Origin of the sequence: Chryseomicrobium aureum (genome assembly GCF_016909155.1) — a bacterium.
Lineage (GTDB): Bacteria > Bacillota > Bacilli > Bacillales_A > Planococcaceae > Chryseomicrobium > Chryseomicrobium aureum.
The window spans coordinates 57,451-101,981 of record NZ_JAFBFG010000007.1 but is presented as its reverse complement, the minus strand read 5'-3'; the positions used below and the strand labels follow the sequence as shown (position 1 = coordinate 101,981).

The window sequence follows — 44,531 nt, the reverse complement described above, 5'->3', positions numbered from 1 at the left end:
GCTGGTCCACCCGTTCAGTATGTCTTTCAGACATGGCCAGTAAAAGCGCCTTATAGGCGCAGAGCAAACCACCAGTTCTACTGGTGGTTATGATTCATTCTTTTATAACAAGGCCAAATAAAGTCGCAAACTGTAATGCTTGCATCGGCGAGACATGACTTCCCTTTATTTCTTCAAGACCCACTTTGAGCTGGGTGAAGTGATTCGAGCTCAAGTCAATTCCTGCTAAAGAGGTCTGCTCAAATGTCACTTCTTCTAATGAACAGTCTGCGAATGCTACAGTCTCAAGCAGTGTGGAATAGAAGTGGGCGAAGTCGAGCTTACACGACTCAAACCTGCTAGTGCGAAGTTTTCCAGACCCAAATAGGGCATAATCCATCACGCACGTCCCGAACCGCACATCGTGCAGATGCGACTCCCCAAACTCGACACCCGTCATTCGGCAATTGAGAAATTCCACACGTGTTAACGTGCATTTAGTGAGCGTGACGTTGGAAAAATCACAGTTCTCAAAACGTACATCTTGCCAGTCTGCTTGTAAAAATTCACTCTCTGTAAATGCACAGTTGGTGAACATACTATTTTCAATATGTAAGCTTTTGTAGGTCGTTTCTTGCATTACTTCGTCTGATAAAGCAGCATTGAAAACCTCAGGGTCTTCATGAAGAGGGATTGCAGCAAGCTTAGTTTCAAGAAGGGAATTCGCAAAGCGCGGAGGCTGGATCATCTAGTTATCATCTCGTTTCCTATTTTTATTTAGCGTAGCATATTTACTCCGAAAGAGAAATTTCGAATCAAAACAATTATCTTGAATTCAAGATAAATGGAGCGTATACTAAACTTACAAGAACAGGAAAGGAAGAAACCGCATGAAAAAACAAACAGCAGGTATTCATCACATTACAGCAATCGTCGGCCATCCACAGGAAAATGTAGATTTTTATGGACGCGTACTCGGGCTGCGTCTCGTGAAAAAGACAGTCAATTTCGATGATCCGGGAACGTATCACCTGTACTTTGGAGACAAAGGCGGCCGTCCGGGAACAATCATAACTTTCTTCCCGTGGGTGAATGCTTACCAAGGGACGATTGGAGACGGGCAAGTTGGCGTAACGAGCTATGCTGTTCCAGTCGGTAGTCTTCCGTTTTGGGTGAATCGATTGGCATCTGAAGCGATTCCATTTAAAAAAGCAGTGCGATTTGGTGAAAATGTTGTGCAATTCGATGACCCACATGGCCTTCACCTAGAACTAGTTGAAAGAGCAGCGGGTGCTGATAACGAATGGACAATCGGTGATGTAACTCCGGACGTAGCTATCAAAGGATTTGCAGGTGCGAGATTGTATTCGACAAATCCAGAAGCGACTGAACGCACGTTGACCGAAGTGATGGGGCTAGAAAAAGTCGCAGAAGAAGGGGAGTACCGACGCTTTACATCGTCAGCTGATATTGGCAATACTGTTGATTTGAAACTAGTGACGGGTGTTGTCGGTACAATGGGAGTTGGGACTGTTCATCACATTGCGTGGCGTGCTGAAGACGACGCGGATCACAAAGAGTGGCAGGCGTATGTCTATGACAAAGGCGAGCAAGTGACGGATATCAAAGACCGGAATTATTTCAATGCTATCTATTTCCGGGAAGCGGGAGAAATTTTATTTGAAATTGCAACAGATCCACCAGGCTTTGGGTATGATGAGTCTTTGGAAACAATGGGTGAACAGTTAATGTTGCCGGCTCAGTATGAGCAGTACCGTTCTCGAATCGAAGACCGCTTGATTCCGATTTCTGTACCCAAATAGTCCAACTAGGAGGTAGTGCGATGCATTCTTTTGATCCAAACGCGCAGACAGAACGTGAAAATTATAAGTTGTTGATTGGCAGTATCATTCCACGACCGATTGCTTTTGTCACGACGGATTCTGGAAATGGTGTCATCAATGGCGCGCCATTCAGTTATTTTTCCATTGTTTCGTCTAACCCGCCGATGGTCTCTCTTTCTATACAGCGACCTGCTTCGGGTCACAAGGATACGGCACGCAATATTTACAGGACAAAAGAGTTTGTTGTGCATATTGTCGACCGGGACAATGTTGAAAAGATCAATGAAACGGCTGCTAGTTTGGCGCCAGATGAGAGTGAGTTAATTCGTGCAGGACTCACTCCAGTAGCTAGTGAAGTGGTTGCTGTTCCAGGAATCCGAGAAGCAAAAGTGCGTATGGAATGTCGACTTGTCGAAGCCATTCCATTCCATGAAGGCGATGCCGGTAGCGATTTACTGATTGGTCGTGTCGTCCGTTTTCATATAGATGAAGAGATTTATAGCAATGGACGTATCGATCCGAGAGCTTTGAATGCGGTAAGTCGCTTAGCCGGAACCAGCTATGCAGAGATTGGTGAAATCTTTTCAATGGATCGTCCGAAATAATAAAAGCCCCAACTTTTCACTGTCAACAGGCAGATGAGGGGTGGGGGTTTTTCTAGTGTCCGCAAACATGAATTCAATGTCCGAGAAAGGTAGGTTCAATGTCCGCAAAACCGAATTCAGTGTCCGCGTAAACGGGCAATGTCCGCAAACATGAATTCAGTGTCTGAGAAAAGTATGTTCAATGTCCGCAAAACCATATTCAGTGTCCGCGTAAACGGGCAATGTCCGCAAACATGAATTCAATGTCCGAGAAAGGTAGGTTCAATGTCCGCAAAACCGAATTCAGTGTCCGAGAAAGGTAGGTTCAATGTCTGCAAAACCGAATTCAATGTCCGCGTAAACGAGCAATGTCCGCAAACATGAATTCAATGTCCGAGAAAGGTAGGTTCAATGTCTGCAAAACCATATTCAATGTCCGCGTAAAAGGGCAATGTCCGCAAACATGAATTCAGTGTCTGAGAAAAGTATGTTCAATGTCCGCAAAACCATATTCAGTGTCCGCGTAAACGGGCAATGTCCGCAAACATGAATTCAATGTCCGAGAAAGGTAGGTTCAATGTCCGCAAAACCGAATTCAGTGTCCGCGTAAACTTTCATCCCCAGAATAAACCTATCTAGTCTTCTGAAAATCAATTTTTTTAATCCACAACTTAAAGGAATTCTAATTGGTAAATACTGTTGATGAATAAAGGGTGGGTGTGTATGATGGAAGAAAGATGGGAAGTGGCGAGCAACTATGTGGGAAACTAATTATATACATACTGATCGTGGATTATTTGAGTATTTCACATATGGACATGGAGAACCAATGGCGGTTACACATCATTACAGTGAATATAATTCGAACGGAAATTTATTTGGGGCAGCATTTGCTGAACATTATAAAGTCTACCTAATCAATGTCAGAGGTGCTGGAAAATCTGAGAGAGCTGTGCATGAAGATGAGTTTAGTATGTTGGAAACTGTAAAAGACTTAGAAGCAATTCGTAAAGCACTGGATTTAAACAAATGGGGATTTGCGGGGCATTCAACAGGCGGCATGCTTGCGCTCGTTTACGCAATTCAATTTCCTGACTCGTTAACTAAAATTATTGTGGGTGGGGCAGCGGCTTCAAAAGCGTACGGAGAACATCCAGATTGTATATACAGTACCCAAAATCCAAATTACGAACGGATTGTTTATATTATGGATCGGTTAAGTCAAGATGAAGTCCCTCTTGAAGAACGACAAAAGCTAGGATACGAGTGGGCTTTGATGTCCTACCATTTGGAAGAGAATTTAAAACGTTCTATGACAAAGCCAAACAGTGGAAAAACATGTGGGCCAAGACTTGATTACTTCCGAAAAATAGAATATCCGAACTTTGACCTCACAAAACAACTACAGGAAATCGTAGTGCCAACGTTTGTATATACAGGAACTTATGATTCCCAATGTCCACTTGTCTTTGGAAAAGAAATCGCTGCAGAAATACCGGGTGCAACATTCTGGGAGTTCAAGAACAGCAATCACTTTCCATTCGCTGAAGAGGAAGAGAAATTTGGTAGCTTCGTGAAAGAGACCAGCACGAAATAATTCTGATAGGAGTGAGAATGTGAAAGGACTATCATTCATCGATGATTTGATTGGCGCAGTTCTCGACTTACTCAAACTAGTAGCGTACTTTTTCGTAGGAGCTATAGGAGTTTCCATCGTTCTTTACTCAATCACCGGAATTTTCAATTTCATCGCGCTATTTCTATAAAAATAAAACCCCAGGATTTCTCGAGTGAGAGAATCTTGGGGTTCTTTTGATTAACAACTATAAAGCTAGTAACTTCACTTCACCAGCTGCTTCCAAGTGAGTGATCATATCCTGCCAAGCTTGTGGCTTCTCAGACAAGATGGCATAATACATCTTCAAGAAATCTGCAATTTCTGCTCCTGGAACGGACTCAAGGTCTGCAAAAGGAAGGAAGCAGAAATCCAGTTCGGTCACTGCGTCGCCTTCATTCGTCCAAGAGGGATGTACGTATGTGAAGTCTAATTTCTTAAATCCAAGATGCGCCAAAACTTCACGACGAACAAACGGATTCATCGCCTGCAGCCCACCAAAGTCGTGGCGCTCCGCACGGTACGGGTCATAAATCTCCGCAAACACGCCAATTAACTCGATGCCATGTTCAAACGATAAATGCATCAAATCTTCATGACGTTTCTTCGCTAGGAACGGACCAACGCCAAGCCCCTCTTTTCCAATCAATGTGAAATCTGTCATGGATAATTTGCGGTCCGGATAGAAACGATATTCCGTCGCGCCCACTACTTCGCCGTCTTCAACAGCTACAAACATACGAATCGTCGGGTCTTGTAGTGGACCTTCCCATAAACTATATTCAAGCACTTCCTCCGCAGGAAACACATCCTGCATCAACTTGTGCATTTTCAGAAACAACGGATCATTTATACCCGTGATTTGTACATACTCCATCTCAAATCGCTCCTTTTTTTGGTGAAGAAATTATACGCGCACGTTGCGGTTGGCAGTTACCCAATCCGGTGTCGGCAACGTCTCTGTCTCGACTTTCCCGAGGTCAGGGTACAAATCAAAACGACGGTCGCGCCACGTAGTTACAGAACCATGTTCGCGTACTTCATAGAGAAGTGAAAGATCAAGGTCCGCTGTGATGACCATATCGTTGTTGATTTCGCCTTTCACAAGGATACCGTCTTGTGGGAATGGGACATCATTTGGTGTGATAACTGCTGCTTCTCCAAAGTTTCCACGCATAAAGTCGACTGTCGGAAGAGAACCGACTGTACCTGTTGTGACCACATACACCTGATTTTCGATTGTACGAGCGTGACTAGTGTAGCGCACTCGGTTGAATCCGTGGCGATCATCTGTGCAGGAAGGTGAGAAGATGACGTCTGCTCCCATCCCTCGTGCCATTCGTACAACTTCCGGAAACTCGATGTCATAACACGTAATGACTGCGATTTTTCCTTTAGGCGTTTCAAAAATACGAAGCGAATCTCCTGGTGTGATACCCCATTCGGACACTTCGGTTGGTGTTAAATGAAGCTTTGCTTGCTCTCCGATATGCCCATCGGGAGAAAACAAATGAGCGACGTTGTAGAGGTGATCGCCTTTTTGCATAACATGCGTTCCACCGATAATGTAGACGCCGTGCTCCATCGCAAGTTGTGAGAATAGTTCGCGATACGCATCTGTATAAAGTGTCAGGTTTTGAATCGGTTGGCCTTGGCCAGTTTCAGAAATTGACAGCAACTGGGTCGTGACGAATTCCGGGAATAAAATAAACTCTGTATTGAACTCAGCTGCCGTCTTGACGTAATGTGTCACTTGATCGGCGAACTGTTCAAAGTTTTGGATGGTGTGAAGATGATATTGAACAGCAGAAACGCGTAGTTTCAAGGTGAAAACCCCCTTACTCAAAGTGTTTGCTCCATGAGCGCAATGAGAAAAGAATACCATAATTTAAACAGAAGTAAATCAAAAGAACTTGAAATTTTAAAGACAATTATTGTTTGTTTCGGTATGCTGAAAATATATAGAATTTGAGACAACAACTGGGGTTGTTTTACCACTAAAGGAGGAAAGGTTATGAACGTGCAAGACGTGATGCGTGAATTGGAATCTCTAGGAACGGAACGGACGAAAAAGCTTTATATGGGGAATGGTGCAAAAGAGCCGTTGTTTGGTGTAGCAACTGGTGCTATGAAGCCGATGAAGAAAGTGATTAAACGAAACCAGCCGCTTGCAGAAGAATTGTACGCAACAGGAAATTACGATGCGATGTATTTCGCAGGTGTCATTGCAGATCCAGACGCGATGACTGCAGAGGATTTCGACAGGTGGATGGAGACCGCCTATTTTTATATGTTGTCCGATTTTGTAGTGGCCGTTACTTTATCAGAAGCATCAATCGCTCAAGAAGTCGCGGATACTTGGATTGAAAGTGGCGAGGAGTTGAAACGCTCTGCTGGATGGAGTACGTATTGCTGGCTACTCGGCAACCGAAAAGACGAAGAATTCGATGTCGAGAAGGTTAGTCGATTGTTAGATGTCGTGAAGATGACAATCCACTCCGCACCACCACGCGCACAATCGTCTATGAACAACTTTGTGTATACAGTTGCCATCTCTTTCATCCCGCTTCACGAAAAGGCCCTCGAGGTGTCACGGGAAATCGGGCAGATTGAATTGGAGCGACCAGGGAAAAAAACCGCTGTATTGGATGCCTCAGCGACAATCGAGAAGTGGATGACGCGAGGGAAGCTTGGCTTTAAGCGGAAATATGTAAGGTGTTAAGTTAGCGATGAAAATAAAAGTAGGCAAACCGAACTATTTTGAATAAACTGGTAGTATATGAAACTTCCGACAAACAAATTCGTATGAAGGAGTAAGAGGTATAAACAGAGAGGAAGAGGGCCTATGTTGAATCGGAAACTTGAGGTTGCTGCTCTGACCGTAGTAATTGGCTATTTCTTAGTACCGTTTATTTTTAGTGAGTGGCGGACAAACTTTTTCACGATTGGGCTTGTGGTTTCAGCATTTGCAGTGCCTTTTGTTTTTCTAATTGGCATTCCATTCTCCTGGTTGTTACAGAACAAACTTACAAACCCCGTTTTATCCCTTGTATTACATGGTATTGTCGGGGGGATGATTAGCGGATTGTTTGGTTTATTCGTTGTTCAAGGAATGGGATTCCTACTATTTTTCATGACCGGATTGATTTATGCCGCCCTCTTTGCTCTACTTGATTATCTACTTCAAAAAACACCTTTCTATAAAAAGAATTCCGGTTTGGAAGCGTCATGACAGAAGAGCGCAGAGCGGCACTTGGTATGTTCGGCGGATTTATTGGATTGCTTGCATCAGTAGGTGTCTTCTTTGACAATGCATTAGCCGGACACAGTTTGTTAGAACCCGTGCAAAACTTTCAAACGCTTCCTATCGCGCTTGCTGTAGTGCTGATAGTTGCTTTCTTTATTGCTTGGATGAGTGATAACTTTGATAGCATGCGGCCTGTTTACGTCGCAATTTCCGTGGGAGTCGCGGCGAGTCTTCTCCTTTTTCCGATCATTCAGCCGGAGTACACGTTTGTGGAGGCAATGGAGATCGTGGAGAACGTGCATAACGAGGAAGCGGAATCCGTAAGTGTCGAAATCGAGCAGCCTTCCGGAATCAATTATTATCTTGTACATACAAAAACAGGTGGTCAGTTTAAAGTGAATCCTTATTCTGGAGAGAGTGAGGAGATGCAGAGGGTGGCTGAAGAAAGTGGAGTGAAATAAATGAGAGTGATTACGTTTCTTTTTGGGTTAGTGGGTGTAGTGAGTGCACTTGCGTATTTAATTACTCAGACTGATATATATTACACTATATTCATGTTCACAATGCCATATATAGGGGCAATAACAGCTTTAAATGAATGGAAAGCAGGGAGAAAAGTTAACTCTATTCTATTTATTATTGTTAGTGTCGCTTCTACACTAGTTTTAGGTGATCTCATATTCGGTTTTATATAAGGAGTCAATTCAATGATTCGTTTAGCTAGGCCAGAAGATGCGGAAGCTATGGTAGCTATCCAAAAAGAAGTTTTAACAGAAGAGATTTATTTTGTATCTACTATAGATGAATTTCACCAGACGGTTGAAGGGCAACGCGAGTGGATTCAAGCAAAACAAGAGCATCCGAATGAAGTGCTCTTTGTTGCTGAGAAAGACGGCGAAGTTGTGGGTTGGTTGGTTTTTCAAACGGAAGGTCGAATAAAAGTGAGGCACACTGGGAAGTTTGGTGTAATGATCAAGCAAGAAGCTCGCGGTCAAGGTTATGGGAAGCAGTTGGTCCAGGGACTGATTGACTGGGCGCATGCCCACCCAGTGATTGAGAAGATTTCGCTATTTACTTTCGCAACAAATACCCGAGCAATTGCGCTCTACAAGCAACTCGGTTTTGTGGAAGAAGGCAGAAAGCTAAAAGAATATAAGTTGGCGGATGGCACCTATCTTGATGATGTGCTGATGGCCAAGTTTGTTTGACACCTCATTTTGGGGTGTTTTTTGTGTGTAGAAAACAAATCCAAGGCTTTTTGTACTGTTGCTCGGTGCATTTCAAAGATCAAGTGCTGAGATTTGCTTGTGGGTAATTGCTTCGTCGCTCTACTGGCGATTTTCGTCGCTGGATTATGAGTTTTCGTCGCTAGAATCGAAACAATCGTCGCTGAGGCGCGGGGATGAGGACTATTCGTCGCTAAGATGATGATTTGCGTCGCTGGATCATGAATTTGCGTCGCTATAATCGGAGGAATCGTCGCTAAGGCGCGGGGGTGAGGGCTATTCGTCGCTAGGATGATGATTTTCGTCGCTGGATTATGATTTTACGTCGCTAGAATCGGAGGAATCGTCGCTGAAGGTGTAAATCATCTTCACGTCACACAGTGCAGGGGATTTAGTAAAGAGGATAAATAAATATAAAATCAATAAACAATTATAGTTTTTGTTTACTTTTAATAAAATTAAATATATTATTGTTTATAAATATATAAACAATAAGGGGTTTTGTTATATGGTTAACATTGATGTTCCGGTTGAGGTGTTGGAACGAGGCTACGAAGAGGATGGGAAGTGGTTCAGCTGCATCTTTTGCAAGGGTGCGTTCCAGAAAGGGGAAGTGTTCCAAGTAGGGGAGCGTTTCTTTGATGCGAAAAAACGGATGGAGCTACACATCATCGACGAGCATCAATCCGTATTTCATGCGCTTCTTTCGCTCGATAAAAAATATACAGGATTGTCTGATGTGCAAAAAGAAATGCTCTTCCTGTTTTATGAAGGGCATGAGGATAAAGAAGTTATGAAACGGTCTTCTGCGAACAGTGTCTCAACGATTCGCCAGCACCGGTTTAAGTTGCGGGAAAAAGAGCGACAAGCAGCAGTGTTTCTCGCTATCATGAAAAATTTAAATTCTAACGATGCATACATGGATGTGCATAAGGGGGCAACACAAGTGGATGAGCGGTATGCGATTACAGCCGAAGAAACGGAAAAAGTATTGGCGACATATTTTAAAGAGGGATTGGATGGGAAAGTGTCCACAATTCCTAGCAAAGAAAAGCGCAAACTGATCTTGTTGAATCATATCGTGAAACGGTTTAATCCAGACAAGCAGTACACAGAAAAAGAGATGAATGACGTATTAAAAGGAGTACATGACGATTACGTGTCACTTCGCCGCTATTTAATTGAATATGGCTACTTCGAACGTGCGAACGATGGATCTCAGTATTGGAGAAAGTAAAAGCGCCGGGGGAGATCCCCAGCGCTTCTTTTAATAGCGGTAATGTGTGGACACTGCGTCAAACAGACCGGCTTTTTTCAGGTACTCGATTGGTGCTAAGAATGTAATCGTGACAACCCCTGGGTGACGACCGATTTCAATCGAACCTGTGATGGTCGTTCGGTTCATGATTTCTGGAACTGTCACGCCGAATAATTCTGCAGCTCGCTCTAGACCATTTTCAGTTGCTAGGTTTAGGTTCGAACCTGACCCCACTACTGAGATTGGAAGCGATTCTTCCAGCTTCTCGATGTTCCATTGTTTTGCGATTGCTTCTGCATTCTTGCGTTCCTGTTCTGTAAATGGTTTAGCTGTATACGGAAGGTCTTCTTCGTTTGGAAGCAGGATTGGACCGTCCAAGTTAGCGTTTTTGATGACATGTACTTGGAGGTGAACGATTCCTGAGACGTCAGCAGTGTGCCCTGCGATTTCGCCATCGCCTTGCATCGCGTGCATATCTCCTAAATAAATTCCGCCACCGGGAACTTTGACCGGACAGATCAATGTGGCACCCGCACGAACGCGGCTGATATCCATGTGTCCATCAGTGCGATGTTCTTTCAACTCATCTTCCGTCACTTTGTAGTCATGTGGCGCACCGACTAAGAACGACCCGAAGTCACCAGCATTATGGGAGTCTGGCATAGGGCGCGACGGAGTAGTTCCAAGTTGACCAAGGAAAGGACGCATGCGCGCTACGACACCCACTAGATCGTGAGGTGCAAATGTGACAATCGGATTCTGCACAGAATTTTCCGGAGTTTGCATGTAGTGACGACCATCGTGTGCAATGGTTTCTGCCGCTTCTTTTGATACTGTGACACCCACGTCCCCGTGTTCACTGAAGCCGATTGTATACCCGTTTGTGAAGACGAATGGTGTAACATCTGCATCACAATTCGCACAACGGATAGCTTCCTGCCCGATTCCTTTGATAACCGTATCCGGATACATTGTTCCGCAACCCGGGCATTTTACAGCGACAAATGGATCGCCTAAAAAGCGGCCTTCCACAGGAGCATCATTTCCGGAAGCGGTTGCAAGAGACGTCACACGAATCGAATGGATCTTCACAACAATGGCATCTCCGGGTTCTGCTCCTTCTACATAAACAGGTTTTGTAACTTCATGTCCTCCGCGGATGCAAGGCGTAATCATTGGTCCCCAGCATCCAGGTGCTGTGTTGGCGATAATATGGCCACCATCACGAACGGGTCCCAGCATTTCTTTTTGTGGGTCGAGTACACCATCAATAAATGTATTCACGAGAAGAGTATCTGTTGCTTTTTGCATTTCATTTCCTCCTTCGTAGTATCTGAAAATTCAGTTTTAGTATAGCTCGAAATCGAGATATAGTCATGTGAAGTGTACTATGAATTTCTTGGAACTTTGACTGGAATCAATCGTATGAAAGGAGATACAATGAAGCTGAGGTGGTTAAGGATGAATAAGATAGGTGTGGGGATTGCGGTTGTGGCGTTAATCAGTATTATTGCGTCGTACATAATCGATAATCCGTTTTTAGATATTTTGTCGACGTTGTTGTTGATGACGTTGTTTACAGTGTCGGCGATTGATGCACGTCGGAATAACAAAAAAGGGGCGTTCATTTTCTATTCGGTGATTGCTCTGTTGGGCGTAGTCGTTTTAGGGTTTGAGATTTCGGCGCTTTAATACACTAGTTAAATTTAGGATAGAAAGAAGACAGTAGCTTCTTCACTTAACACTAAGAGGAACTACTGTCTTTTTGTGAGGTATTTAAGTATCTCTTAAAACTCGTCTTCGGTGGATTCATTATAAATATCAAATTCGAATGGTGCGCCTATCTTATTTGCGAACCCAGCAAGTTCTGGAGAAATTATTAAACCTCGCGTCTGCGCAGTTTTGAAAGTTATGACCCCAACGAGTTTACATTCTAACTTGTACCTTTCTTTATACAAGTTAATAGTATCTACTGAGTTATGTAGTTTAGCTACTATCGTTTCGATTACTTCATCCGGATGATCCGTATCCACATAATCGCTGCCTAATTCCCACGCAGTTTCAAAGCGCGTATGTTTTGTTTTACCTCTAATAAATTCTTCACCTTGTCTATGGGCTTCTGTCGGAGAAACTCCCATTGCTTCTGTAAATTCTTCGAGTGGAAAATCATCTCCGTAAATGACAAAATAGCCCCTTGTCTCTGTGCAATATGTCTGCATTTCAATCACCTCTATATTTGTTCTAAGTGAAAATGGAAATTATTACTTCCAATTAGTTTCTCATTCTTCAAACTTTCTGTCGACATTTTCCAAATGATACGAAATAATTGAAGAAGATAATTGTAACCAAATTCAACCAAATAAGGTCTACTCATCAAAAGGGGGACTTGTCTTGAAAAGAAGTATTCTAGTTTTATGCATGATATTGTTTTCTATGTTGCTTCCATACTTTACCCCGACAGCTTCGGCATGTAGCTGTGTGGAACCATTCTCAGTACAAGAAGAACTAGAGAGCAGCGCACTTGTGATTATGGGAACTGTACGTGAAATCAAGCAATCAAGTAGTGCAGGTAACAAAGAAGTATTAGTAGAAGTGTCACGGATATTTAAAGGAGAGAAGCAATCTCAACAAATTATTGTGACCTATGGAGACTCTGCACAATGTGGTTTTGAATTTCAAACCGGACTGGACTATTTGATTTATGCCCAAGATTCTGGAACCGGCTATACAACAAGTATTTGTGATCGAACAACACTCGCTTCTTCAGCAGCCGATGATTTATTAATCCTTGGTGAAGGGCAGTTGCCTGATGAGCAAGTGGACCTTTCCTTGGACCGCACTCCCATTAGTTTTTGGTTAATAGGAATTCCTTTTTTAATTGGCATAGGCATAATCGTTTATTATTTTATGAGAAGACAAAAATCATAATGGTCGGCCGAACTCGGTCGATTTTTTATTTTACAGAAAGGTGAGAGAAAGGTGACAGGCACCAATTGGAATCAACATCCATTTGGTGCCTGTCACCTTCCATTTTTTATTTTGGCATCTATGGTAAATACTACAAATTTAGTATACTTAGTGAACGGAAAGAAGTGGAGGGGGACTACAATGGAGTTTTATCAACTGTTGGCTGGTGGGGCAGTGGTGCTTATAATTTACTCGATCTTAATTTATTTGTTAAAAAAAAGATGGGGTTTAAAAGGCGACTCACCAACTACCTATTCCAAATTACATAAAGATCTTCGTTTAGGATTAGCAGTCGTAGCGATTTTAGGAATTCTCTTTATTGGTTTTGGACAAGTGGACTCGCAAAATCGATTACCACTTCTAGCTATTCCATTTGTGGTTTCAGTGCTTCTGGAGGCACTCAACATTTATATGCAAATAAAGCATGGGGAGAATCCCAAATGGATAGCAATCTCTTGGATTTCGCTCTTTACAATGATGGGTATTTTTATCGCTACTATTATTGTATGGATGACTATGTCCACAAATTAAATTGAATAACTAGGAATAATTATATTATAAAGATATAAAACAAGGTGACAGGCACCATTTGGAAATCACATCCATTTGGTGCCTGTCACCTTCCATTCCTTTCGTTTTTTTATTTTGTCATCTATGGTAAATACTACAAATTTAGTATACTGAATGAATAGTAAGAAAATAGAGAGGGGATTACAATGGAGTTTTATAAAATAGCTGTCGCAGCTACAGTATTATTCTTTTCGTATTTAATAATAGTATTTTATTTAAAAAGAAAATGGGGTCTAGAAGGTAACCCACCACTTGCTTATTCGAAAACACATAAAATAATACGATTTAGTATTACCGTTTTAGCAGTAGCACTCATACTATTTTTCGGTTTACGCAGCATCACTGAAGAAAGACCATTTCCTATTATGTTCTTTCCAATCGCAGCTTTCTTTATCATAGAGTTAGTCAATATCTACATGCAGAAAAAGCACGGTGAAAATCCGAAATGGGCAGTGATTTCCTGGGTGACTGTAGGATTTATTGTTCTACTGTCCATTGGAGCGGTCTATATCTGGATCACTACTCCAGCTTACTAAAGCATAGGCTGAAACAAATTTTACTACTAAATACATATGCCGCGCCTTCAGAAAGCGACCCCGGAACGGAACTCAACTCAAAGTATCTTAACTTCTATAGCTCCTGAATCATCTCAACACGATTGCCAAACGGATCGCGGAACTCAAACCGGTCATAGCCAGGGATGGGAATACCACTTAACGCTTCGATCCCTGCTTGATTGAGTACTTGCTTCCAGTGTGCTAAATCAGAAACGAGATAAGCAAGATGGGCTTTTGTCGTTGAACGATCGAACCCTTCTTCAGCACCGACGTGCACTTCCTGCGTGCCAACTTGTAACCAGAAGCCACCTCGTCCTTGTAAGGATTCAGGTTTTGGGATTTCCGGAAGACCGAGCAGTTCACTATAAAATGCTTTTGCTTCTGCCTCTTTTCCCGAAGGTATGGTAATTTGAGCATGGTGTAAGCCAAGTATCATGTAAAATTCCCCCTTTGTTCTTTCAGTATGACAGACCACGGGCTCGTATAAAACGATAAAAGTTCCAAAAAGAGGAACTCTTCTTGCTTTTGTCCGTATGAAAGTTACAGATAGTTAATTGAACGTCCATTCAAACAGAATTGAGGTAACGACTATGCACTATCTTCTACTATCTTTACAACTACTCATCAGCGGAGGCATTCTCTACTGGCTGTGGATTCCAAACTCATTGGTAACACAATTACTTGCTGCAGTTGCGTTACTCGTCTTTATTTTGACGGCTACAAAACTGCTTCATGACATCGTCGCAGATGAACCAAAGCCGACAGCAGAACTATTTTTTAAAAAGACTAAAGGGGGAAATTAAATGTTTATTGCTCTATTTTCGATTGTATTTTTAGTGTTCGTCGTCATTTGGATTGCGGCAATCACTCAGTCTATTAAAAACCGATGGAATCTTGAATCGACAATTGACTTCAGTAAAGTTCTTATTCAATTTGGCGGTATATTTTCGATTGTTTCGTTGATTGGGACTTCAGTAGATGTGTTTGTATTCTCATGGATTTTTGAATTGTTCTTAGCAGGTATTATATTTGGAGTTCTGACTATGTTCACCGGTTTGTTTTCCTATACAGCTATTTTTATGGCGATCCAAGACGAAGCTAGCAATGTGTCCATTCAAGAACAGGAGCTTCATATAGACGCTACGTTGAAAGATGAACCTTCTCAGTAAAGGGGCTTTTAAATGGATGTATCGAACTTCATACTTGCAGTGGTTCTGACCCTGTTAGCACTGTATCTAATTCGAGTTACAGTGAAACGCTACTTTGAATTACCTAAAAGAGAAGCAGGGGTTTATTACACACCTACGCACAAGTATTTACACTACACTTTGAATACGATTATTGTTTTGGTTCCACCTATTGCTTCTTATTACGCTGTCGGTCAAGGTCCAACGATTCCAGTACTAGCATTCATGGTTTCAGCTCTTGTTGCATTTACACTTGGCGCTATTCGAATTTTCATGGAGTGGAAGCATGATGAATACCGCATCCTTTACAAGGCATCTCTCGTCGAAGGAGTAGGATCAATAGCCGTCTTAGCACTTTTTGCAGCCGTTTTGATAGAAGATGTTGGTCTCCAGTGGTTTTCAATTTAACAGTAAAGGAGTTTACATATGTACACATCAGATAATTTACGTAAATTGCACCCAGTCGTAGAAGACTTGATTGCGAAAAAAGAAACAGCTTGGTTGAACGAGGAGTTATTTCCGACAGATGTCGCACTCTCTTCTTGTTTGTTAAGCGAAGACGATGTGCGTGATGCGGAGCAAAGAATGGAGCGGTTTGCCCCATTTTTTGTGAAGGCTTTTCCAGAAACCGCTGTGACAGAAGGGATTATTGAATCTGAAGTAAGAGAAATCTCTGCGATGCAACAGGCTCTCGTGAACTATTCCGGAAGTAAGATTGCCGGTAAACTTTTCATGAAGTTTGATAGTCATCTTCCGATTTCCGGTTCAATCAAGGCACGTGGGGGGATTTATGAAGTAGTGAAGCATGCCGAAACATTGGCTCTTGAAGCTGGACTGATTCATTTAGAAGATACCTACGAAAAATTCGCTTCAGAGGAATTCAAGAAGTTCTTTTCCAATTACTCGGTCGCTGTAGGCTCAACAGGAAACCTGGGTCTTAGTATAGGCATCATCAGTGCTAAACTCGGTTTCCATGTAACAGTCCATATGTCAGCAGACGCAAAAGAGTGGAAGAAGAATTTGCTGCGGGAGAAGGGTGTCGAGGTAATCGAATATGCTTCAGACTACAGTTTGGCAGTAGAACGAGGAAGAGAGCAAGCTGAAAACGATCCGAGTTGTCACTTTGTGGATGATGAAAACTCGACAGATCTATTTCTGGGCTACGCAGTGGCTGGACTTCGTTTAAAACGTCAATTGGCGGAACAAGGAATTGAAGTGAATCCAGAAAATCCGCTTATCGTGTACCTGCCTTGTGGTGTGGGCGGAGGTCCAGGAGGCGTCGCTTTTGGATTGAAACTAGCATTTGGAGACGCAGTGCAATGCTATTTTGCAGAACCGACACACTCTCCGTGTATGACACTCGGTATGGTAACCAATCTTCATGACAAAGTGTCAGTGGCAGATATCGGGCTCGATAACGTGACAGAAGCGGATGGACTTGCAGTCGGTCGTGCTTCTGGCTTTGTTGGAAAGGTAATGAAGCCATTTATGAGCGGGTGCTTCACCGTGTCAGATGCGCGACTTTTTGAATTGATGCACCTCTTTTACGGGGCAGAAGGACTATTCTTAGAGCCATCTGCATTTGCAGGAATGATTGGCCCTGTGATGGTTCCAGGTACAGATGAATCGGCCACACATCTAATCTGGGCTACAGGCGGTGGAATGGTGCCAGAGGACATGCAACAAGTCTATTTGACGAAAGCAAAACAGATGTATTCAACTAGGTCGGGTTCATGAAGTTTTTGAAAGCATTGATGTGGGGGAGTTTTATTCTGTACTTGCTCGTTTTAGGAACTTTGTTGTTTGTGAGTTCTCGACATGGTTATCTCGTTTATGACTATACATTTGCGGAAAAGCTCCGATACAATGCGAACTTTGTTCCGTTTGCGACAATTTCAGATTACATAACCGCCTATCAAAACCAAACATTGAATACAGACATCATTGTGCGTAACTTAGGAGGCAATTTGATCGCCTTCACACCGTTTGGATTGTTCCTACCACTACTATTCAAAAAGCTGCGTAAGATAGGACCCTTTCTCATTGTGTTTATAAGTATACTTACTGGTATTGAAGTGACTCAGTTACTAACAGTTCGAGGAAGTTTCGATGTAGATGATTTTATCTTGAACATTCCAAGTGCACTCCTTGGGTGGGGAATTTTTCATCTAGGCAGTAAAGTATGGGCGAATTGGAGATACGGGGAGGTAGTAAATGACGAAATCCATTAAGCTTTCATTGATAGCCGTATATATACTTGTTGCTGTTGTCGTATACGCGTATGACTCTATTGTGTTTGCGGGGACTTCGAATCTTTTCTTGTTTAATGCGCTTGTGATTCTTTCACTTATTTATTTGTTTTGGTTGAAGGATATGGAGCAGTGGAGATATGGTGTGATGGGAGTAGTACTAGCTAGTGTCATCGTGCTTTCTTTTCAAAATCTTTCGTATGAAGAGGCAAAAGCTAATGTAGAGGAATATGCAGAGGTCATTGAAACAGCTGAAAAAGAAGTGACACCTGCTACTGGTGAAGCTAGCCGGAATCCTTTCGAACCTAATTGGTATTATTTGTTTCAAGTATCTCTGAACGATCAACAAGAAGTTGTGGTGGTACATCCAAGAACGGGTGAGCTTTTTTCTGATAACGAAGAATTGATTGAACGATTAGAGGGTAGTCGTCCGATACGTGTAGGCGTTGTTGGAAATGTTCAACTTAGTGAAAGCACTTTAGTGAAAGTGTATCCAATTGAGTCGAAAGGTCTCATTGCGAACGAGCAAATACCTAAAATCATAGATGTCTTAATCGTAGACAGAGAATACAATGACTTGTTTACCAAAGAAGAAATGAAAGATTGGTTGGTCCAACATAAGTTGGATGTGATCTTCATGAATTCCACTAAAGGAGACCTGCCATTCACGATTCTTCCAGGAAGGGATTTGAGTGAAAGCTACTCTGACTACAATCAAGTCGCAACTACGAGTATGCTTTACTTTAAATATGAGCAACTAGAAGAGGGAGTCAGGTACACAGATATAATCGACAGTGAAGAAGCAAGCGGTTTTTCTGAAGAACAATTAGTGAAGATGCTTCGTGACAATCGTGAATCTATATTGAATTGAAAGGCCTGACACTGCGCAGGCCCTTTTTATTTCTCAAGAGCCATGTGTCGTCTGATTGTCACCCATCATATAGTTACTGCTTTCCCCAGGCTTTGCATGCGAGTTGATGGCACGTTGATGCGCACGACTTCTCCTGTTCCTGAAATCTACTAGTGCAGCAATAGCAAGTACTAAAGCAATCATTCCTCCAAAAATCCACATTGCTACTCACCCCTTTATGTTTATACTTACTATACATGAGAAAAGTGGAAAAAGATTCAAATGTTCTTGTGTCTGTCACAATTCCAAACAGGTTCATTGCTTTTTATATTGAATTATATAAAGAGAAAGTGAGGCGAAAGCGATGACGAATGACAAACCGGAATACAATGATTTGATTGGTGACATCGTGAAAGAATATGCCAAAACAGGCGGGATGGACAACCTTCCTGGAATGGGTAAACCATTGTCAGAAGAGTATTTGTCAGGGGACGTATTTCAAAACTTTCAACGCATTGCGAAAGAACAAGGCTATAAACCCTATTGGCTTGAGCTCCAACATGCTATACGGGACGACTTGAATAAACTAAATGCCGACATTCAAGCAGGAAAAAAGAAAGACAGCGAACTTCGCTTAAAACAAATCAACGACAAAATCTTTAAGTACAATCAACAATGCCCACCGCCAATGCAAAAGGGATCTGTTAGAGTGGAGTCTATAGAAGCAGCTATAAGCAGATGGACATAATAAAAGGCCGTTCCCCTAAAGGAGCGACCATTAAAATGAAACTAGTTACGTTAAATATTTATAATGCGTAGAGATGTGCACAACGGGTATAGTAAAGAGAGGGAAAAAGGAGGAATGCCAAGTGGCAAACTACAACGAATTAATACCAGGAAAAATTTATATAGGCGGCGCAGATGCAGCCAGTGAAGTTGCAGAAAAAGAAAACGTGGATGTCATCTATGATCTTCGTGCAGAGGCTCATGAACGAGGAGAACTATCAACATCGGAGAGTGTCTCACTTCCTCTTATTGAAGACGGGGAAGGACAAGCGAACACCATTAAAAAAGTAGCTCACCAAATCGTAGAAGATTTTGATGCAGACAAATCTGTTTATTTCCACTGCCAAGGTGGTAGCGGAAGAACAGGAACTGTTGCAGCTGCCGTTCTACTCGAGATGGGGCGGGCTTCGACTGTAGAGGACGCCATTCAACAAGTACAAAGTGTCCGAGATTCCGTAAAAGTGAAACCAGAATTCCAAGAAGCTTTGCTTTCTATATATGAACAATAAATTTAGTAGGTAAAGATATTCATTGAATAAATGAAACACTATTTTCTCATGATAGAAGAGAAAATAGTGTTTTTTCTTAGTCTATACAATATGTCCTTCTCGCCATTTATTCCGGCGAAATACACCGACTACAAACAACGCCCACATCTGAATCGTCAAAATATAAAGCATCCATGTCGTTGGGTGATCTGTGAAAAACAAAAATAAAATAATCGTGTGGATACTGACAGCGAGTAGTGAATACCGCACAACCCCGAGTGAAGCAAAGGTGGCTTGAATCGTCAAAAAGAACATCAACAGAAAGAGTGGCAACCAGAACATTGAACTTCCCCCTCACTTTTTTTAATTGTACATAAAATTCTAATAAAATGGTATATACTATTTAGTAAAATGGTAAAATGAAGAAAAAGTAGGAGGTTCTGATGAAACGGTATATTGCTCTATGCATTTGTGCATTAGTTGGAATCAGCGGCATTTTAATGATTTCAGCAGAACCAATAGAAAAACCTTTAAAAGAATGGGAACAGCAACTTCAGCTTCCTAAAACCTAAGAAATCGTTCAAACACATAAACTACCACGTCGGCAACAACTTGCCATCGTGAAAGTATTAGAACCAGACGGCTATCGTCATGTCATGGTACTTGGTCAAAATCGACTGACACATTGGAAGCTAGTAGAAAGCCTGGATCTTGGTGTAGCTACAAAAGACACCATTGGTCAATCTATCGAAGAAGCGTATTTAACTGCAGGGTATATTCACGCTTCTGATTCCCCTCCAAGCCCAGACTGTATTGAAGTCGCAGCACCCAATTCTACCTATTCTCTTTGGATTCAACTTCAAGGTTCAGGCCATTATAGTCAGCACAAGTAACCCACTGGGCCTTGTGCTTTTTTCATGGATTAGATAATGGTACGATAAACCTAAGAAGGGGGAGTCTTATATGGAGTTTCTAACCGTAGCCAACTACAGATTGCTTACAAGACAAATTACAAAATTACTGAATGCACTTTCGACTTCCAAAGATAAAGACGTTATTGCAGCTGTCAAAGGATTGATTGAAACTGACCTTCGCGCTGCCCTTCCACAAACAGATCAGACCGATACAATCGTGCATCAATTGCATCAAGTGACAGACCGTACAGATGCCGATTTATTCCTACATGCAGTCAAATCCTATGTCATTCCGTTCAAAGCTCCGACCGCAGAGGACTTGAAGAAGTTGTTTAAAAAAGAAAAACGTCTTCGGATACCGCCACTCCAGTCCTATGATTGGAAGGAAGTGACCTGCTTATCTTGGAAAGATGGAGGAACACATCGCCAGTACTTTGTGATTGAACAAGAGGGGAAGTGGAAGACACTACAAGGCGTAACAAAGGTAGATACGTTAAAAGGTGTCTGCAGAATTTGTCGCCAGCATACCCTTGTAAATTTATTCACAGCAACTGTCAGAGGAAAGACGGAAGATACCTTTACGTCTTACAGTCACTATATCTGTGAAGATCCAGCTGTGTGCAATTCAAATTTAGACAATGCAGAGCAAATTCATACATTTATTTTTGAAAATCAACAAAATAAATAGAGGATTCGACCCATACACTAGCGAATACTACAAGATTAGAACTTTAGTGGAAGAGGTGTCGGTCATGTTGTTTCTTGTTCGCTTTGTATTGTGGGTCGTGTTAATTTACGTGTACTTCCAAATTGCTGAGTGGGCATGGACCGAATTCATGCCGAACTTAAACGGAGGAGAAGTGTTGCTCCTCAGTATTTTCATGATGGTCCTCTGTGTAGCGATTGCACAGTACACGGTTTGGAAAGTTAGTGAACTGTTTATTCGTGAAAAACATTATGAGTAGGTGAAGAAAACGCATCATGAGAATCTTACATAGTTTCATCGTATTGTTTTTACTAGGGAGCTTCGTTGCATCAGCAGACACGGAATTCGTTGTCCATGATGGCAGAGTCTACAATGTGACAACTGAAGTGATAGCCGCAGATGAAGTGGGTACAGCCATTGGAGAGATTACGGTCGAGTCGGATGAGATCCAAACTGGTGCATCCAACGTCTATCCAGTCGGAACATTTTTGTATGACATTCAAGGCACGAATCGTTCGGAAGCTATTGCAATCGAAGTGTCTTCAGGTGAGTTTGTAAAAGCGACATATTCCGAAGCGAATGAAGGTGGCTTCTCGCTATGGACGTTGATGCTCGGCATTGTCGGGATTTTAATCATTGCAGTAGGGATGATGTCATTCCGCAATCAGCGAAGTCATGTGAAACAATATAAAGACTAAACCGTTCTGTCTATCTGAGCGGTTTTTGTTATGAACCCATAACAAGAATTCCCTGTTTTTGTATGGTAAACTACTCAGTAGAGGGGGGAGACAGTATGGAAGCGAAACGAATTGTGTTGTACGACGGCGTATGTAATTTCTGCGATGCCAGCGTTCAATTTATATGGAAGCGCGATTCAAAAGGAGTTATCCATTTTGTTTCTCTCCAAAGTGAGACAGGACGAATGCTTCTTGCTCAAAACCGCATACCAGAAGAGACAGATAGTTTTATCTTCCTTGATAATGGCCATGCGTATATCGAGTCGGATGCTGCGTTACGGGTAGTACGCTATTTGGACGGAGCATGGCGCATGCTTTCAATCGGAAGGTTCGTTCCAAAGCGGTTGCGAGATGCTGCATATCGGGTGATTGCACGCAACCGGTACAAGTGGTTTGGGAAGAAAGAGGCATGCAGTATTCCGCCACTAAACGTCCGAACGCGATTTTTAGATTGAAACTTTTAAGAGCCTCTCTTCGTAAACAGAGAGAGGTGATCGTATGAAGACTTGGATTGTAATTTGTATCACTGTATTTTTGTTACTTCTCTGTTCCCAGCTGATTTCAGGCTATCTATTGACGAGTACATATTTGCCTGGAAGAGCACCAGTCAGTTCAGGTGATGTGTTCTTACTGTTTCAAACAGTAGTTGTAGGAACAGGTCTTTGGGCTATTTACCGGGTTTCTCAAAAAAGAAAGGGTGTTACAGAATGAAAGAACTTTCAAAAAAACGAACAAAAGCAGTATTAATCGACACAGCAGTCGCTACAGCCGTATCGTTGACACTTGAAGCAGCACTTAAAGGGATTACGAAGAAGAATCGTTCAGCAGAAGCAGTCTACGCAACGGTGCTTCCAACAGTTGTCATGTGGGGTTTAGAGGCGTTGCAGTTTAAAAATAATGGTCAAACACTTGGCTATAAAGCAATGGGCTTGAAGCTTGAAACAGAAGATGGTCGCGTGCCTTCATGTGAGCAAGCGTTGAAGCGTGCCGTTTACCGTGACACACTCAGCACATTTGATTATTTGAAAGATCGCAAAGGCTTTGAAGGGACAGATGGAAGCGAGTTTCCACACGACCGAAAATTTGGGGTCGTAGTCCGCGAAGTATAAGATCCATCCGCCCAGAGTGAATTTGGGCGGATTTTTTGTAGGGTTCGAGCGAGTTAGTTTCCATAACATCAGTAGGGGCGTTAATGAGGAGAACTCGGTCGTTAAGTAGGGAAGTTGGGGCGCTAATGAGAGACGTTCGGTCGTTAATTGAGCAAATTCGGGCGCTAAAGCGCAAACTTCCCAAAATCTTTTCTAGAAAGTTCTTTTAGTAATCAAGGTCTCTTTTGTATTTTCCTCGCGTTTTCGAGATAATGACGAAAAGGGGTGTGAGCACCATGACTGAAAAAGAAAAGATGCTGGCAGGTGAAATGTACCTGGCTGCTGACCCACAATTAGTTGCCGAACGAAATCGTGCGCGACAACTTGTACATAGCTACAATCAAACACTTCCGGAAGAAACAGCGCGTCGAACCGAAATTCTAACTGAACTTTTAGGAGACACGAAAGAACCACCAACTATCGAGCCGAGCATTCGCGTGGATTATGGATATAACATCCATACAGGTACGGCCTTTTTTGCTAACTTTGACTGTGTATTTTTAGACGTTTGTGAAATTCGTTTTGGGGACCGCTGCATGCTAGGGCCAGGTGTTCACATCTATACAGCTACACATCCTTTAGATCCTGTAGAACGCTCCTCTGGCCGTGAATATGCCATTCCGGTAAAAATAGGAGACGACGTCTGGATTGGTGGAGGCGCACTTATTATGCCGGGTGTCACAGTCGGCGACCGGGTTGTGATAGCTTCCGGAGCTGTAGTTACAAAAGATATACCAAATGATGCTGTGGTAGGAGGCAATCCTGCTCGGATTTTAAAAAACTTAGTAGAGGAAAGTGCACAATGACTAAAACAACAGACCGCCGATTGATGCTAATGTTCTTTCATTACATCGTATCTATAGCGGCTCTCATTTTTATCTTTTTATACCGCACGGAACTGCAAGAAGTCGGTACATTTTGGATTTATGTGGTCGTCACATGCATCTTATTAGGACTTGCGATTTTTGAAACCTATCGATACCGAAAGGGGAAAAAGACATGAAACGGTGGAAGTTGCTCATATTCATAGCTCTCTTGGTCATCAATGTTGTCATTATCGGCTATGCTTATCAGACGAGTCACTATCAATCTTCGGGTGCTCACGCGGGGTTCCCGATTGCAAAAGATGCGGAGCAAATTGAAAAAACAGAGGGCCTCACGATTTATAGTTGGGACAAAGCTGAGGCAGATGGAGATATTCCACTAAGCTATCGGCTCATCATTTGGCAACGTGGATGGGAACAGACATCTAAACAAGGACCAACGCGTTTCTATGAAAAAGGTGACTATCAGATCATGTTGACTTCTTTGCGTGGAGAAATCAGTTTGCATGATGTACCAGAAAGTGAAGGACAATGAGTATTCGTGAAGTAAACCGTTAGGAGGAGTTTAAATGCAACTAGCAATTGTTACGGGGGCATCAAAAGGACTTGGGGACGGATTAGTCGATAGCTTTTTAGAAAAAGGGATTCCGGTCATCGGCTTGTCTCGTTCGGAAACAGAAAGTCGCGAGGCGTTTACATCTTTACTTTATGATTTGTCGCAGTCTGGAGTACCATTGACGGCTGCTGAACATATATGGCAAGAAATTGAGAAGAGCGGTGCGCAAGACGTCACGATCATTCACAATGCGAGTGTCATCGACCCGATTGAACGTGTTGGGAAACTGGACGCTGATCGAGTAGAAATTGCGTTTCGAGTTAATGTACTGGCACCGATGATGATGACAAATGTCTGGCTTGCAAAAGCTAAACAGTGGACGGGCACTTTGACAATTGTAAATGTCACCTCAGGTGCAGGCTCTCGTCCGATTTCAGGATGGAGCGTCTATAACAGTACAAAAGCTGCAATCAACATGCACACGCAAGTAACGGGTTTAGAACTAGACCAAGCGAGCAGTGAACACCGAGTGATTGCCTACAATCCAGGTGTGATGGATACAGGTATGCAGCAAACAATCCGCAGTTCGTCGGAAGAAGCGTTTGCGGATGTTGGGCGTTTTAAAGAGTTAAAGCAAAAAGGGGATCTTCGTGCACCGCGCACAGTAGCGGATGCGCTAGTCAGTTTGGTGACGAACGGCCCTGTTGAAAACGGCCGTATTTATACGGTAACAGAACTATTGGGGGATAACTGAGTGGACATAACTGTTCGATTGGCAGACAAACAAGATGCACGAACGTTAGCTGATATGCGATTTGCGTTCACAGCAGAAGACAAAGAACTTGATCAGTCCGAAGAAGCCAAGGAACGCTTTTGTAGGGAGTTCCTTGCACAAGAAGAGTTGTTTTCAACGGACAATCGGTGGTTGATTTGGGTAGCGGAAGTGGATGGAGAGATTGTCTCTCACATTTACTTACAACGCATCAACAAAGTTATTCGTCCAGAACGAAAACCTCAGCAATTTTACTGGATGACGAATGTCTACACAAAACCTGCTTTTCGAGCGAAAGGGATTGGAGGTCAGTTGTTAAGAGTGGTCAATAACTGGTTGGATTTGCACGAAGCAGAATTTACAATTGTATGGCCAAGTGACGAGGGACGCATAGTTTACGAGAGAAACGGGTACAACACGTTGAATGACCCTATGGCCCGCTATAGGGAGGAGTTGTAAGGAGAAGTTTATATGCGAACAGTAACACGTGGTGCACTTTGGGTGACCTTTCTAGCTTACTTAGCTGTCATTGTTCAGTTAGTCGTATTAAAAGAAATGGATGCTCAAAGTGCGGTTACCAATATCTTTGAACGGGAACGCCCAAGTGAATGGACCACCAATAACTTCACATTGTTTGAAACCATTCGTTTGTACTGGAACGATTCACGAATCCCGTGGACAGTAAGGCTTTCTAATTTAGCAGGGAATGTCATTGGATTCTTGCCGTTTGGTGTCTTATTTCCTCTACTGTTTCGAACGAAGCCTTATTTACTTATAACGGTGATCTTTGGCTTTTTATTCAGTCTTGGTCTTGAACTTGCTCAGTGGTTTATGGCGGTTGGAAGTTTTGATGTAGACGATCTGCTTTTAAATACTCTAGGGGTATTGTTAGGATACGTTGGTTTTCGGATTATAAATTGGTTACTCCCGATTCGTACGTATGTATACCAACAAAATAAGCGGTAAGTCCTTTAAGTTGTCCTAGCTGTAAGAGCTATGGTAGCGTAATACAAAAGGTGGGAATCACATGAGATGTACAAAAAACCTTCTCTACGGGGCAGGAATTTTCAGTGCATACTTAGCGGGTTTAGGCAGTCTGTGGGTTGCTACAAAATCTAGCGCACCCATACTCGACCATCCGTTGATGGCACTCGTGATTCTTGTGATTGCATATTTTGCTATGGAGAAATCGGTGACGCATCTAGCGAAAAAGAGAAGCTGGAGCTGTTGATGTTGCTGTGAGATCGAACAAAAAGGAGAGATTTCACATGAAGGTATTTGTAGTTGGAGCAAACGGACAGGTTGGACACGAACTCGTTCACACATTACACAAAGACGAACATCATGAAGTCACTGCAATGGTTCGAAAAGAAGAACAACAAAAAGAATTTGAAGACAAAGGGATTCACAGTGTACTCGCTGACCTAGAAGGCACGGTTGAGGATTTAGCTGACGCGATGAAAGGGTACGACGCAGTTATCTTTGCAGCAGGTTCAGGCGGAAGTACAGGGCAAGACATGACGCTCTTGATTGACTTAGACGGAGCCGTAAAGACGGTTGAAGCAGCAGAGCACGCTGGCGTGAAACGATACGTCATGTTAAGTGCTTTTGGTGTAGGTGACCGTAGCACGTGGAGTGACGAAATCAAACCGTATTATGTGGCGAAGTATTATGCAGACCATCACGTCGAAGAGTCATCGCTTGATTGGACGATTCTACGACCAGGCGCTTTAACAGATGACGAGCCAACTGGAAAGTTCGCCGCTGGAAGTGATGCAAAACCTGGAGACATCACGCGTCATGATGTAGCACATGCATTAGCACACGTAGTAGGCGATTCATCCACTTCAAAAAAATCAATTGAACTCGTAAATGGAGACCATTCATTAGCTGACACGCTAAAAAGTGGGCTATAAAATTAAACAAAGATAACTAGTAGCCAGCACATCATGTGCTGGCTGTTTCTTTACATAAAATGGGCTATACTTATAGAAAAAAGGAGGCGCCGACCTATGCACTTACGCATTCGTACAGCTTCACCACACGCCAATGTACTCACTCATCTTTTCGCAAAACATCCAGGGCGCCGTCATGAACGCCGAGAAAAAGAGCAGTCTGTTCGTTTTACTTATTTAAAAGCAGATGAAAACCAAGTAGATGCACTTATTTACGTCGAAACCGATCCGATGTCGTGGACGAAATCATCGAATGGCCCTATGGATATCACGCACTACATACATGATCGAAATATCGTCACAAACACCGTATTTCTTTCGCTTATTCGTACCACACTAGGAACAGCGCTAAATGGAAAAGTAAAAGAAGAATGGACGGAGTGGGTGGAGTACAAGTTTCCATTCACGATTACAGTAGGTCCTGTGGCAACGGCCATGCCGATAACAACTGTATCGCAACTTTTCGAGTCGCTGGGATACACGGTCACCTATACACATCCACCGGAGGAAACTGTGTTAACCGAAGTAGCTCGTAAGTCTGTTTTTTTATTGACTTTAGAAGGAACTGTTTCGTTGAAAGAACTTCTCTCACAGCTGTGGATTTTATTACCGGTTTTAGATGCCGACAGCCACCACTTCCTCGATAACGATCAAATTGAAAAATTGAAGCGATATGGTGCAGGATGGCTAGACACGCACCCACTTCGTGATGAAATCGTGCGGAAGTATTTGAAGTTTCCAGGATTGATTGAACAGTTCATTCCTAAACGTTCTGGCGGTGATGAATCGCCACGTTTGAATGATGCGCGTTACGACTGGATTGCAGAACAAATCGATGCTCTCCGTGTGCGTTCTGTTGTCGATTTTGGAGCAGGAGAAGGGAAGCTTGCTGAACGACTTGCTTTTGTTCCTGGGGTAGAGCAAATTTGGGCGGTTGAACCATCTGCACGAGCACTTAAAAAAGCGCAAAAGCGTTTTGAAGCTTTGACTAATCGAATTGGTTGTTCAGTTCCGGAAGCGACATGGGGCTCATTGTTCTACTACGACGCGCAGTGGAAAGACAAAGGCGCTATCGTGTTATGTGAAGTCATCGAGCATATCGAAGAAGAACGTTTACCAAGCATCTTCAATACAATCTTGCACGATTACTTCCCAAAACAATTGATTTTGACCACACCAAACCGCGAGTACAATACCGTGTATGGCCTAGAAACATCTCGGCATACCGATCATCGATTCGAGTGGACGCGTTCTGAATTTCAAAATTGGTGTGAACAAATGAACCTACACACTATTTATACCCTCACATTTTATGGCATTGGCGAGCATCATTCTGATTTCGGGTCTCCAACACAAGCGGCCATATTTACACGAAAGGAGTGGACACGTGCATGACCATTCAACTTCCGAATGCAGGGATTGTTCTGTGCATTGGTCCATCCAACAGCGGAAAATCCACTGTCCTTAAGCAATGGGTTGCGAACCGCATCATTTCGCAAGATGAAATCATCAGTTCCGATCAGTGTCGCCTGCAAGTCAGTGGCACATTGTTTACACCGACCACACACGCAGACGTTCAAAAACAGGCGTATTTGAGAGAAGAGTACGCACAAATTTCAGAGCAAGCCTTTCACTTGATGAAAACGTTAGCAGAGGCTCGATTGAAACTCGGTAAACTTGTGATCATTGATGCGACAAACCTTGCTACTCTCGACCGAGAACGTTACCGGAAGCTAGCTAGTCGTTATCATCTTCCCTTTTACGGTTTACTGTTTAACGTTTCAGAAAGTGAGTTATTAACTAGAGATGCCCAGCGTGAGCATGCAAGAGGCAAACGCCGCGTACAATCTCAAGTACGACAACTAAAAAGTGAAATGAGAAAAATTGAACGCGAAGAATTCGATGCGCTGTATATAGTAGAGTCAGGGCGTGAAGAAGTCACACGAACAAGTTCTCCGTTTACGCTTCCGCTTGGCGATGGTTTAGATGTAATCGGAGATATTCACGGTTGCATGGATGAGTGGTTAGAACTGCTTGTGAAACTAGGCTATCAACAAGGGAAAGACGGTCTATATCGTCATCCGGAAGGCCGCAAGATTTTGTCGCTCGGTGATATCATGAGCCGTGGTCCGAAATCACTTGAAGCGATGTTGTTCTTTGAAGCGCATATCCAAGCAGGTCTTGCATACATGATTGATTCCAATCACGGGTGGAAAATCGCACGTTGGCTCGATGGACGAAAAGTGACGCTTGCGCACGGCGATGAAAACGTCGAAGAAGAGTTCATGGCGTATGAGAATCAATATGGAAAAGAGAAGACAAGTGTGTTGAAAGCGCGTATGAAGAAGATGCTTCTCGATGCTCCGTCTCATTATGTGATTGAAGAGGAAGGCATCCCACTAGCTGTTGCGGTTCATGCAGGTATTCGTGATACATTTATTGGAAGGCATTCCGAACGTATCGCAGATTTTTGTCGCTACGGCCCTGTAGTTGGTGTTGAGCAAAACGGAAAGCCAAAACGAGGAGACTGGACAATCGACCATATACTTCCTGTACTTGTTGTGTGGGGGCATGATCCTCGTCCTGTGCCTGTTGAAATTCAGCGCACAATCAATATTGATCAGGGGGCTGTATTTGGCGGTAAACTGACGGCCCTGCGTCTGCCATCAAAAGAGATTGTACAGGTGGAGGCAATAGACTATGCAAAGTCAACGATCAACCCGCTTGAAGAGTGGTTTGAGAAACGCTTGAAGCCACCTGCGATTCAAAAATGGCTGGGTGGGTTTACTGCTAAAACAGAGCGTGGCGCGATTCGAATTGCGGGCCAGCAAGTCAAAACGGCACTCGATCATTTCTCGCACGCTACACTCCCGCTTGAGCAGCTCGTCTATCTACCACCGACAATGAGTCCTCCTCCGGTATCTGCGCTTCCAGACTATTTGGAACATCCAGATGAGGCGATTGCGTATTATCAAGATCTAGGAATCGACCGCTTGATTGTTCAGAAAAAACACATGGGAAGCCGCGCAGTGATCCTCGTATTCCGTTCGCAAGAAGCTGCCTTGAAATGGACAGGTTATGCCGATACTGTAATTACGACTTCTCGCACAGGTCGCGATTTCTTTGATGGGGACCTGAAAATGAAAATGCATGAACGGATTCATGACGCTGTAGTGACCGCTGGTTATTTCGAGGAATTGGAGACCGAGTGGATCCTACTTGATTCAGAAATTCTTCCGTGGAACGTTAAAGCAGGCGAGCTAATTGCGAGTGAATATGCGCATGTGGCGAACGCCGCGATACTTGACCGTGCCTCGATTGCAACTACTCTGTCTGAGGCGGCAACTGTTGATGTGAACGATTGGCAACAAGAGGCAGAGAAGGGCTTACGCGATGCAGAAGCTTTCCGAAATGCTTATGCACCCTACATCTGGAGCGTCCAAAATGACGATGCCATTCAAATTGCTGTTTTCCATGTTCTTGCACATCAACATGAGCTATTAACATCTAAACCACACTCGTGGCATATGGAACAGAGTCAGCGTTTAGCAGATGCAAGTGAATTATTTGTAGCGACTGAGTTCCGATTGATTTCCGGAGAACAAGGGAAGCAAGACGCCATTCAGTGGTGGCATGAGCTGACAGATGCTGGGGGTGAAGGGTTTGTCGTGAAGCCTCTCGACTGGGATGCTTCATCTTCCACTGATCGTCCGGTTCAGCCTGCTATGAAAGTACGTGGTCGTGAATATTTGCGCTTGATCTACGGCATGAATTACTTAGAACCGGAAGTGCTTGCACATGTGAAGAAACGCGGACTGAAAAAGAAACAACAAATGGCGCTTGATGAATATGCTTTAGGTTTAGAAGGCATTCAGCGTTTCATTCACCAAGAGTCGGTGGAGCGAATCCATGAATGCGTACTTGCAGTGATGGCGATTGAATCAGACCCTGCAGATCCTCGTTTGTAAAATTTAATTGAAACTGTAACGAAACATCCTCTTAAACGTACTGACATAGTATAGAAACATTGGTGGAGTATAGTATAGGAAAGTGAAGCAGGCTAATTGCTATGAAATTCCAGAACCCACTTCGCGTTTCCATGGGAGTACTTCCGAATCTCCTCTTGGTTACCCAAAGCTAGCGCTTTGCTCCCCTCTGCGGGGCTTCGGAAGCACTCTGATCCATCGGAATTCTACGTGGGTTCTGAAATTTCAATAATGCTTCGATAACGAATCGAGCTTTAAATCAGTCGCTAGCACTATTGTTTGTAAGGGGTGAGAGGATGTACAGTATGTTTACAGATATATGGGGCAGCATTAAAGAATTCATGACACTTAGCATGTATTTTGTCATTGGGTTTTTAGGTATTATCGGAATCGTCTATATGCTGACACACTTATTTACAACGGAAACTACATTTACAGCACTCGACAATCACATTCGCGTAGTTTTTGAAACATTAAAATATCGTCTATAGAAAAGCAGCTTGCCCGATCAAACTTGGACAAGCTGCTTTTGCTGTTGCACCTACTTCATTTCATAGCCTTGTTTTTTTAAGAACTCCGTGATTTCCGCGCGACGTGGTGCTTTTAGGAAGTCTGCCATTTGTTTCGTCCACGTTGTAGACTTTTGATTCGAACTTCTGCGTGCATAATATGCCTTCATTGTTTCGTCATATTCCGGAAGCAAAGTGGCATACTTTTCAGCGTCATAAACGTTCTCATGCAAAATTGCTTCGACAGGTAGACGCGGTTTTACTTCATTTTTTTCATTTGGAACACCTACAGTCAATCCGTAAACAGGGAAGACACCTTTCGGTAACTTCGCCAAATTACTGATTTTCTCCAAATTACTCCGAACCCCTCCGATGTAACAGATGCCGTACCCTTTCGACTCGGCAGCCAGTGCCAAGTTCTGTGCTAAGAGACCAACGTCCGTCACAGCTACAATCAGTTGTTCTGCGAGGTCATAAACAACAGGTTCTCCGTGCATCTTACTCGCTTCTTCAAGTCTGCGATAATCCGCGCAAAGTAAAAATACAGCACCTGCCGTCTCCAGTTGATTCACGTTACTTGAAAGTTGCCCGATCTCTTTACGCATGTCTTGATCTGTCACCCAAACAATACTGTAGGCCTGGACGAAGTGCGACGTAGCTGCCATTTGAGCCGCTTCGACAAGTTCCACGACTTGTTCTTTTGTTAACGGTTGATCTTTGTAGTCACGAACAGATGCATGAGCTTTCATTAGTTCCAATACCATCAGCAGAACACTCCCTTTTGTAAAAGTCTCTTTTATAGTAGCATTGTCTAAAAAAACGTGTTCCCGAAAGAATCGGAAACACGCAATTTGTGAGACATTATAAGAAAAACAACCCTAAGCTAATGACGATTCCACTTAATACTAAGACGAATACACAGTAGCCCATGATGTCTTTTGCCTTCAAGCCAGCAATTGCTAGTGCAGGCAATGCCCAGAACGGTTGAATCATATTTGTCCACGCATCTCCCCAAGCAATGGCCATAGCTGTTTTTGAATAATCGAGACCAAGCTTCGATGCGGCATCTAGCATGACAGGTGCTTGAACGGCCCATTGACCGCCACCAGAAGGGACGAAGAAGTTGACGATTCCAGCTGCATAGAACGTGAAAAGATAAAATGTATTGCCGTTAGATACACTTACTACAGCTTCTGAAATAACTTTGGCTAACCCAGAGTCAACCATCATGCCCATAATTCCCGCATAGAATGGGAACTGAATGATAATTCCGCCCGTCGTTTTCACAGCGTTGTTTACCGCTGCCAAATAATTACGCGGTGTACCGTGCATGATAATGCCTAAAATGACGAACAGGAAGTTGACGATATTCAAGTTCAAATCAAAACCACGCGTTCCAAAATGCCATCCTAAGTAGAGAAGACCGATCGCTCCAACAAAAATGGTGAGCAAATAACTATCTTCCATGCGAGAAGCAGGTGTTGTCACTGCTGGCTTTTCAACGATAACAGTATCTTCTAGTAAAGCAGGATCTATGGAGACCGTATCTTCTGGTTTTGGCATCATCCAACGATTTAAGAGTGGAATTGTAACGAATAAAACAGCGATAATCGCTAAGTTATAGACGGAGAAGATTGTTTCCGATGTAGGGACGATTCCCATAATACTTTCATACTGATGTCCCTCAGTCGCTATAGTCAGTGGGATGGAGCCTCCAAACCCCCCATGCCAAATAACGAATCCAGAATAGGCACTGGCAATTAACAAGCGGTAATCGACAGTCGTCACTTTCTTAGCGATTTCTTTTGCGAAAAGCGCCCCAATAACTAAACCGAAGCCCCAGTTGATCCAGTTGGCAATCAGTGCAACAACCGTTACTAAAATTATGGCACTACCAGGTGATTTTGCGAGTCCTGCTAAGTTACTTAATAAACGCTTGATGGGCGGACTATTCGCTAATACGTGACCAGCTAATAACACCACGACCATTTGCATCGTGAACATTAGTAAGCCCCAGAAACCATTCCCCCAATACTGAACGATATCCAGTGGAGTGGAATCAGTAAGCCCGATACCCAGTAAAAATACAATCAATGTAAGAAGGACAACGAATATGTACGGGTCCGGCAAGTAACGCTCCATAAGGCGATTTGAGAATTTTGTAAGGGTTTTCATAAATACCTCCTCTAAGATGAATTTGTTTCAAATTGAAGTATATCTTAAATTCTGATAATTCTCTAGACTCCTTAAATTATTTTGTGTAAATTTGAAACCTTCAGAACAGCAGTGCGTATAGTAGGTGACCACTAAATATGACGAATATTGGCAGGTGATGAAGATGGAGATTTTCGGCTATTCAATTGAACAAGTTTACTTCTTTGTTTTGATTGTAATGGCAGCTGTGACATTCTTATATTTGTTCTTTGGTGATGTGACTGAAGCGATCGGGGAAGGTATACCATTCCTGCACCCGACACTCATACTCGCATTTGTGACACTCACATCCGCCACGGGGCTTATCTTAGAATGGTACACAAGCTGGAACAGTTTAGTGATTTTATTCGCAGCTATGATCATTGCGGCAATCTTAGATGCGCTCATTTATTTCTTAGTATTGATTCCGCTGTCGTCTGCTGAAGCATCTCTTGCGTATACGGATGAAACACTTGCTGGTCAGGTCGCCACTGTCATCATCCCAATTCCCGCCGATGGGTACGGAGAGATTATGATCGAAACCGTTAATGGGAATCTCGCCAAGCGTGCCACGGGACTTGAAAATGAAGAGATAGAGTTTGGAAAGACCGTGCTAGTCGTCGAAGTGGAAGATGGGACGTTTTACGTCAAAGAATATGAACCAATCAAATTATAGGGGGAAACACACATGGGAATGGAATTATGGATTGTGCTTGCTGTTGTCGCATTCGTCTTGCTATCAATCATTGGAGTGTATGTAGCGAAGTATAAAACAGTAGGTCCAGATGAGGCGTTAATTGTTACAGGTAGTTACTTAGGATCAAAGACCGTTCACACAGACGAATCTGGAAATCGTATTAAAATCATTCGTGGTGGCGGTACATTCGTGTTACCAGTATTCCAACAGTCTGAGCCACTTAGCTTACTATCGAGCAAACTAGAAGTAACAACACCTGAAGTCTATACGGAGCAAGGGGTTCCAGTTATGGCGGACGGAACAGCCATCATCAAGATTGGTGGAACGATTCCGCAAATCGCAACTGCTGCTGAGCAGTTCTTAGGGAAGACCAAAGAAGATCGTGAAAACGAAGCAAAAGAAGTTCTAGAAGGACACTTACGCTCAATTCTAGGGTCTATGACAGTAGAAGAAATTTATAAAAACCGTGACAAGTTCTCTCAAGAAGTGCAGCGCGTCGCTTCGCACGACTTAGCGAAAATGGGTCTTGTCATCGTATCGTTCACAATTAAAGACGTTCGCGACAAGAATGGCTATTTAGAGTCACTAGGAAAGCCACGTATCGCGCAAGTAAAACGTGATGCTGATATTGCAACAGCCGAAGCAGAAAAAGAAACGCGCATTAAACGTGCGGAAGCTTCAAAAGATGCGCAACGTGCAGAGCTTGAGCGTGCGACTGAAATTGCAGAGTCTGAAAAAGACAACCAGTTGAAAGTAGCCGAGTACCGCCGAGAGCAAGATATCGCAAAAGCACGTGCTGACCAAGCGTATGAGTTAGAAACGGCGCGTGCGAAGCAGGAAGTTACCGAGCAAGAGATGCAAGTTCAGATCATCGAGCGTCAAAAACAAATTGAGCTTGAAGAAAAAGAGATTTTGCGTCGTGAGAAACAATACGATTCAGAAGTAAAGAAAAAAGCCGATGCAGACCGCTACGCAATTGAGCAAAATGCAGCCGCTGACAAAGCCCGTCAAATGGCAGCAGCTGATGCAGAGAAGTACTCAATTGAAGCTCGTGCAAAAGCCGATGCTGAAAAAGTCCGATTGGACGGGATGGCGAAAGCCGACTCGGAACGCGCGCAAGGGGAATCAGAAGCAGACATTATCCGCTTGAAAGGTCTTGCAGAAGCTGAAGCAAAACGTAAAATCGCAGAAGCCTTCGAACAATACGGACAAGCGGCTGTCCTCGACATGATCGTCCGCATGATGCCAGAATACGCGAAACAAATCGCAGCTCCACTTGGCAACATCGATAAGATTACTGTTGTCGATACAGGCGGCGGTGAAGGTGGCGGCGCAAACAAAGTCACTTCATACGCTACAAACTTGATGTCAACACTACAAGAAACATTGAAAGCTTCTTCAGGCATCGATGTAAAAGAAATGCTTGAAAACTACTCGGGTAAAGGCACGATCCGCCCAAGCTTAGACCGCATCTCTGACGGACTGTTCGCTGAAAGAGTAGAGCAATCTGGTGAAGAGAAAAAACAACTTCAGCCAACTTCTTCAGAAAGCTGATGATTTGCCCCAGCCTATATGGCTGGGGTTTTTGTTGGTTGGGTGTGGTTTGGGGCGGGAATGGATCGTGGTTTCTGGGGTGAGCGAGCGTTCATTAGCCATGATTCACTCTCCATTAGCCATGATTTGCAATCCATTGGTCATGATCTAACATTTATAAGCCATGATTCACATTCCATTAGCCGCAAATCGAATTATGTAAACTAAATTCTTAATAAAAGTGCTATCTTCTTTAAGCCCTTACTAGTAAGAACTTAAGCAATAAGCTCTTATAAGTAAATGCTGTCTTCCACCAATTGCTACTTTGAAAACTAGAAGTTCGTTAGCTCCACCCAGTTTACCTTCGTCTTGGGATTTAAACGATAAAGACGGCCTCTGCGATTTCCTGAAATTTGAATTCGCCCAGATAAAATCAATTCCTTTAAGTTTCTAGAACGGAGTGAGGGGATAAATTGCTGAAAGGTTCGAAGAGGTAATTCTTCTCCTACAAAGTGAAATAACAGACATATATTTTCTGTGAGCATCGTATTGATTCTACACTTACATTTCATACAAACCCAAGACTTCTCAAACAATCTAGCTAGTGAATAACAATTCATACATTGAAGACCACCAGTAAGCTCTAAAGGGTTTATCGCATATCGTTCACATAAATTGATTTGCCGAAAAAGTGTTGCTTTCATCTGGGTTTGCTTCACTAAGCGACTCACGGATAAACCATTCACTTCATCAGTCGGCAGGCTGGATATAAAGCCTGGTAGTTGTTTGAGGAATAGTAAAGGATGGGGTGCATCAAATAGAGGTGGCTCAATCACTGCTGAGCGGTTTGTCCACACAATCGCTGTATAGATCGGTAATTGCTGATTTCCTAGGAGTTTTTTAAACTGCAGAACATTGCGCGTCATTTGAGTAAATGGACAATCCATTGCTTGTGTCACGCCATTCATAGTCCGGACGAGTTGGGCAGGGGAATGCTGTAACCGAATCGAGCCTTTGATATTTTTTACTTCAAGTAAGAGAATATAGGATTTGGTGAAAACAATGAAGTCAATTTGAATAGCATATGCGTTGGGGATTCGTACGTGGAAATCATGTAGTACAGTAGCAGATTGATGATGAAGTGCCTCACGCAAAAATGAGAGAACTTTTTTCTCGCCGTCTTGACCGGCCATTTGGTTATTAGTTATAGAAAGCAGTAAGGAATAACTGGGATGGTTTGGTGAAACTCTCCCAAGAAACGCGTGTAAGGGATTCGTTTGAATTTCTGGTGAATAGACTTTTATACTAACTCCTCCTGTTCAAATTAAAATTCGGGAACTCTTTTCCATGAGTTACGCTGTAGGAATGTGACAAGAGCAATACCCCAGAACTGAATCAAGAATATATTTTGTATGAAGACCCATTCGTGATTGATTAAGAATCCGAAGTAAGCCGCTGTAAAAAGAATAGCCGTTACAACAGTTGCACGTACTCGATAGGTCAAACCAAAATAAGCTTGCAAAGTGAATACGAAAATAGAGCTGAGTAGTGGTAGATGGAAAATCACATTCACATCCTTACGTTATGGTATTTTTTCTCAATTTTAGTTGCTACTAACTTGAATTGCAAGAACATTTTGAAATGGTGGTAGATCTTACTAGTAAGACCTTAAGACACTGAGGACTTGGTCGAGAGAAAGATTGGTTTCCATAATACGATTTGTGGACATTGGAAGAGTAATTATGGCCAATAAAAGTTAAATCATGGCTAATGGAATACGTTTACTGGCCAATAAACAAAGAAACATGGCTAATGAACGCCCGCTCACCCCACCATCGACTTCCGGAAAGCCCTCATCGGCGCACACCCTCCAAGCCCGATTCTGTGCTATACTACAAACTACGAACATTCCATACGGAGAAAGAGGTACCACATGCTTACATTTGAACAAAAACAACAGATTATCGAAACGTTTCCGGAGCTTAAGAAGAAATCGATCTCATTAAAACGTCTCAACTACCACTTTGAAGACAGCCAATACGACAAAACAATCGTTGTGCAACAATTGCACCCGAATGGCAACGGATATGTATTCGTTGGAGATGGCGGACCGTACGAAGCGGACGAGCGTGGGCTTGCCAACATTCGTGAAGCGACAGAAGATGAGCTGCGCGAGATGATCAACTACTCGATTGCGCTACTTTCTACTAAAGAAGCTACTGACGATGAAGAAGCAGCGGACCAAGTCTGGACTTCAAAAACAGGTGGAGAACTCAAACTTGTTCAAGAAGACGATCTTTGGAACATCTACCACGGTTTGAACTTAGAAGATAGCTTCGAGTCTCAAGAAGCAGCAATTCTCTATTTAAAAGAAGAAGGCTTTAAGCGCAACTAAAAAGTGCAGCTCGCGATGAGCTGCACTTTTTTATTATGCAATTGAGTGGCGTTCTCCACATCTAAATCTTCGGGTGCACCTGCTCAAGTGGCTGAGTTGCCGGGCCCTCTATAACATCCCCGAGGTAACTGAAGCGCGAACCGTGACATGGGCAGTCCCATGAACGTTCGGCTTGGTTAAAGGCGACGTCACAGCCCATGTGTGTACAGGCTGGCTTTAAGAAAGTCACGTGGCCGTTGTCGTCTTTGTAAGCCGCGAGTTTTTCGCCTTCTACGCGGACAAGCTTTCCATCGTCGAGACCGAGCTCGTCGAGATTCGCTTCTGCACCTGTGACTTTCCCTTTGATTAATTCTTTTGCAACACCTGCATTGTCTTTGATGAAGCTTCCGATTCCCTTAGGTCGCAGTTTTGTACGAGTAGGGGAGAACAGGTCTTCATACGGATTGGCTTTTCCGAGAACGAGATCAGATAAGACATGTGCAGCCGCAATGCCATTAGACATTCCCCACTTTGAAAAGCCTGTGGCTACGAATACATGTGGCATGCCCGTCACCATCTGGCCGATATACGGCAGGTGATCAAGTGGGAGCAAATCCTGTGACGACCAGTTGTGTGTCACTTCCGATGTGCCAAAGTAGCTTGATGCAAAATCACGCAGTTTCGCATAATTGTTGCGTGTGCTTTCTTCATGACGACCGGATACGTGACCCTCGCCACCGATTTGTAAGAGACGCTCACCAGAAGCATCGAGCACAGTTCGAATCGACCGGGTTGGAGACTCCACATTAATATACATCCCCATGTCTTCATTAAAGTTCCCCCGCAATGTCATCGCATAACTTCTCTCAACACGCATACGAGAGAAGTAGAGTCCTTCAAAATCGTTGAATGGGAAATGGCTCGTTACGAGGACTTGTTGCGCATCGACCGTGTAGCCATTCACAAGTTCAACTTGGCTTGGCATATGAACGGTCTTGGCGCGCGAATTCTCATAAAATTTCACACCGGCCTGTTGCGCTTCTTTCACAAGAGCCGCTAAGAAATAGACGGGGTGGAATTGGTATTGATCCTCAAGCTTCAGTGCCGTACGAATCGGAAACGGGAGGTCGGTCTGCTTCGTTAAAGATGCTCCTGGAATCCCTAGTTTTTCATAGGCTTCAAATTCTTTTTCAATTTTCTGTTCACCAGTAGAAGATTCTGCATATAGATAAGCAGGGCGCGTTTCAAATCCGCAATCAATTCCTAATTCACCGGTGACAGATTTTGCCCAATCTATTGCTTGTCGGTTGGCTTCATAGTACTGGCGCGCGTCTTCTTCTGAGAATGTACCAATCAATTCGTCATAAATAAGACCATGTTGTACGGATAGTTTAGCCGTAGTATAGCCTGTTGTTCCGTGCAGCAATCTTCCACCTTCAAGAACAGTTACTGATCGACCGGAATTTCGAAGCAAATAGGCGGCAGTGATACCTACAATTCCTCCACCAACAATGACAATATCAGTTTTGATCGAGCCACCAAGTGATGCGAATTCCGGAATTTGAGGGCCATCAAGCCAGTACGAGCTAGGTTCATTTTTAAAATCGTTCGTCATTTTGAAACCTCCCTAAATAGACTTATTATGGTATCTCTACCCTAGTTTTTATCAACTACACAAATCTCAAACAAATTAGAGAATTTTTTTTAGAGTAGGAACATCGATTTAAGGGTATGGTATTATGTTAGAAATCAGAAAATTAAGACGATAGGAGGCGACACAATGTTCGACAACTACAAAGTGCACCCGTTTTTCGATGAAATGTTCGATACCACGTGCTCCCCGAAACCCCACTACAAAAATTTTCATACGAAACTAATTGAAAGTGAGCATGAAACGCTAAAAGAAAAACATGAACTCGCCCAGCTCTCCTTTTTACGTCAGGGTATAACATTTACGGTTTACCATCAGAATGTGGGGACAGAACGTACCATGCCGTTTGACTTTGTGCCAATCGTCATTCCAAATGATGACTGGAAGATGATTGAAACAGGAATGGCGCAACGCACAGAAGCGCTAAATTGTTTTCTAAAAGATATCTATCATGAAGGGCGCATATTGGATGCTGGAATCGTTCCACGCGATTTAGTTGAAAAGAATGCATATTACTATAAAGTACAAGCAGAAGGTGTGCGTGTTCCGTTAGATAATCATATTTTCTTAGCAGGTATTGATTTAATTCGAGATGCAGAAGGCAATTATATGGTGTTAGAAGACAACTTACGCAATCCTTCAGGAATGTCATACGTCTATCAAAACCGGTATGTCATGCGTCAAGTCTATCCAGAATTTTTTGCAGATGAGCCGGTACATACACTTGAACATCAATTGACTTATCTCCATGAGGCAATGCTTGACCATGCACCGGAAGGGATTGAAAACCCTACGGCTGTCCTGCTGACCCCTGGAATGTATAATTCCGCCTACTATGACCACGTTTTCTTGGCGCAACAAATGGGCATTCATCTTGTAGAAGGGCGCGACTTGTTGGTCAAAGACGGTCATGTTTATATGAAAACGATTCGCGGACTAGAACGCATTCATATCATCTATCGACGAATCGATGATGACTTCTTAGATCCTGCAGCATTTAGGGAAGATTCGATGCTCGGGGTGAGTGGACTTGTTGACGTCTACAAACAAGGCAATGTGGCCATACTAAATGCAATAGGTAATGGTGTTGCAGATGACAAAGCGATGTATTCCTATGTTCCAGATATGATCAAGTTCTATTTGAATGAAGAGCCGATTATCGCCAATGTGAAGACATACCGTCTCGAGGAACAAGAGACACGTGATTGGGTCCTCGCCAATATCCGAGATCTCGTTGTCAAAAATGTAGGGGCTTCCGGAGGGTATGATATGTTGATTGGACCTCAAGCAGATGACGAGTTGATTGAAATCTTTAAGCAAAAAATTCAAGAAACACCACACCAATACATTGCACAACCGACAATTCAACTCTCAAGAGCGCCAGCATTTCAAGGAGAAGAATTTTATCCATGTCACGTGGATCTACGTGTATTTGTCATGCGTGGTAAGGAAACACACGTACTGCCTGGAGGACTATCCCGGGTTGCATTAAAAGAAGGTTCACTTGTCGTCAATTCCTCTCAAGGCGGCGGTGCAAAAGATACTTGGATTTTAAAGAATGGGGGGACTGCACATGCTTAGTCGTGTAGCGGATGCGCTGTATTGGATGGCGCGAAATATCGAACGGTCTGAAAGTCACTCCCGCATTATGCATGTACATTTAACGCAAATGCTTGAAGCAGGGAATAAAGATATTTTTCAAGAAGAGGATTACCATATCCTATTTGAAGTATGTGCAACAGCCGAAGAGTTAAAGCGTTTAGAAAGTGAAGAAAAAACGCGTGTCGAAGATTTAATTTCGTATTTAACGTATGGGGAAGATAACTTGAACTCAGCACTTAATTGTGCGCGTATTGCAAGAGATAACGCCCGCGTCACCCGCGATTATATTCCCAATGATTTATTCGAGTGCTGGAATCAATTTTACTTGTCGGCGAATCCAATTCCGGACAGAGCCTATTCCATTCATACGATGCGCGACTTTTTCAATGAGACAAAGCAAGCGTCTTATATGGTACAAGGCATTATTGAAGCAGCAATGTCCCGTGATGTGGCATACTATATGTTGAAGATTGGAAAGTGGTTAGAACGTGCCGAAAAAACAGCGCGCATTTTAAATGTGGTAAGTGAACAGACAAGAAGCCGAGAAAAAGAATATGAAGCAAGCGACTACTACTATTGGTCGAGTGCACTTCGTATGGTCAATGGGTATGAAGCTTACTTGAAGTCAAACCCGCCTCGCATGGAGCCGGCGAAGATTTTATCTTTTTTGATTACAAATCAGGATTTCCCGCGATCGATTCGCTATTGTATGGATCATGTACGAGAAGCAGTCGATGCACTTGAAAATGCAAAAGTTGCGCATTATTCTGTGGAACTTTACGAGGCGATGGATGCTCTCCGTCGGGAATTCAATCAAATGAAAATTCAAGATCTAGATACAGATGAAACGATTGATTTCTTAAATAAATTCCAAGATAAATGTAATCAGATTGGTCAAATTTTCTCGAGAACTTATTACTTAACACAACCTGTTGAAGCACCAACTATCTCACAACACCAAGAACAAAGCTTGCCACCAGAAGTGAGGAGAAAGACAGCAATGAAGTACAAAATTGAACATACGAACATCTTTGACTACGACACTGTCGTCGATCAAAGTATGAATTCGATTCGTTTGAAGCCGCGTTCGGACGAGTGCCAGCGACTTCTTTCCTATAGAACAGATATCACACCAATGTCGCTGACGAAAGAGCATACCGATATTTGGGGGAACAATGTAGAGACTTTCTTTATTGCTGAACGACATCAACATTTAGAAATCAAATCGACTTCTATTGTAAGTATTCAGCGAAGTCCATTCATCCAACAAATTGATTATTCTCCAGAAATGAAAGACATCTTTCATTCCGACTTGTTCCAAGAACACTATGCAGGCTACTTAGCAAACACCTCTTTCACGTATCTTGAGCCACAACAAATGGATCGCGTCGACCGAGCAATCGGGCTCATGACCAATCCTGTACAATATTCCATTGAAGTCATGCGCTACGTTTATGACACATTCAATTATGATCCGAATGCTACAGACGTCTCAACGAAAGCTTCGGAGTCGTTTGAACTTCGTGGAGGGGTTTGTCAAGATATGGCGCACGTCATGCTAGGAATTTTACGAACGAAACAAATTCCGGCTCGCTACGTGAGTGGCTACTTGTACGTTGGTGAAGACTCTGCACTTGTCGGTGATGCAGCAAGCCATGCATGGGTGGAAGTGATGATTCCCGGAATTGGTTGGGTAGGATTAGATCCAACGAATAACGTGGAAGCACTTGAGAACCACATCCGTATGTGTGTGGGACGCGACTACAACGATGTGAGTCCAGTCCAAGGTGTATACCGCGGTGGAGCTAGTAAAATTGATGTAAAAGTTTCCGTCAGTTTGCTTTCTAAAACCGAATGAGAAATGATGGAAAACAGCTAGTTGCAAGGGATAACCCTTCAACTGGCTGTTTTTTTGCGTATTGTTAGTGAGGGGTCATGTCTGTTATGTGTTTGTCATAGTTGTGGTGTGGTTGTTATGTTTGAGATTTCGCTGACGTGTAATTGATAGCCCCGTGGTACTTTCCTGTCATTGTTCTGCAATGTGGAGGTGGTACGATAGGGGTCGTTAGTGAAAAGGAGGAATTTTAACTTATGAAAAAACAAATCGTTGCACTAACCGCTATTTCAGGATTATTTATTGGCGCAGCCGGTGCGTCTGCAACCGAACAATCATATACAGTTAAAAGCGGGGACACATTATGGTCCATTGCACAGCAAAATGAAGTATCTGTAGGAGACATCAAAGAATGGAACAACTTAGATTCTACTTTGATTTTCCCAAATCAAGAACTACAAGTCGGAGAACTTGAAACATACAAAGTGGTTAGCGGCGACACGCTCTACCAAATCGCACAGCAGTATGATATCTCAGTGGCCGACCTTAAAGGATGGAACGGCTTAACTTCAGACTTAATCTTCCCAGACCAAGTGTTAGTTGTGGAAGGGAATGACTATATAGCAGCACCTGCCGCTCAGGCTCCAGCAGCGCAAGCTCCAGTAGAAGAAGCAAAGTCTGAGCCAGTTGAACAAACTGAGCAAGCGGCAGCACCACAAGAGTCTCAACCTGTTGAGTCTGCTCCAGTAGAAGCCGCTCAAACGATGACGGTTGAAGCAACAGCTTACACAGCTTACTGTGAAGGATGTTCAGGTACAACAGCAACAGGTATCGACTTACGTGCGAACCCAAATCAAAAAGTAATCGCGGTTGATCCATCTGTTATCCCATTAGGTTCAAAAGTATGGGTTGAAGGATATGGAGAAGCGATTGCCGGAGATACTGGTGGCGCAATCAAAGGTAACAAAATCGATGTCTTCATTCCAGATCAGCAAGGCGCTCTAAACTGGGGACGTCAAACAGTTACAATTAAAATCTTAGATTAATTTTCGAAACCACGGGCTTTGCGCTCGTGGTTTTTTAGTGCTGGTTAGGGAGGGGAGGGGGAGGGGGCTGAAATGGTTTCCATAGTA

The 44,531-nt window shown here is 43.1% G+C and carries 59 protein-coding genes; 46 read left to right on the top strand and 13 right to left on the bottom strand.

Annotation, left to right across the window (positions count from 1 at the left end; genetic code table 11):
- Positions 1–94: 94 nt before the first annotated feature.
- Positions 95–727: a pentapeptide repeat-containing protein gene (locus tag JOD03_RS07345; RefSeq protein WP_204590198.1), complete on the bottom strand. Its 633-nt coding sequence runs from the start codon at positions 725–727 to the stop codon at positions 95–97.
- A gap of 142 nt (positions 728–869) precedes the next feature.
- Here JOD03_RS07345 and JOD03_RS07340 point away from each other — a divergent pair, with 142 nt between their 5' ends.
- From JOD03_RS07340 to JOD03_RS07325, 4 genes are all read left to right on the top strand, one after another.
- The gene (locus JOD03_RS07340) at positions 870–1,802 is read left to right on the top strand and encodes a ring-cleaving dioxygenase (protein WP_204590197.1); all 933 of its coding nucleotides are present in this window, start codon (positions 870–872) and stop codon (positions 1,800–1,802) included.
- Between the two features lie 20 nt (positions 1,803–1,822).
- Positions 1,823–2,428 carry a flavin reductase family protein gene (locus JOD03_RS07335; protein ID WP_204590196.1) on the top strand — a complete coding sequence of 202 codons (606 nt, stop codon included), beginning with the start codon at positions 1,823–1,825 and terminating at the stop codon, positions 2,426–2,428.
- 736 nt (positions 2,429–3,164) lie between these two features.
- The gene (locus JOD03_RS07330) at positions 3,165–4,004 is read left to right on the top strand and encodes an alpha/beta fold hydrolase (RefSeq protein WP_204590195.1); all 840 of its coding nucleotides are present in this window, start codon (positions 3,165–3,167) and stop codon (positions 4,002–4,004) included.
- Between the two features lie 19 nt (positions 4,005–4,023).
- Positions 4,024–4,173 carry a hypothetical protein gene (locus tag JOD03_RS07325; protein WP_204590194.1) on the top strand — a complete coding sequence of 50 codons (150 nt, stop codon included), beginning with the start codon at positions 4,024–4,026 and terminating at the stop codon, positions 4,171–4,173.
- 57 nt (positions 4,174–4,230) lie between these two features.
- Here the strand turns inward: JOD03_RS07325 and JOD03_RS07320 are convergent, their stop codons facing one another.
- Entirely contained in the window at positions 4,231–4,899 is a 669-nt protein-coding gene (locus tag JOD03_RS07320) for a GNAT family N-acetyltransferase (RefSeq protein ID WP_204590193.1), read from the bottom strand.
- A 30-nt stretch (positions 4,900–4,929) separates the two neighbouring features.
- The gene (locus JOD03_RS07315; RefSeq protein WP_204590192.1) at positions 4,930–5,847 is read right to left on the bottom strand and encodes a carbon-nitrogen hydrolase family protein; all 918 of its coding nucleotides are present in this window, start codon (positions 5,845–5,847) and stop codon (positions 4,930–4,932) included.
- A 189-nt stretch (positions 5,848–6,036) separates the two neighbouring features.
- Between JOD03_RS07315 and JOD03_RS07310 the strand changes: the two genes are divergently transcribed.
- From JOD03_RS07310 to JOD03_RS07290, 5 genes are all read left to right on the top strand, one after another.
- Positions 6,037–6,744 carry a DNA alkylation repair protein gene (locus JOD03_RS07310; RefSeq protein WP_204590191.1) on the top strand — a complete coding sequence of 236 codons (708 nt, stop codon included), beginning with the start codon at positions 6,037–6,039 and terminating at the stop codon, positions 6,742–6,744.
- A 123-nt stretch (positions 6,745–6,867) separates the two neighbouring features.
- The gene (locus JOD03_RS07305; RefSeq protein WP_204590190.1) at positions 6,868–7,254 is read left to right on the top strand and encodes a hypothetical protein; all 387 of its coding nucleotides are present in this window, start codon (positions 6,868–6,870) and stop codon (positions 7,252–7,254) included.
- Positions 7,251–7,730, top strand: a complete 480-nt coding sequence (locus JOD03_RS07300; protein WP_204590189.1) for a hypothetical protein — start codon at positions 7,251–7,253, stop codon at positions 7,728–7,730. The genes JOD03_RS07305 and JOD03_RS07300 overlap by 4 nt, the downstream gene beginning before the upstream one ends.
- Before the next feature lie 246 nt (positions 7,731–7,976).
- Positions 7,977–8,477: a GNAT family N-acetyltransferase gene (locus tag JOD03_RS07295; RefSeq protein WP_204590188.1), complete on the top strand. Its 501-nt coding sequence runs from the start codon at positions 7,977–7,979 to the stop codon at positions 8,475–8,477.
- A 526-nt stretch (positions 8,478–9,003) separates the two neighbouring features.
- Complete coding sequence (locus JOD03_RS07290; protein WP_204590187.1) at positions 9,004–9,732, top strand: DUF2087 domain-containing protein; 729 nt, start codon at positions 9,004–9,006, stop codon at positions 9,730–9,732.
- A 30-nt stretch (positions 9,733–9,762) separates the two neighbouring features.
- On the opposite strand, the gene JOD03_RS07285 is transcribed toward JOD03_RS07290, so the two are convergent.
- Positions 9,763–11,064 (bottom strand): acetamidase/formamidase family protein, encoded by a 1,302-nt coding sequence (locus JOD03_RS07285; protein WP_204590186.1) that lies wholly within the window; start codon positions 11,062–11,064, stop codon positions 9,763–9,765.
- A gap of 150 nt (positions 11,065–11,214) precedes the next feature.
- On the opposite strand from JOD03_RS07285, the gene JOD03_RS07280 reads away from it, so the two are divergent.
- Positions 11,215–11,445, top strand: a complete 231-nt coding sequence (locus JOD03_RS07280; protein ID WP_204590185.1) for a hypothetical protein — start codon at positions 11,215–11,217, stop codon at positions 11,443–11,445.
- Between the two features lie 95 nt (positions 11,446–11,540).
- Here JOD03_RS07280 and JOD03_RS07275 read toward each other — a convergent pair whose 3' ends face one another.
- Positions 11,541–11,972 (bottom strand): DUF4279 domain-containing protein, encoded by a 432-nt coding sequence (locus JOD03_RS07275; RefSeq protein WP_204590184.1) that lies wholly within the window; start codon positions 11,970–11,972, stop codon positions 11,541–11,543.
- Positions 11,973–12,144: 172 nt separating this feature from the next.
- Between JOD03_RS07275 and JOD03_RS07270 the strand changes: the two genes are divergently transcribed.
- From JOD03_RS07270 to JOD03_RS07260, 3 genes are all read left to right on the top strand, one after another.
- Positions 12,145–12,681, top strand: a complete 537-nt coding sequence (locus JOD03_RS07270) for a hypothetical protein (protein ID WP_204590183.1) — start codon at positions 12,145–12,147, stop codon at positions 12,679–12,681.
- Between the two features lie 180 nt (positions 12,682–12,861).
- Positions 12,862–13,251 (top strand): hypothetical protein, encoded by a 390-nt coding sequence (locus JOD03_RS07265; protein ID WP_204590182.1) that lies wholly within the window; start codon positions 12,862–12,864, stop codon positions 13,249–13,251.
- A gap of 185 nt (positions 13,252–13,436) precedes the next feature.
- Complete coding sequence (locus JOD03_RS07260; protein ID WP_204590181.1) at positions 13,437–13,826, top strand: DUF4181 domain-containing protein; 390 nt, start codon at positions 13,437–13,439, stop codon at positions 13,824–13,826.
- A gap of 94 nt (positions 13,827–13,920) precedes the next feature.
- Here JOD03_RS07260 and JOD03_RS07255 read toward each other — a convergent pair whose 3' ends face one another.
- A complete protein-coding gene (locus JOD03_RS07255; RefSeq protein ID WP_204590180.1) occupies positions 13,921–14,283 on the bottom strand; it encodes a VOC family protein in 363 nt (120 codons plus the stop codon).
- Positions 14,284–14,437: 154 nt separating this feature from the next.
- Between JOD03_RS07255 and JOD03_RS07250 the strand changes: the two genes are divergently transcribed.
- Genes JOD03_RS07250 through JOD03_RS07225 form a run of 6 tightly spaced genes read left to right on the top strand, consistent with a single transcriptional unit; the run spans position 14,438 to position 18,154 of the window.
- A complete protein-coding gene (locus JOD03_RS07250; RefSeq protein ID WP_204590179.1) occupies positions 14,438–14,650 on the top strand; it encodes a hypothetical protein in 213 nt (70 codons plus the stop codon).
- The gene (locus JOD03_RS07245) at positions 14,651–15,016 is read left to right on the top strand and encodes a hypothetical protein (RefSeq protein ID WP_204590178.1); all 366 of its coding nucleotides are present in this window, start codon (positions 14,651–14,653) and stop codon (positions 15,014–15,016) included. It abuts the gene before it with no gap.
- Positions 15,017–15,028: 12 nt separating this feature from the next.
- Complete coding sequence (locus tag JOD03_RS07240) at positions 15,029–15,442, top strand: DUF4181 domain-containing protein (RefSeq protein WP_204590177.1); 414 nt, start codon at positions 15,029–15,031, stop codon at positions 15,440–15,442.
- A gap of 18 nt (positions 15,443–15,460) precedes the next feature.
- Entirely contained in the window at positions 15,461–16,771 is a 1,311-nt protein-coding gene (locus tag JOD03_RS07235; protein WP_204590176.1) for a D-serine ammonia-lyase, read from the top strand.
- Positions 16,768–17,265: a VanZ family protein gene (locus tag JOD03_RS07230; protein ID WP_204590175.1), complete on the top strand. Its 498-nt coding sequence runs from the start codon at positions 16,768–16,770 to the stop codon at positions 17,263–17,265. Before JOD03_RS07235 ends, JOD03_RS07230 begins: the two co-directional genes overlap by 4 nt.
- A complete protein-coding gene (locus JOD03_RS07225) occupies positions 17,249–18,154 on the top strand; it encodes a hypothetical protein (RefSeq protein ID WP_204590174.1) in 906 nt (301 codons plus the stop codon). The genes JOD03_RS07230 and JOD03_RS07225 overlap by 17 nt, the downstream gene beginning before the upstream one ends.
- Before the next feature lie 33 nt (positions 18,155–18,187).
- Here the strand turns inward: JOD03_RS07225 and JOD03_RS07220 are convergent, their stop codons facing one another.
- Positions 18,188–18,355 (bottom strand): hypothetical protein, encoded by a 168-nt coding sequence (locus tag JOD03_RS07220; protein WP_204590173.1) that lies wholly within the window; start codon positions 18,353–18,355, stop codon positions 18,188–18,190.
- A 142-nt stretch (positions 18,356–18,497) separates the two neighbouring features.
- Between JOD03_RS07220 and JOD03_RS07215 the strand changes: the two genes are divergently transcribed.
- Entirely contained in the window at positions 18,498–18,881 is a 384-nt protein-coding gene (locus tag JOD03_RS07215) for a DnaJ family domain-containing protein (protein WP_204590172.1), read from the top strand.
- A gap of 121 nt (positions 18,882–19,002) precedes the next feature.
- Complete coding sequence (locus JOD03_RS07210) at positions 19,003–19,428, top strand: dual specificity protein phosphatase family protein (RefSeq protein ID WP_204590171.1); 426 nt, start codon at positions 19,003–19,005, stop codon at positions 19,426–19,428.
- 81 nt (positions 19,429–19,509) lie between these two features.
- On the opposite strand, the gene JOD03_RS07205 is transcribed toward JOD03_RS07210, so the two are convergent.
- Positions 19,510–19,749, bottom strand: a complete 240-nt coding sequence (locus JOD03_RS07205; RefSeq protein ID WP_204590170.1) for a hypothetical protein — start codon at positions 19,747–19,749, stop codon at positions 19,510–19,512.
- 101 nt (positions 19,750–19,850) lie between these two features.
- Between JOD03_RS07205 and JOD03_RS13845 the strand changes: the two genes are divergently transcribed.
- The 19 genes from JOD03_RS13845 (at position 19,851) to JOD03_RS07105 (ending at position 31,496) form a co-directional block, all read left to right on the top strand.
- The gene (locus JOD03_RS13845; protein ID WP_275580373.1) at positions 19,851–19,979 is read left to right on the top strand and encodes a hypothetical protein; all 129 of its coding nucleotides are present in this window, start codon (positions 19,851–19,853) and stop codon (positions 19,977–19,979) included.
- A 48-nt stretch (positions 19,980–20,027) separates the two neighbouring features.
- Entirely contained in the window at positions 20,028–20,300 is a 273-nt protein-coding gene (locus JOD03_RS07200) for a hypothetical protein (protein WP_204590169.1), read from the top strand.
- 70 nt (positions 20,301–20,370) lie between these two features.
- Entirely contained in the window at positions 20,371–21,009 is a 639-nt protein-coding gene (locus JOD03_RS07195) for a FusB/FusC family EF-G-binding protein (RefSeq protein WP_204590168.1), read from the top strand.
- Between the two features lie 64 nt (positions 21,010–21,073).
- Positions 21,074–21,286, top strand: coding sequence for a hypothetical protein (locus tag JOD03_RS07190; protein WP_204590167.1), 213 nt, complete (start codon positions 21,074–21,076; stop codon positions 21,284–21,286).
- A gap of 16 nt (positions 21,287–21,302) precedes the next feature.
- Complete coding sequence (locus JOD03_RS07185) at positions 21,303–21,725, top strand: hypothetical protein (RefSeq protein ID WP_204590166.1); 423 nt, start codon at positions 21,303–21,305, stop codon at positions 21,723–21,725.
- 95 nt (positions 21,726–21,820) lie between these two features.
- Positions 21,821–22,219 (top strand): thiol-disulfide oxidoreductase DCC family protein, encoded by a 399-nt coding sequence (locus JOD03_RS07180; protein ID WP_204590165.1) that lies wholly within the window; start codon positions 21,821–21,823, stop codon positions 22,217–22,219.
- 43 nt (positions 22,220–22,262) lie between these two features.
- Positions 22,263–22,475, top strand: coding sequence for a hypothetical protein (locus JOD03_RS07175; protein ID WP_204590164.1), 213 nt, complete (start codon positions 22,263–22,265; stop codon positions 22,473–22,475).
- Complete coding sequence (locus JOD03_RS07170; RefSeq protein ID WP_204590163.1) at positions 22,472–22,873, top strand: RDD family protein; 402 nt, start codon at positions 22,472–22,474, stop codon at positions 22,871–22,873. Before JOD03_RS07175 ends, JOD03_RS07170 begins: the two co-directional genes overlap by 4 nt.
- A gap of 275 nt (positions 22,874–23,148) precedes the next feature.
- A complete protein-coding gene (locus JOD03_RS07165; protein ID WP_204590162.1) occupies positions 23,149–23,718 on the top strand; it encodes a maltose acetyltransferase domain-containing protein in 570 nt (189 codons plus the stop codon).
- Positions 23,715–23,915 carry a hypothetical protein gene (locus JOD03_RS07160; RefSeq protein ID WP_204590161.1) on the top strand — a complete coding sequence of 67 codons (201 nt, stop codon included), beginning with the start codon at positions 23,715–23,717 and terminating at the stop codon, positions 23,913–23,915. The genes JOD03_RS07165 and JOD03_RS07160 overlap by 4 nt, the downstream gene beginning before the upstream one ends.
- Entirely contained in the window at positions 23,912–24,271 is a 360-nt protein-coding gene (locus JOD03_RS07155) for a hypothetical protein (protein ID WP_204590160.1), read from the top strand. Before JOD03_RS07160 ends, JOD03_RS07155 begins: the two co-directional genes overlap by 4 nt.
- Before the next feature lie 34 nt (positions 24,272–24,305).
- Positions 24,306–25,046 (top strand): SDR family NAD(P)-dependent oxidoreductase, encoded by a 741-nt coding sequence (locus JOD03_RS07150; RefSeq protein ID WP_204590159.1) that lies wholly within the window; start codon positions 24,306–24,308, stop codon positions 25,044–25,046.
- On the top strand, positions 25,047–25,523 hold the full coding sequence (locus JOD03_RS07145) for a GNAT family N-acetyltransferase (protein ID WP_338032447.1): 477 nt from the start codon (positions 25,047–25,049) through the stop codon (positions 25,521–25,523).
- Positions 25,524–25,535: 12 nt separating this feature from the next.
- On the top strand, positions 25,536–26,030 hold the full coding sequence (locus JOD03_RS07140) for a VanZ family protein (protein WP_204590158.1): 495 nt from the start codon (positions 25,536–25,538) through the stop codon (positions 26,028–26,030).
- Between the two features lie 61 nt (positions 26,031–26,091).
- Positions 26,092–26,295 carry a hypothetical protein gene (locus tag JOD03_RS07135; protein WP_204590157.1) on the top strand — a complete coding sequence of 68 codons (204 nt, stop codon included), beginning with the start codon at positions 26,092–26,094 and terminating at the stop codon, positions 26,293–26,295.
- Between the two features lie 37 nt (positions 26,296–26,332).
- Entirely contained in the window at positions 26,333–26,980 is a 648-nt protein-coding gene (locus tag JOD03_RS07130) for an SDR family oxidoreductase (protein ID WP_204590156.1), read from the top strand.
- A 96-nt stretch (positions 26,981–27,076) separates the two neighbouring features.
- On the top strand, positions 27,077–28,414 hold the full coding sequence (locus JOD03_RS07125) for a 3' terminal RNA ribose 2'-O-methyltransferase Hen1 (protein WP_204590155.1): 1,338 nt from the start codon (positions 27,077–27,079) through the stop codon (positions 28,412–28,414).
- Entirely contained in the window at positions 28,411–30,987 is a 2,577-nt protein-coding gene (locus JOD03_RS13765) for an AAA family ATPase (RefSeq protein ID WP_239584877.1), read from the top strand. The genes JOD03_RS07125 and JOD03_RS13765 overlap by 4 nt, the downstream gene beginning before the upstream one ends.
- A gap of 323 nt (positions 30,988–31,310) precedes the next feature.
- A complete protein-coding gene (locus JOD03_RS07105; protein WP_204590154.1) occupies positions 31,311–31,496 on the top strand; it encodes a hypothetical protein in 186 nt (61 codons plus the stop codon).
- Between the two features lie 50 nt (positions 31,497–31,546).
- Here JOD03_RS07105 and nfsA read toward each other — a convergent pair whose 3' ends face one another.
- The gene (gene nfsA, locus JOD03_RS07100; protein WP_204590153.1) at positions 31,547–32,278 is read right to left on the bottom strand and encodes an oxygen-insensitive NADPH nitroreductase; all 732 of its coding nucleotides are present in this window, start codon (positions 32,276–32,278) and stop codon (positions 31,547–31,549) included.
- 97 nt (positions 32,279–32,375) lie between these two features.
- Entirely contained in the window at positions 32,376–33,689 is a 1,314-nt protein-coding gene (locus tag JOD03_RS07095) for a short-chain fatty acid transporter (RefSeq protein ID WP_204590152.1), read from the bottom strand.
- Positions 33,690–33,852: 163 nt separating this feature from the next.
- Here JOD03_RS07095 and JOD03_RS07090 point away from each other — a divergent pair, with 163 nt between their 5' ends.
- Both JOD03_RS07090 and JOD03_RS07085 read left to right on the top strand, forming a co-directional pair.
- Positions 33,853–34,383 carry an NfeD family protein gene (locus tag JOD03_RS07090; RefSeq protein WP_204590202.1) on the top strand — a complete coding sequence of 177 codons (531 nt, stop codon included), beginning with the start codon at positions 33,853–33,855 and terminating at the stop codon, positions 34,381–34,383.
- Between the two features lie 12 nt (positions 34,384–34,395).
- Positions 34,396–35,958 (top strand): flotillin family protein, encoded by a 1,563-nt coding sequence (locus JOD03_RS07085; protein ID WP_204590151.1) that lies wholly within the window; start codon positions 34,396–34,398, stop codon positions 35,956–35,958.
- A gap of 311 nt (positions 35,959–36,269) precedes the next feature.
- Here the strand turns inward: JOD03_RS07085 and JOD03_RS07080 are convergent, their stop codons facing one another.
- The gene (locus JOD03_RS07080; RefSeq protein ID WP_204590150.1) at positions 36,270–37,130 is read right to left on the bottom strand and encodes a nuclease-related domain-containing protein; all 861 of its coding nucleotides are present in this window, start codon (positions 37,128–37,130) and stop codon (positions 36,270–36,272) included.
- Positions 37,131–37,261: 131 nt separating this feature from the next.
- A complete protein-coding gene (locus tag JOD03_RS07075; protein WP_204590149.1) occupies positions 37,262–37,504 on the bottom strand; it encodes a hypothetical protein in 243 nt (80 codons plus the stop codon).
- Between the two features lie 366 nt (positions 37,505–37,870).
- Between JOD03_RS07075 and JOD03_RS07070 the strand changes: the two genes are divergently transcribed.
- Positions 37,871–38,332: a hypothetical protein gene (locus JOD03_RS07070; protein ID WP_204590148.1), complete on the top strand. Its 462-nt coding sequence runs from the start codon at positions 37,871–37,873 to the stop codon at positions 38,330–38,332.
- A 61-nt stretch (positions 38,333–38,393) separates the two neighbouring features.
- On the opposite strand, the gene JOD03_RS07065 is transcribed toward JOD03_RS07070, so the two are convergent.
- Positions 38,394–39,926, bottom strand: a complete 1,533-nt coding sequence (locus JOD03_RS07065; RefSeq protein ID WP_204590147.1) for an FAD-dependent oxidoreductase — start codon at positions 39,924–39,926, stop codon at positions 38,394–38,396.
- A gap of 165 nt (positions 39,927–40,091) precedes the next feature.
- On the opposite strand from JOD03_RS07065, the gene JOD03_RS07060 reads away from it, so the two are divergent.
- From JOD03_RS07060 to JOD03_RS07050, 3 genes are all read left to right on the top strand, one after another.
- Positions 40,092–41,543: a circularly permuted type 2 ATP-grasp protein gene (locus JOD03_RS07060; RefSeq protein WP_204590146.1), complete on the top strand. Its 1,452-nt coding sequence runs from the start codon at positions 40,092–40,094 to the stop codon at positions 41,541–41,543.
- Positions 41,536–43,422 carry an alpha-E domain-containing protein gene (locus JOD03_RS07055; protein WP_204590145.1) on the top strand — a complete coding sequence of 629 codons (1,887 nt, stop codon included), beginning with the start codon at positions 41,536–41,538 and terminating at the stop codon, positions 43,420–43,422. The genes JOD03_RS07060 and JOD03_RS07055 overlap by 8 nt, the downstream gene beginning before the upstream one ends.
- Positions 43,423–43,655: 233 nt before the next feature.
- The gene (locus JOD03_RS07050; protein WP_204590144.1) at positions 43,656–44,444 is read left to right on the top strand and encodes a 3D domain-containing protein; all 789 of its coding nucleotides are present in this window, start codon (positions 43,656–43,658) and stop codon (positions 44,442–44,444) included.
- The last annotated feature ends 87 nt before the right edge of the window (positions 44,445–44,531 follow it).

Bases quoted from the DNA above. Each gene is read 5' to 3' on its own strand.
- JOD03_RS07345 (WP_204590198.1), bottom strand. From the start codon at position 727: ATGATCCAGCCTCCGCGCTTTGCGAATTCCCTTCTTGAAACTAAGCTT.
- JOD03_RS07340 (WP_204590197.1), top strand. From the start codon at position 870: ATGAAAAAACAAACAGCAGGTATTCATCACATTACAGCAATCGTCGGC.
- JOD03_RS07335 (WP_204590196.1), top strand. From the start codon at position 1,823: ATGCATTCTTTTGATCCAAACGCGCAGACAGAACGTGAAAATTATAAG.
- JOD03_RS07330 (WP_204590195.1), top strand. From the start codon at position 3,165: ATGTGGGAAACTAATTATATACATACTGATCGTGGATTATTTGAGTAT.
- JOD03_RS07320 (WP_204590193.1), bottom strand. From the start codon at position 4,899: ATGGAGTATGTACAAATCACGGGTATAAATGATCCGTTGTTTCTGAAA.
- JOD03_RS07310 (WP_204590191.1), top strand. From the start codon at position 6,037: ATGAACGTGCAAGACGTGATGCGTGAATTGGAATCTCTAGGAACGGAA.
- JOD03_RS07305 (WP_204590190.1), top strand. From the start codon at position 6,868: ATGTTGAATCGGAAACTTGAGGTTGCTGCTCTGACCGTAGTAATTGGC.
- JOD03_RS07300 (WP_204590189.1), top strand. From the start codon at position 7,251: ATGACAGAAGAGCGCAGAGCGGCACTTGGTATGTTCGGCGGATTTATT.
- JOD03_RS07295 (WP_204590188.1), top strand. From the start codon at position 7,977: ATGATTCGTTTAGCTAGGCCAGAAGATGCGGAAGCTATGGTAGCTATC.
- JOD03_RS07290 (WP_204590187.1), top strand. From the start codon at position 9,004: ATGGTTAACATTGATGTTCCGGTTGAGGTGTTGGAACGAGGCTACGAA.
- JOD03_RS07285 (WP_204590186.1), bottom strand. From the start codon at position 11,064: ATGCAAAAAGCAACAGATACTCTTCTCGTGAATACATTTATTGATGGT.
- JOD03_RS07280 (WP_204590185.1), top strand. From the start codon at position 11,215: ATGAATAAGATAGGTGTGGGGATTGCGGTTGTGGCGTTAATCAGTATT.
- JOD03_RS07275 (WP_204590184.1), bottom strand. From the start codon at position 11,972: ATGCAGACATATTGCACAGAGACAAGGGGCTATTTTGTCATTTACGGA.
- JOD03_RS07265 (WP_204590182.1), top strand. From the start codon at position 12,862: ATGGAGTTTTATCAACTGTTGGCTGGTGGGGCAGTGGTGCTTATAATT.
- JOD03_RS07260 (WP_204590181.1), top strand. From the start codon at position 13,437: ATGGAGTTTTATAAAATAGCTGTCGCAGCTACAGTATTATTCTTTTCG.
- JOD03_RS07255 (WP_204590180.1), bottom strand. From the start codon at position 14,283: ATGATACTTGGCTTACACCATGCTCAAATTACCATACCTTCGGGAAAA.
- JOD03_RS07250 (WP_204590179.1), top strand. From the start codon at position 14,438: ATGCACTATCTTCTACTATCTTTACAACTACTCATCAGCGGAGGCATT.
- JOD03_RS07245 (WP_204590178.1), top strand. From the start codon at position 14,651: ATGTTTATTGCTCTATTTTCGATTGTATTTTTAGTGTTCGTCGTCATT.
- JOD03_RS07240 (WP_204590177.1), top strand. From the start codon at position 15,029: ATGGATGTATCGAACTTCATACTTGCAGTGGTTCTGACCCTGTTAGCA.
- JOD03_RS07235 (WP_204590176.1), top strand. From the start codon at position 15,461: ATGTACACATCAGATAATTTACGTAAATTGCACCCAGTCGTAGAAGAC.
- JOD03_RS07230 (WP_204590175.1), top strand. From the start codon at position 16,768: ATGAAGTTTTTGAAAGCATTGATGTGGGGGAGTTTTATTCTGTACTTG.
- JOD03_RS07225 (WP_204590174.1), top strand. From the start codon at position 17,249: ATGACGAAATCCATTAAGCTTTCATTGATAGCCGTATATATACTTGTT.
- JOD03_RS07220 (WP_204590173.1), bottom strand. From the start codon at position 18,355: ATGTGGATTTTTGGAGGAATGATTGCTTTAGTACTTGCTATTGCTGCA.
- JOD03_RS07215 (WP_204590172.1), top strand. From the start codon at position 18,498: ATGACGAATGACAAACCGGAATACAATGATTTGATTGGTGACATCGTG.
- JOD03_RS07205 (WP_204590170.1), bottom strand. From the start codon at position 19,749: ATGTTCTGGTTGCCACTCTTTCTGTTGATGTTCTTTTTGACGATTCAA.
- JOD03_RS13845 (WP_275580373.1), top strand. From the start codon at position 19,851: ATGAAACGGTATATTGCTCTATGCATTTGTGCATTAGTTGGAATCAGC.
- JOD03_RS07195 (WP_204590168.1), top strand. From the start codon at position 20,371: ATGGAGTTTCTAACCGTAGCCAACTACAGATTGCTTACAAGACAAATT.
- JOD03_RS07190 (WP_204590167.1), top strand. From the start codon at position 21,074: ATGTTGTTTCTTGTTCGCTTTGTATTGTGGGTCGTGTTAATTTACGTG.
- JOD03_RS07185 (WP_204590166.1), top strand. From the start codon at position 21,303: ATGAGAATCTTACATAGTTTCATCGTATTGTTTTTACTAGGGAGCTTC.
- JOD03_RS07180 (WP_204590165.1), top strand. From the start codon at position 21,821: ATGGAAGCGAAACGAATTGTGTTGTACGACGGCGTATGTAATTTCTGC.
- JOD03_RS07175 (WP_204590164.1), top strand. From the start codon at position 22,263: ATGAAGACTTGGATTGTAATTTGTATCACTGTATTTTTGTTACTTCTC.
- JOD03_RS07170 (WP_204590163.1), top strand. From the start codon at position 22,472: ATGAAAGAACTTTCAAAAAAACGAACAAAAGCAGTATTAATCGACACA.
- JOD03_RS07165 (WP_204590162.1), top strand. From the start codon at position 23,149: ATGACTGAAAAAGAAAAGATGCTGGCAGGTGAAATGTACCTGGCTGCT.
- JOD03_RS07160 (WP_204590161.1), top strand. From the start codon at position 23,715: ATGACTAAAACAACAGACCGCCGATTGATGCTAATGTTCTTTCATTAC.
- JOD03_RS07155 (WP_204590160.1), top strand. From the start codon at position 23,912: ATGAAACGGTGGAAGTTGCTCATATTCATAGCTCTCTTGGTCATCAAT.
- JOD03_RS07150 (WP_204590159.1), top strand. From the start codon at position 24,306: ATGCAACTAGCAATTGTTACGGGGGCATCAAAAGGACTTGGGGACGGA.
- JOD03_RS07140 (WP_204590158.1), top strand. From the start codon at position 25,536: ATGCGAACAGTAACACGTGGTGCACTTTGGGTGACCTTTCTAGCTTAC.
- JOD03_RS07135 (WP_204590157.1), top strand. From the start codon at position 26,092: ATGAGATGTACAAAAAACCTTCTCTACGGGGCAGGAATTTTCAGTGCA.
- JOD03_RS07130 (WP_204590156.1), top strand. From the start codon at position 26,333: ATGAAGGTATTTGTAGTTGGAGCAAACGGACAGGTTGGACACGAACTC.
- JOD03_RS07125 (WP_204590155.1), top strand. From the start codon at position 27,077: ATGCACTTACGCATTCGTACAGCTTCACCACACGCCAATGTACTCACT.
- JOD03_RS13765 (WP_239584877.1), top strand. From the start codon at position 28,411: ATGACCATTCAACTTCCGAATGCAGGGATTGTTCTGTGCATTGGTCCA.
- JOD03_RS07105 (WP_204590154.1), top strand. From the start codon at position 31,311: ATGTTTACAGATATATGGGGCAGCATTAAAGAATTCATGACACTTAGC.
- nfsA (WP_204590153.1), bottom strand. From the start codon at position 32,278: ATGGTATTGGAACTAATGAAAGCTCATGCATCTGTTCGTGACTACAAA.
- JOD03_RS07095 (WP_204590152.1), bottom strand. From the start codon at position 33,689: ATGAAAACCCTTACAAAATTCTCAAATCGCCTTATGGAGCGTTACTTG.
- JOD03_RS07090 (WP_204590202.1), top strand. From the start codon at position 33,853: ATGGAGATTTTCGGCTATTCAATTGAACAAGTTTACTTCTTTGTTTTG.
- JOD03_RS07085 (WP_204590151.1), top strand. From the start codon at position 34,396: ATGGGAATGGAATTATGGATTGTGCTTGCTGTTGTCGCATTCGTCTTG.
- JOD03_RS07080 (WP_204590150.1), bottom strand. From the start codon at position 37,130: ATGGCCGGTCAAGACGGCGAGAAAAAAGTTCTCTCATTTTTGCGTGAG.
- JOD03_RS07070 (WP_204590148.1), top strand. From the start codon at position 37,871: ATGCTTACATTTGAACAAAAACAACAGATTATCGAAACGTTTCCGGAG.
- JOD03_RS07065 (WP_204590147.1), bottom strand. From the start codon at position 39,926: ATGACGAACGATTTTAAAAATGAACCTAGCTCGTACTGGCTTGATGGC.
- JOD03_RS07060 (WP_204590146.1), top strand. From the start codon at position 40,092: ATGTTCGACAACTACAAAGTGCACCCGTTTTTCGATGAAATGTTCGAT.
- JOD03_RS07055 (WP_204590145.1), top strand. From the start codon at position 41,536: ATGCTTAGTCGTGTAGCGGATGCGCTGTATTGGATGGCGCGAAATATC.
- JOD03_RS07050 (WP_204590144.1), top strand. From the start codon at position 43,656: ATGAAAAAACAAATCGTTGCACTAACCGCTATTTCAGGATTATTTATT.